The following is a 56,574-nucleotide window of genomic DNA, read 5'->3' as shown; positions in this document are numbered from 1 at the left end:
GGGGTATCAGTGCGCTGTACGCGACGCCGGCGGATGATCACGCCAATGATCACCACACCACCGAGCAACAGCCCCGCCGGACCGAACCAGAGCAACGCGGTTTTCGAGGTCAGGGCCGGTTTGTAGCGCACGAAATCGCCGTAGCGATCGACCATGAAGTCGATGATCTGCTGATTGTCTTTGCCCTCGCCGAGCATGCGGAAAATCTCTTTGCGCAAATCAGCGGCAATCGGTGCGTTGGAATCAGCGATGTCCTGATTCTGGCACTTGGGGCAACGCAGCTCTTTGGTCAGCTCACGAAAACGCTCGCGGTCGCCGTCATTGGCGAACTCGTAAGTGTCGATCGCGGCGTGAGCCACACCTACGATGCTCAGGCCGAGAACGGCCGCGGCTATCCAGCGCTTCATGGCTTCGCCTCATCGACCAGGGCCTGATATTTGGCGGCCAGTTTTTCACGCCAGACTGCTTCGTCGATCACCCCCACGTACTTGTCGCGGATGATGCCCTTGCTGTCGACGAAGAAGGTTTCCGGCGCGCCATACACACCGAGGTTCAGGCCCAGAGAGCCCTCCCCGTCATGGATATCCAACTGATACGGGTTATGAAACTCGCTCAACCACTTCAATGCCGCGGCATTGTCGTCCTTGTAGTTGATGCCGTGGATCAGCACGCCCTGTTGGGCCAGTTTGTTCAGCACCGGGTGTTCGACCCGGCAGGAAATGCACCAGGTGGCCCAGACGTTGACCAACGCCGGTTTGCCGATTAGATCGGCCCGGGTCAGGGTCTTGCTGTCTTGCACAGACCGCAACGAGAACGCCGGGAATGGCTTGCCAATCATCGCCGACGGCAGCTCGGCCGGGTCCAGGTACAGCCCTCGGTAGAGGAACACCGCCACCACCAGAAACAACACCAGCGGCAACAACATTATCCAACGCTTCATGCAGTGGCTCCCGACATGCCCAGTGCTTCCCGCACACGGCTTTTCACCTTGACCCGATAACGTCGATCCAGCGCCGCCAGCAAGCCTCCCAGACCAGTGAGCAAGCCACCGAACCAGATCCAGCGCACGAACGGTTTGACGTGCACCCGGACCGCCCAGGCGCCATCGCCCAGAGGCTCGCCCAGGGCAACGTACAGGTCACGAGTGAAACCGGCGTCGATCCCGGCTTCGGTCATCATCGAGTTCTGCACAGTGTAGAGACGTTTTTCCGGGTGCAGCACGGTGACTTCCTTGCCGTCGCGAATGACACGAATAGCGCCTTTGTCGGAGGTGAAGTTCGGGCCTTCGAAGTGCCTGGCGCCTTCGAAGATGAAATGGTAACCGGCCAGGTCCATGGATTCGCCCGGCGCCAGACGCAAATCACGCTCAGCACTGTTCTGGCTGGAAAGCACCACGCCCAAGGCGCAGACCGCGATCCCAAGGTGCGCAACCTGCATGCCCCAATAGCTACGGGTCAGGGTTGGCAGACCTTTGATCAGGCCTTTGTGGCGGGTTTTGTCAAAGATGTCTCGCACACCGGCCAACAACACCCAGGCAGCGAGCATGAAGGTGGCCAGCACGGCCCAGTTGAAGTCGCCATATGCGATGCCGGCCACCACGGCCAGCGCAGCACTGCCGAGCAGCACCGGGGTGAGCATGCTCCCCAGCCATTTGACCGGGGTGTCCTTCCAGCGCACCAGCATCCCGACCGCCATCACCACCATCAGCAGCGCCATCAACGGAATGAACAGCGCATTGAAGTACGGCGGGCCGACCGACAACTTGGCGCCGGTCAGGGCATCGAGCACCAGCGGGTACAGGGTGCCGAGCAGAATCATTGACGCGACGACGACCAGTACCAGGTTGTTGCCCAGTAGCAGGGTTTCCCGCGACCACAGGTTGAAGCCGACATGGCTCTTGACCACTGGTGCACGCAACGCGAACAACGTCAGCGAACCGCCGACCACGAACAGCAAGAAGATCAGGATGAACACGCCGCGCGCAGGATCAGAGGCGAAGGAATGCACCGAAGTCAGCACGCCGGAACGCACCAGGAAGGTTCCCAGCAGGCTCAGGGAGAATGCGGCAATGGCCAACAGCACGGTCCAGCTTTTGAACACGCCACGTTTTTCGGTAACGGCCAGCGAGTGAATCAACGCGGTACCGACCAGCCAAGGCATGAAGGAAGCGTTTTCCACCGGGTCCCAGAACCACCAGCCACCCCAGCCGAGTTCGTAGTAGGCCCACCAGGAGCCGAGGGTAATGCCAACACCGAGGAAGGCCCAGGCGACGATGGTCCATGGCCGCGACCAGCGAGCCCAGGCCGCATCAAGACGACCGCCAAGCAAGGCAGCGATGGCAAAGGAGAACGCCACGGAGAAACCGACATAACCCATGTAGAGCATTGGCGGGTGAACGATCAAACCAATGTCTTGCAGCAACGGGTTGAGGTCGCGACCGTCGGTAGGAACCTGCGGCAGGATGCGCGCGAACGGGTTGGAGGTGAGGATCAGGAACAGCAGGAAGCCAGTGCTGATCATGCCCATCACTGCCAGCACCCGCGCCAGCATCACTTGCGGTAACTGCCGGGAGAACACCGACACTGCGAAGGTCCAGCCACCGAGGATCAGCGCCCAGAGCAGCAATGAACCTTCGTGGGCACCCCATACGGCGCTGAACTTGTAGTACCAGGGCAAGGTGCTGTTGGAGTTACTGGCGACATAGGCGACAGAGAAGTCATCGGTCATGAAGGCGTAGGTCAGGCATCCGAAAGCGAATACCAGAAAGGTAAACTGCCCCCAGGCCGCCGGCTGAGCCAGGCCCATCCACAGCCGATCACCGCGCCAGGCACCCAGCAACGGCACGATGGCCTGAACGATGGCAAAGCACAGGGCCAGGATCATTGCCAGGTGGCCCAGCTCGGGAATAAAGAGTGCGGAAGTCATCGGTTAACCCTCTTTGGCTGGTGAAGGCGCCGACTGACCGCTGTCTTTCAGGGCCTTGCTCACTTCCGGCGGCATGTACTTCTCGTCGTGCTTGGCCAGCACTTCGTCGGCCACAACCACGCCATCACCATTGAGCTTGCCGAGGGCGACGATGCCCTGCCCTTCGCGGAACAGATCCGGAAGGATGCCGCGATACGTGATGGTGACGGATTTATTGAAGTCGGTGACGATGAATTTCACGTCCAGAGAATCCCCGGAGCGCTGCAGCGAACCCTTCTCGACCATACCGCCGGCACGAATGCGGGTGTCTTGCGGCGCTTCGCCGTTGACGATCTGGGTCGGGGTGTAGAACAGATTGATGTTCTGCTGCAAGGCGCTCAAGGCCAGGCCAACGGCACTTCCGACCCCTACCAGGATCGCGAGGATGATCAATAGACGCTTTTTACGCAGCGGATTCACTTGCCGTTCTCCCGGCGCAGACGACGCGCCTCTTGTTGCATATAACGTTTGCGGGCCAGGACCGGCGCCGCGACGTTGAGGGCCAGCACCGCAAAGCAGATGCCATAGGCTGACCAGACATATAAACCGTGATGACCCATGGCGAGAAAATCGCCGAAGGATGCAAAATTCATCGTGCAGCCTCCAGAGTATTCAGCACCTGATCCTTGACCCAGCTGCTGCGGGCTTCACGCTTGAGCACTTCAAGGCGCATGCGCAACAACAGCACCGCACCGAAGAAACAATAGAAACCCAGTGCCGTCAGCAGCAGCGGCAGCCACATTTCGGCGGGCATGGCCGGTTTCTCAGTGAGACTGAATGTCGCACCTTGATGCAGTGTGTTCCACCATTGCACCGAGTATTTGATGATCGGTATGTTGATCACACCGACGATTGCCAGCACCGCACAGGCCTTGGCCGCGCTGTCACGATTGCTGATGGCGTTGCCCAGCGCAATGAGACCCAAGTACAGAAACAGCAGAATCAGCATGGACGTCAGTCGTGCATCCCAGACCCACCACGAGCCCCAGGTCGGCTTGCCCCAGATCGCCCCGGTGAGCAGCGCCACGGCGGTCATCCAGGCACCGATCGGTGCCGCGCATTGCAGCGCGACATCGGCCAGTTTCATCTTCCACACCAGTCCGACAATGCCGCACACCGCCAGCATCACATAGCAGGACTGCGCCAGCATGGCGGCCGGGACGTGGATGTAGATGATCCGAAAGCTGTTGCCTTGCTGGTAGTCCGGCGGCGCGAACGCCAGGCCCCAGACCACACCGACGCCGATCAGCAGCAACGCTGCAACACTCAGCCAAGGCAGCAGCTTGCCGCTGATGCCATAAAACCACTTGGGCGAGCCGAGCTTATGAAACCAAGTCCAGTTCATTACTGTTTCCATCACGGTTGCTGCTCGCTATCACGAGCCGCCAGGGTCTTTACTGATCAAAACTGACCAGACCTCATTATTCGCCGACGCTGATCTTCAGACTAGCGGCTATTGCAAAGGGTGTCAGGGTTATCGCCAAGGCAGTCAGGCTACCAAGCCACAGCAGATACCCGGTCGCCGGCATGCCCTGCAATGCCGCCTGCAAGGCGCCACTGCCGAGAATCAATACCGGGATGTACAACGGCAGAATCAACAGCGCCAGCAGGAGTCCACCACGCTTCAACCCAACCGTCAGCGCCGCGCCCACCGCACCGAGCAGGCTCAACACCGGTGTACCCAGCAACAGGGAAAGCAGCAACACCGGCAGACAGGCGGTAGGCAAACCGAGCATCAAGGCTAGTAACGGTGCGAGCAAAACCAGTGCCAGGCCGGAAAACGCCCAGTGTGCCAGTGCCTTGGCCAAAACCAGAAGAGGCAGAGGGTGCGGCGAAAGGACCCACTGCTCCAGTGATCCATCCTCGAAATCACTGCGGAAAAGCCCGTCCAGCGAGAGCAGGACGGACAATAAGGCCGCTACCCAGACCAGTCCCGGAGACAAGGTTTGCAACAATTGAGTCTCAGGACCGACCGCCAACGGAAACAATGCGATGACGATTGCGAAGAAAACCAGAGGGTTGGCCAGTTCCGCCGGACGCCGAAACAACAACCGCGCCTCACGGGCGACCAGTAGTCCGAAAACACTCATACGGCCCAGCGCCCCAAATCGATGTCACGATAACCGGCAGGCATGCGGTTCAAGGTGTGGTGAGTGGTCAACACCACCATCCCGCCCTTTTCACAGTGAACGGCCAGATGCTCTTCGAACTGCGCCACCCCTTGTTTGTCGAGGGCGGTAAAGGGTTCGTCAAGGATCCACAGCGGTGGGCTGTCCAGATACAGCCGGGCCAGGGCCACGCGGCGCTGCTGACCTGCGGACAAGGTGTGACACGGCACATCCTCGAAACCGCGCAAGCCCACCGCTGCCAGCGCTTCCCGGATGGCCTCATGGCTGGCCGGCTGATGCAGGGCGCAGAGCCAGCTGAGGTTTTCTTCCGGGGTCAGCAAATCCTTGATCCCGGCAGCGTGGCCGATCCACAGCAGGTTGCGCGCCAGTTCGCTGCGCTGCGCGGTCAACGGCTGGCCATTGAGCAGCACCTGGCCGCTGGTCGGATGCATCAACCCGGCGAGCAGGCGCAGCAGGCTGGTCTTGCCGCTGCCGTTGGGGCCGCTGATCTGCAACATGTCGCCGCCCGCCAGACGAAATTCGAGGTTTTCGAAGAGCATCCGCCAGTCTCGCTCACAGGCGAGCACTACGGCTTCTAGAAGAGGGCTGGTCAAGAGATCGCGGGCCTTTACGGTTCAAGTCGGCGGTGGAACGGCCGTTATAGTGATGCAGAATAGATGTATTAGCGGCCTGTACTAGAGAGCTGCGTCAAACATTTGCGATGTTTTTGGCACTCCGCTGATAACGGGGCGGCATTATACATGCTGTACCCCGCCCTCAAGAGGGCAATTTCCACAGGTTGCGACCCGATGACAGGCGAAATGAACATCCTCCCGCTGCCGCAGCCAAGCCCCGGAGTCACGCGCCCGGCCGTGGTGAGTGGTGAGTTGCTCACGCTTGCGCAACCGCTGGAAGGCTTGATCGCCGCCGGGCAAACCGCCAAGGCTGAAGTGCTGTCGCTCAAACAAGCGGATCAGACTTTTCAGTTGCTGCTTAAGGTCACCCTCGACAGCGGTCGCCAGACCACGGTTCAGGCCACCAGCAACCAGCCGCTGCCGCAAGGCACCAGCCTGGCGGTGAGCCAACCGTCGGCCGGCAATCTGGCGATCACGGTGCAGCAGGCCATCGCCTCTAACGTCGCCACCCTCACCCGCCTGGACACTTCACAATTACCGGTCGGCACCTTGTTGCAAGGCAAGGTACTGACCACCCAACTGATGCCGCAAGCCACTGGCCAACCGGCGGTGTATCGCTCGCTAGTGAGTTTGCTCAATACCGCGCTCAGTGGTAGCACCTTGAGCATTGACAGCCCACAGCCGTTGCGCATCGGCACGTTGCTCAGTGCCATGGTCCAGGATTCGCAAACCCTCAGCTTCGTGCCGCTGAGCAGTCGCCAGGAACAGCTGGCCGTGGCGCAACAATTGATCGCCCAACAAAGCCGCCAGGGCTCGCTGGACGGGCTGATCAACGCGCTGCAAAACCAGGTGCCGTCCGACGCGACATCGGCCGACTTGCGCGACGCGATCGACCAGTTGCTGGCCGGGTTGCCGGACGCTCAGCAACTGAGCACGCCAAAAGGACTGGCCCAGGCACTGGTCAACAGCGGTCTGTTCCTTGAAGCGAAATTACTCGCAGGTCAGAACCCGTCGCTGACACCGGACATGAAAGGCAATCTGCTGCGATTGATTGCGCAAATTGCCCCCGACCTGCCGGGCAACACCAGTTTCAACGCGATCATCGCCGCCAATACCCTGGCTCAGGTGCTTCCAGGTTTTGTGCGCAGCGCCCTCGGCACCCTCGGTCAGGTCAGCGCCAAACCCCAGCCAACCGGCTTCCCTCTACCCTCACGCTTACTGCAAAGCCTGGAGGGCGAAGGCGACCTGGAACACTTGCTGCGTTTAGCCGCTGCGGCCGTTTCGCGCCTGCAAAGCCATCAACTGTCGAGCCTGGAGCAGACGGGTATCACCGCCAATGGCAATCTACAAACCACTTGGCAGCTGGAAATCCCCATGCGCAACCAGCAAGACATTGTGCCGCTGCAGGTCAAGTTCCAGCGCGAAGACGCACCGACAAAGGAACACAACGAAAAACCCGCCGAGCGCGAGCCAAAACAGCGGTTGTGGCGAGTTGAGCTGGCCTTCGACATGGAGCCCCTCGGGCCGCTGCAGGTTCAGGCGCAGCTGGTTTCGGGAAAGCTCTCCAGCCAGCTCTGGGCCGAACGCCCCTACACCGCCAGCCTGATCGAGAGTCATTTGGGCAGTTTGCGCGCCCGGCTATTGGCGTCGGGGCTCAATGTAGGCGACCTGAATTGCCACCTCGGCACTGCGCCCCAAGGCAATCAAACCCGCCTCGAACAACGCTGGGTCGACGAAACCGCATGAAAAACCCCAACCCACCCCGCCAGACCATCGCCCTCAAATACGATGGCCACCAAGCCCCGACCCTCACCGCCAAGGGCGACGACGAACTGGCCGAAGCGATCCTGAAAATCGCCCGCGACTATGAAGTGCCGATCTACGAAAACGCCGAGCTTGTAAGACTATTGGCAAGAATGGAGCTGGGTGACAGCATTCCGGAGGAGTTATACCGGACCATCGCCGAGATCATCGCCTTTGCCTGGAACCTGAAAGGCAAGTTCCCCGAAGGCCATGACCCGCAGGCGCCGAGGGTGGAGCGGGATGTGACAGATCGCGGGGAGGATTATTGATTCGGTGTCGCAAAAAAATCGCAGCCTTGATCATTCCCACGCTCCTGCGTGGGAATGCAGCCCGTGACGCTCCGCGTCACTCCCGAAGCGATTGCTGCGCGTCCAGTGAGGCGTTCCCACGCGGAGCGTGGGAACGATCAGGACAGAAAGCCGCTCGCTTCAGCTTTTATGCAACTTGCTCATCAACTCGGCTTCGGCCTGGGTCAATCCGCAGGATTGGGTCAATTCGTCGACGCTGGCGCCCATTCCGACCAGGCGTGCAGCCTGGGCAAATGACAGGCTGGTCGGATCGCGCTGCTCCAGTTGGGTCAGTTTGTCCGGCAACGGCCTGACCACCGCGCGCAGTTCGTGCAAGTCCTCGCCCATGCGCACGCTACCGTTCTGATAATCGTCAACGCGCTTGGCCAGATCCTTGATGCGCTGATCACGCAACGCATCGCCCTGAGCCTTGAGGATGGCCTGCTGCCGCTGTTTACGGGTGTAAGCCAGGAAAATTGCCAGGGTCCCTACCCAGAGGAGCCCCAGCACAATCACAGCAACCTCGAGAATCAATCAGATACTCTCCAGTTCCGACCACTCTTCTTCGCTCATCATCTTGTCCAGCTCGACCAGGATCAGCAACTCGTTGTTCTTGTTGCACACGCCCTGAATGAACTTGGCCGACTCTTCGTTACCGACGTTTGGCGCGGTTTCGATCTCGGACTGACGCAGGTAAACCACTTCCGCCACGCTGTCGACCATGATCCCGACGACTTGTTTGTCGGCTTCGATGATCACGATACGGGTGTTGTCGCTGATCTCGGCGTTCATCAGACCAAAGCGCTGGCGGGTGTCGATCACGGTGACCACATTGCCGCGCAGGTTGATGATGCCCAGCACGTAGCTTGGCGCACCCGGCACAGGGGCGATTTCGGTATAACGCAGGACTTCCTGAACGCGCATCACGTTGATGCCGTAGGTTTCATTGTCCAGCTTGAAGGTTACCCATTGCAGGATCGGATCTTCGGAACCTTTTGCAGACGACGCCTTATCATTCATACCCTGACCCCTCGAAAAACCGCCTGTGCGGTGTATGTTCTGGCCGACCGCATCTTGTATGCGGCCAGGTGCTTGTTATGTAGGTTTGTGGATCGGCTTGCGGCCGTTCATGTGTTTGGCACCGCCGCTGGCGATCAGCTCCGCCAGCTCCGAGACATCCAGCAACGCGCACATATGCTCGATTACCGTGCCGGCCAGCCATGGCCGCTGACCACGATGGCTACGCCATTTGATTTCGTTCGGGTCCAGGCGCAAGGAGCGGCTGACCTGATGCACCGCCAGCCCCCATTCATAGCCCTGAACCGAGATCACGTATTGCAGGCCCTGGCGGAAATCATCGCGGTAACGATCCGGCATGACCCAGCGCGCGGTATCCAGCACTTTCAGATTGCCAGCCTGGCTCGGCAGAATCCCGAGGAACCATTCCGGCTGACCGAATAGCGGCGTCAACTCGTGACCGGCCAGAGAATAGATGGAACCCAGGCACACCAGCGGCACTGCGAGCGTCAGACCGGCCACATCGAACAGCAGGCATTCGAACGGCTCGGCTGCCCACGACGGGCGACCATCGTTTTCCACAGGTGGCGGTGTGTTGCTCGGCGGCAGATGGACTTCGGCCACCGGCTCGACCAACGCTTGCAGCATTGGTGCGACCAGTGAAACCGGCGCGAGAATCGGCGCAGGCGCTTCCAGCACCGGCACGGCAATCGGCATCGGCGCCTGCACCCGCACGGCGGCAGCTACAGCCGGAACGGCCATGCCTCGCTGTTGCGCATCACGGGCCTGCTCTTCCAGCACGGCGGCTTGAAACTCATCCAGCGTGTCTTGCGGCGCTATGACCTCAGTCAACGTTTCGAGCTCAAGCTCAAGCTCCTCGGTCGCGTCCTGCAACAACGCGTCCAGATAAGACTGCAGCGCCAATTGCGGGCGAGTAGTGATTTTTACCGGACTGTTCATCGGAACACTCCCCCCGCAGAAAGAAGCGTCATCTCAGGCCACCTGTGGGACGAGTTGCAGGGAAAGCAGGTGCTTGAGCAATGACCGATAGGCCAGAACTCCACGACTTTTGCCGTCGAACCGAGAAGGCGTCAGCCCTGCCCGGCTGGCATCGCGCAAGCGGGTATCGACCGGAATGTAGCCTTGCCAGATGTCCTCGGGATACATGTCGCGCAGTACCCGCAATGTCCCCATGGACGCCTGGGTTCGGCGATCGAACAGGGTTGGCACGATGCAAAATGGTAACGCCTGCTTGCGCGAACGATTGATCATCGCCAGGGTGTTGACCATGCGCTCGAGGCCTTTGACCGCCAGGTGTTCAGTCTGTACCGGGATCACCAACTGCTGGCTGGCCGCCAAGGCATTGACCATCAGCACGCCGAGCAATGGAGGGCTGTCGATCACCGCGTAATCAAAATCCTGCCACAACTGCGCGAGGCTCTTGGCGATCACCAGACCCAGACCGCTCTGCCCTGGTGACTGACGCTCAAGGGTCGCCAGCGCGGTGCTCGAAGGCAGCAGGGAAATGCGTTCGTCACTGGTGGGCAGCAGCAGTTGACCGGGCAACCCCGCCGGCACGCTACCCTTGTGCAGGAACAGGTCGTAGCTACTGTGTTCCAGGCTGTCGGGGTCATAGCCGAAGTAGCTGGTCATGGAGCCGTGGGGGTCGAGATCAACCACAACCACGCGCTTGCCCGCCTCAGCCAGCAAACCGGCTAGAGCGATGGAGGTGGTGGTTTTACCGACACCACCCTTTTGATTGGCAACTGCCCAGACTCTCATTCAGATTGTTCCTCCCGGTCGAACAGGCTCAACCGAGAAATAGCGCTAAGTTATAGGGCGGGCGACGGAGAATTGACGGCACTCTCTCGTCTCGTCGACTTTACGGACGAGGGTGCAGTTTGTGTGCCAGCACGCTTCAATGCGGCATCGGGTTTGGCATTTGCTGTGCCTGTGCCCGTCAGACTGCGGCGCACATCGAGGTTGCGCGACACCACCAGCACCACGCGGCGATTGCGCGCACGGCCTTCGGAAGTCGCGTTATTGGCCACCGGCTGAAATTCACCATAACCGACCGAAGCCAGACGGCCCGGATTCACTCCTTCCATGGCAAGCATGCGCACAATGCTGGCGGAGCGAGCTGACGACAGCTCCCAGTTGGTCGGGTATTGCGAAGTGCGGATCGGCTGATCATCGGTGAAACCTTCAACGTGAATCGGGTTGTCGAAGGGCTTCAGAATTTTCGCCACCTTATCGATGATATTGAACGCGACATCGCTGGGCATGGCGTCACCGCTGCCGAACAGCAGGCTGGAATTCAATTCGATTTCGACCCACAACTCGTTGCCGCGGATGGTCATTTGATTGGAGCTGATCAAGTCACCGAACGCGGCGCTGATGTCATCGGCAATGGACTTCAGCGGGTCGTTACTCGCCTGAGCAATGCCCGCGTCAATCTGCTCGCTGTCCTTGACCAACGGCTTGGCCGGCGTGACCGTCCTGGGCCGCTCGTCACCGATGGGAATCGGCTTGAGGGTGCGTTGCGAGTCGTTGAACACGCCGATCAGGGCCTGGGAAATCTCTTTGTATTTGCCTTCGTTGATCGACGAAATCGAATACATCACCACGAAGAAAGCAAACAGCAGCGTGATGAAGTCGGCGTAGGACACCAACCAACGTTCGTGGTTGACGTGTTCTTCAGGTTGGCGACGACGTGCCATGGGCTACTCCATTAGTCCATGAAGCCCTGAAGCTTCAACTCAATGGAACGAGGGTTCTCACCTTCGGCTATCGACAGGATTCCTTCGAGCAGCATTTCGCGATAACGCGACTGGCGCAACGCGATGGACTTGAGCTTGCTGGCAATCGGCAGCAATACCAGGTTGGCGCTGGCCACACCGTAGATGGTCGCAACGAACGCCACGGCGATCCCGCTGCCCAGTTGCGAAGGGTCACCCAGATTGCCCATGACATGGATCAGGCCCATGACAGCACCGATGATGCCGATGGTTGGCGCATAACCGCCCATGCTTTCAAAAACCTTGGCAGCGTCGGTGTCACGGCTTTCCTGGGTGTAGAAGTCCACCTCGAGGATGCTGCGGATCGCTTCCGGTTCGGCCCCATCGACCAACAACTGCAAGCCTTTGCGCGAGTAGCTGTCGGGCTCGGTATCAGCCACGCCTTCAAGACCCAGCAAGCCTTCCTTGCGGGCGATCAGGCTCCAGTTCACCACCCGATCGATGCCACCGGGCAGATCGACACGGGGCGGAAACAAAATCCAGATAAAGATCTGCATGGCGCGTTTGAAGGCGCTCATTGGCGACTGCAACAACGCAGCGCCGACGGTGCCGCCCAACACAATCAGCGCCGCCGGGCCATTGGCCAGTGCGGTGAGATGACCACCTTCCAGGTAATTGCCACCAATGATGGCGACAAACGCCATGATGATCCCGATAAGGCTTAAAACATCCATCAGAGGCAAGCCTCGACCAGATGTTTGCCTATATCGTCCAGGCCGTACACAGCATCCGCCAGATCGGCTTTGACAATGGCCATCGGCATGCCATAGATCACGCAGCTGGCTTCATCCTGGGCCCAGATGGCGCTGCCACCCTGTTTGAGCAGACGCGCGCCTTCGCGACCATCGGCACCCATGCCGGTGAGCACCACCGCCAGAACTTTGTCACCGTAGGATTTGGCTGCCGAACCAAAGGTGATGTCCACGCTCGGCTTGTAGTTCAGACGCTCGTCGCCCGGAAGGATTTTCACCGCGCCACGGCCATCGATCATCATTTGCTTGCCACCGGGTGCCAGCAAAGCAAGACCTGGACGCAGAATATCGCCGTCCTCCGCTTCCTTGACAGTGATGCGGCACAGCTTGTCCAGGCGCTCGGCAAACGCCTTGGTGAAGGCCGCTGGCATGTGCTGGATCAGTACGATCGGCGCCGGGAAACTTGCTGGCAGTTGAGTCAGCACCCGCTGCAACGCTACCGGGCCGCCCGTAGACGTACCGATGGCGACCAGTTTGTAGGATTTGCGTTTCGGTGCGGGCGAGCTCGGGCTGGCCGCAGGAACACGGGGAGGAATCGGCGCGGGTGCGGGACGTACAGGCGCGCTGCTGCCGAAAGTGCTGACAGACGGCGACGGTGCAGGCACGGGCGCTGCGGCCGGTTGCGAAGCGAGTGCGCTGTAGGCACTGAAACGACGGTTACTGCGCGAAATGCTGTGAACCTTCTCGCACAGCAGTTGCTTGACCTTCTCGGGATTACGCGAGATGTCTTCGAAATTCTTCGGCAGGAAGTCCACCGCACCGGCATCCAGAGCGTCGAGGGTTACCCGGGCGCCTTCATGGGTCAGCGAGGAGAACATCAATACCGGAGTCGGGCAGCGCTGCATGATGTGCCGCACCGCCGTGATGCCATCCATCATCGGCATCTCGTAGTCCATGGTGATCACGTCTGGCTTGAGGGCCTGCGCCTGATCGATAGCTTCTTTGCCGTTGGTCGCCGTACCGACGACCTGGATGCTCGGATCCGCTGAAAGAATTTCCGAGACGCGGCGGCGGAAAAACCCCGAATCGTCCACCACCAGGACTTTGACTGCCATAAACACTCCGTTAGACGGAGCGAGGCTCATTCGCCCCGCTCCATCAGAATCAAATACGCCGTGCGGCGTAACGCTTGAGCATGCTCGGAACATCGAGAATCAGCGCAATGCGGCCGTCACCGGTGATGGTGGCGCCGGACATGCCCGGGGTTCCCTGAAGCATCTTGCCCAATGGCTTGATGACCACCTCTTCCTGACCGACCAGTTGATCGACGACAAAGCCGATCCGCTGGGTGCCCACTGAAAGGATCACCACATGGCCTTCACGCTGCTCTTCGTGAGCGGCGGAAGCGACCAGCCAGCGCTTGAGATAGAACAGAGGCAGCGCTTTGTCGCGCACGATCACCACTTCCTGGCCATCGACCACGTTGGTGCGCGACAGGTCGAGATGGAAAATCTCGTTGACGTTGACCAGCGGGAAAGCAAAGGCCTGGTTGCCGAGCATGACCATCAGCGTTGGCATGATCGCCAGGGTCAACGGGACCTTGATGACGATCTTCGAGCCCTGGCCCTTGGTCGAGTAGATGTTGATCGAACCGTTGAGCTGGGAAATCTTGGTTTTCACCACGTCCATGCCCACACCACGACCCGACACGTCGGAAATCTCGGTTTTGGTCGAGAAACCTGGTGCAAAAATCAGGTTGTAGCATTCGGTGTCGCTCAGACGATCGGCGGCATCCTTGTCCATCACACCGCGTTTCACCGCAATGGAACGCAGGACACTCGGGTCCATGCCCTTTCCGTCATCGGAGATCGACAGCAGGATATGGTCGCCTTCTTGCTCGGCCGCCAGAATCACCTTGCCACCACGGGCCTTGCCCGATGCTTCGCGTTCTTCCGGGGACTCGATACCGTGGTCGACCGCGTTGCGCACCAAGTGGACCAGCGGGTCGGCCAGGGCCTCGACGAGGTTCTTGTCGAGGTCGGTTTCTTCGCCGACCAGTTCCAGATTGATCTCTTTCTTCAACTGGCGAGCCAGATCGCGTACCAGTCGCGGGAAGCGACCGAAGACTTTCTTGATCGGCTGCATCCGGGTTTTCATCACCGCGGTTTGCAGATCGGCCGTCACCACGTCGAGGTTCGACACGGCTTTGGACATGGCTTCATCGCCGCTATTGAGGCCCAGACGGACCAAGCGGTTACGGACCAGCACCAATTCGCCGACCATGTTCATGATCTCGTCCAGCCGCGCGGTATCGACCCGCACGGTGGTCTCGGCTTCACTGGCCGGTTTTTCCGATGACGCAGCCGCAGGCGCTCTGGCCGCAGCCGGTGCAGGAGCCGCCGGTTCTGGCGCTTGGGCCCTGGCTTCAGGTGCTTTTGTGACCAGCTGTGCAACCGCTTTGGCAACAGGCGCCGCCACTACCGCAGTCGCAGCAGCAGGTACTTCAGTGAACTTGCCTTTGCCGTGCAACTCGTCAAGCAACGACTCGAACTCATGATCGGAAATCAGATCACTGCCAGCCGCCAGAGCACTTGGCAGGGCAGCAGCTGGCACCGAAGCGATCGCCGCATCCAGTGCATCTACCGCGAATGTACCTTTGCCGTGCAACTGATCGAGCAATGCTTCGAATTCGTCGTCGGTAATCTCGTTGCTGGCCGCTTCGCCCTTTGGCGCAGCAGGCTCAGCTTGTGCCGTGACGGCGTCAACGGCGAACTGGCCCTTGCCGTGCAACTGATCGAGCAACGACTCGAACTCGGCATCGGTGATTTCATCGCTGCCTGGAGCCGCTGGAGCCAGCTGAACCACTGCAGGCGTTTCTGCCTGGGCTTTGACCGCGTTGAGCGAATCGAGCAGCTGTTCGAACTCATTGTCGGTGATGTCGCCCGATTCGCTCTCGACGACAGGTTCAGCGCTCACTTCAACCGCCGGTGCAACATCGGCAGCGGCAGGCTCGGCCAGCCGCGCCAACGCTGCCAATAATTCAGGTGTTGCAGCGGTGATCGCGGTGCGCTCGCGGACTTCGGTGAACATACCGTTCACGGCATCCAGCGCTTCCAGAACCACGTCCATCAATTCCGAGTCAACCCGACGCTCACCCTTGCGCAGGATGTCGAAGACGTTCTCGGCGATGTGACAGCACTCCACCAGCTCGTTGAGCTGGAGGAAGCCGGCGCCCCCTTTTACAGTGTGAAAACCGCGAAAAATTGCGTTGAGCAAGTCCGCATCATCTGGTCGGCTTTCAAGCTCAACCAGTTGTTCGGACAGTTGCTCAAGAATCTCGCCGGCCTCAACCAGGAAATCCTGAAGGATCTCTTCATCGGCGCCGAAGCTCATGTGTATGGGTGCTCCTGATAAGTCGGCCTAAAATCCAAGGCTGGAAAGCAAATCGTCTACATCGTCCTGACCGGACATAACGTCTTCACGTTTATCGGCATGAATCTGCGGACCTTCACCCTGAGACAGATGTTTTTCCGGATCTTTTTCCGCGAGGATCGATTCGCGGTCATGTTCAATGCCCGCAAACCGGTCGACGTGACTGGCCATCAACACGAGTTTGAGCAGATTGCTTTCGACTTCCGTGACCAATTGGGTCACGCGCTTGATCACCTGGCCTGTGAGGTCCTGGTAATCCTGAGCCAGCAGGATGTCGTTGAGATTGCTCGACACGACACGAGTCTGTTGCTCGCTACGCGTCAGGAAACCGTCTACCCGCCGGGCCAGTTCACGGAACTCCTCGGCACCGACTTCACGACGCATGAACCGCCCCCAGTCCACGCTCAAGGCCTGAGCCTCGGTGCTCAGGCCATTGACCAACGGGGTGCTGTTCTCGACCAGGTCCATGGTGCGGTTGGCCGCAGCCTCGGTCAGCCTGACCACATAGGACAGGCGCTCAGTGGCATCCGTGATCTGTGAAACCTCCTCGGCTTGCGGCATGTGCGGGTCAATATGAAAATTGACAATTGCGCTATGCAGCTCGCGGGTGAGCTTGCCTACCTCTTGGTACAGGCCGCGATCACGGGTCTGGTTGAGCTCATGGATCAGTTGCACCGCGTCGCCGAATTTACCTTTTTCAAGGCTTTCGACCAGTTCGCTGGCATGTTTTTTCAGGGTCGATTCAAAATCGCCCAGTGAAGATTCGTTATGCTCCATAGCTCTCCCGTGGCGGACTGGCTCCGCATATCAACCGATGCGTTCGAAGATTTTTTCGATCTTCTCTTTCAGCGCCTGAGCCGTGAATGGTTTGACCACATAGCCGTTCACACCGGCCTGAGCGGCTTCGATGATTTGCTCGCGCTTGGCTTCGGCCGTCACCATCAACACCGGCAGGTGCTTGAGCTTTTCATCGGCACGCACGTGGCGCAGCAAGTCGATACCGGTCATGCCGGGCATGTTCCAGTCCGTTACCAGAAAGTCGATGCTCCCGCTGTTGAGGACCGGAATCGCGGTAGTACCATCATCCGCCTCGACCGTGTTGGTGAACCCAAGGTCACGCAACAGGTTTTTTATGATCCGCCGCATCGTTGAGAAGTCATCAACGATGAGGATTTTCATGTTCTTGTCCAATTCGACCTCCAAGCAGTCTTAAAACGCGCCCAGCACCTGAACGCGCCATTCAATCAATTCGGCGTAACACTCAACGGTTGCATGGAGCACAACGGGCCGTGACCAGTGCGGCTACGCCATACCAGCCTCGTTCGCAGTGTCCCCACACTGCCTGTCAGCGCGCTCGCCACTCCCCCAAACGCCCCCGTAAACGGGCCGCGCACTGGCTGTGTAACTGGCTGACCCGCGATTCGCTGACTCCCAGGACCTCACCGATTTCCTTGAGGTTCAGCTCTTCGTCGTAGTACAGCGCCAACACCAGTCGCTCACGCTCCGGCAAATTGGCAATCGCGTCCGCCAACGCAGCCTGGAAGCGTTCATCTTCCAGATCACGCGACGGCTCGAGATGAGCACTCGCGCCATCCTCGTGCAGCCCTTCATGCTCGCCGTCCTGCAACAGATCGTCGAAGCTGAACAACCGACTACCCAAGGTGTCGTTCAAAATCCCGTAATAATCATCGAGACTCAATTGGAGTTCGGCCGCAACCTCGTGATCTTTAGCGTCACGTCCGGTTTTAGCTTCAATTGAGCGGATTGCGTCACTGACCATCCGGGTATTGCGGTGTACCGAACGTGGAGCCCAGTCACCTTTACGCACTTCATCGAGCATCGCGCCACGAATGCGGATCCCCGCATAAGTCTCGAAACTCGCGCCCTTGCTGGCGTCGTATTTGGTCGACACTTCCAGCAAGCCGATCATCCCGGCCTGGATCAGATCCTCGACCTGAACACTGGCTGGCAGGCGTGCCAGCAAGTGATAGGCAATACGCTTGACCAGTGGCGCATAGCGCTCGATCAGCTCGTACTGGCTATCACGTGCCGACGCCTTGTAGAGGTTGTACCCGCTGGCGCTCATAGCACCGGCCCTGCCGTTTGATGCACCAGCCGCTCGACGAAAAATTCCAGATGCCCGCGTGGATTGGCAGGCAGCGGCCAGGTATCGACCTTCTGAGCAATGGCTTTGAACGCCAGCGCGCACTTCGAACGAGGGAAGGCCTCATAGACCGCACGCTGCTTTTGCACAGCCTTGCGCACACACTCGTCGTAGGGAACCGCACCGACGTACTGCAAGGCCACGTCCAGGAAGCGATCCGTGACCTTGGTCAACTTGGCGAACAGATTGCGACCTTCCTGCGGGCTCTGCGCCATGTTGGCGAGCACACGGAAGCGGTTCATGCCATGGTCACGATTGAGCAATTTGATCAGGGCATAGGCATCGGTGATCGAGGTCGGCTCGTCGCAGACCACCAGCAGCACTTCCTGGGCCGCGCGAACAAAACTGACAACCGAATCACCAATACCGGCGGCGGTGTCGATCACCAGCACGTCGAGGTTGTCGCCGATATCGCTAAAGGCCTGGATCAGGCCGGCATGTTGGGCCGGGCTCAGATGCACCATGCTCTGCGTACCGGATGCTGCCGGGACGATGCGAATGCCGCCTGGCCCCTGAAGCAGTACATCGCGCAACTCACAACGCCCCTCGACCACATCGGCCAGAGTGCGTTTGGGTGTCAGTCCCAACAGAACGTCGACGTTCGCCAGCCCCAGATCGGCATCCAGCAGCATGACGCGCCGGCCTAGCTCAGCTAGAGCCAGGGACAAGTTCACTGACACGTTAGTCTTCCCGACGCCACCTTTGCCGCCGGTCACCGCAATCACCTGTACGGGATGCATGCTGCCCATGTTCTTTCTATACCTTGTCTTACTTAGACGGAGGCCACATAACTGGCTGCGCGTTCACCACTGAAACAATGCATGGCAGACCATCGATGTAGATTCACTGCAATCTATTCGTTATTACCTTAGCCGACCCGCTTGGTCGGGCTGTGGTAGAGGTCAGCGAACATATCAGCCATGGCTTCTTCGCTGGGTTCTTCCTGCATCTGCACACTCACGGCGCGACTGACCAATTGATGGCGGCGTGGTAAATGCAGATCATCCGGAATCCGCGGCCCATCGGTCAGATAAGCAACGGGTAACTCGTGACTGATCGCCAGACTCAACACTTCGCCCAGGCTTGCCGTTTCATCCAGTTTAGTCAGGATGCACCCTGCCAGCCCGCAGCGTTTGTAACTGTGATAAGCGGCGGTTAGTACCTGTTTCTGGCTGGTTGTTGCCAACACCAGATAATTCTTTGACTTGATCCCGCGACCGGCCAGGCTTTCCAGCTGCATGCGCAACGCCGGGTCGCTGGCCTGAAGGCCGGCGGTATCGATCAACACGACGCGCTTGCGCAACAGCGGATCGAGCGCCTGCGCCAGGGACTGGCCCGGGTCGACGTGGGTCACGGAGACATTGAGGATACGCCCCAGGGTCTTGAGCTGTTCCTGGGCCCCGATACGGTAGCTGTCCATGCTCACCAGCGCGATGTTCTGCGCGCCGTACTTGAGCACATAACGCGCCGCCAGCTTGGCCAGCGTGGTGGTCTTGCCCATGCCGGCAGGGCCGACCATGGCAATCACCCCGCCCTCTTCCAGCGGCTCGATCTCGGGGGTCGCGATCATCCGCGCCAGGTGCGCCAACAGCATGCGCCAGGCCTGACGTGGCTCTTCAATTTCGGTAATCAGTGCCAGCAGGTCGCGCGACAGCGGACCGGACAAACCGATACGTTGCAGGCGACGCCATAGATTGGCCTGCTGTGGCCGGCTGCCTTGCAACTGGTTCCAGGCCAGCGAGCCCAACTGCACTTCCAGCAGCTCACGCAGACCGCTGAGCTCGAATCGCATCGAGTCAAACACGCGCTGATCCACGGAAGGCGAAGCAGCGGGTGCCGGTGCTGGACGACGGGGCTCAGCGAAGGTCGGCTCGATCAACGGTTCGGCGGCGGTCAGCGGCAAACCGGCGAACAACTGACGATTGGTGGTTGAATCGCCGTCACCGCGCAGGCTCAGTTCAGCCTGAGCCGTGACGATTCGCGACTGGGTTTTACGCAACTCGTCTTCGAGCTCGATGTTCGGTACACGAGGCGCCAGCGCGGACAGTTTGTAATCCAGGGCTGCAGTCAGCTCGACACCACCGGCGATCCGGCGATTGCCGATAATGGCGGCGTCAGCGCCCAGCTCATCGCGAACCAGTTTCATGGCCTGACGCATATCGGCGGCGAAAAAACGCTTAACTTGCATAAACCACTACCTCAGCCGTTGGGCCCTACTGTCGCAACGATGGTCACTTGCTTGTTGTCAGGAATTTCCTGATACGCCAACACGTGCAAACCCGGGACTGCGAGACGTCCGAACCGCGAGAGCATCGCGCGCACCGGACCTGCTACCAACAGAATCACCGGTTGACCTTGCATTTCCTGACGTTGCGCCGCTTCGATCAACGAGCGCTGCAACTTCTCAGCCATGCTTGGCTCCAGCAGAACGCCCTCTTCCTGACCTTGTCCTGCCTTCTGCAGACTATTGAGCAATATCTGTTCCAACCTTGGTTCCAAGGTGATCACAGGTAGCTCGGACTCAGTGCCTACAATGCTTTGGACGATAGCGCGTGATACGCCAACCCGCACGGCTGCCACCAGAGCGGCAGTATCTTGACTCTTGGACGCATTGTTCGCGATGGCCTCGGCAATACTGCGAATGTCGCGAACCGGAACCTGTTCGGCCAACAATGCTTGCAGCACTTTGAGCAGCTGCGACAGCGAAACAACGCCCGGCACCAGCTCCTCGGCCAGTTTTGGCGAGCTTTTGGCCAGCAATTGCATGAGCTGCTGAACTTCTTCGTGGCCGATCAGCTCGCTGGAGTGCTTGTACAAAATCTGATTGAGGTGAGTCGCCACTACCGTACTGGCGTCGACCACGGTGTAACCCAGAGACTGCGCCTGAGGACGCTGACTGATTTCGATCCAGACTGCCTCCAGACCAAAGGCCGGATCTTTGGCGGTGATGCCATTGAGCGTGCCGTAGACCTGCCCAGGGTTGATCGCCAGTTCGCGATCCGGATAGATCTCCGCCTCGGCGAGGATCACCCCCATCAGGGTCAGGCGGTAGGCACTCGGCGCCAGATCGAGGTTGTCGCGGATGTGCACGGTCGGCATCAGGAAGCCCAGATCCTGGGAGAGCTTCTTGCGCACCCCCTTGATCCGCGCCAGCAACTGACCACCCTGGTTACGGTCCACCAGCGGGATCAGTCGATAGCCGACTTCCAGACCGATCATGTCGATCGGCGTCACGTCATCCCAGCCCAACTCCTTGGTTTCCTGAGCACGCGCCGGTGAAGGCAGCAGCTCCTGCTGACGCTTGACCTCTTCCAGAGCCTGAACCTTGACAACGTTTTGCTTCTTCCAGAGTAGATAAGCCATACCACCGGCCACCGCAGCCAGGCTGAGGAACGAAACGTGCGGCATGCCAGGCACCAGCCCCATAACCGCCATCAACCCTGCCGCCACCGCCAGAGCCTTGGGCGAGGCGAACATTTGCCGGCTGATTTGCTTGCCCATGTCTTCGGAACCGGAAGCACGGGTCACCATGATCGCCGCCGCCGTCGACAGCAACAGTGAAGGCAATTGCGCCACCAATCCGTCACCAATGGTCAGCAACGCATAAACCTTGCCCGCATCACCAAAGCCCATGCCGTGCTGGAAGATGCCGACCGCCATACCACCGATCAGGTTGATGAACAAAATCAGCAGACCGGCGATGGCGTCACCGCGAACGAATTTACTGGCACCGTCCATCGAGCCGTAGAACTCTGCCTCTTGTGCCACTTCAAGACGGCGCAGCTTGGCCTGTGGCTGGTCGATCAGGCCAGCGTTGAGGTCGGCGTCGATCGCCATCTGTTTGCCGGGCATCGCATCGAGGGTAAAACGCGCGCTCACCTCGGAAATCCGTCCGGCACCCTTGGTCACCACCACAAAGTTGATGATCATCAAAATCGCGAAGACCACGATACCCACCACGTAGTTGCCGCCGATCACTACCTCACCAAAGGCCTGGATCACCTTACCGGCGGCGGCATGACCTTCCTGACCGTGGAGCATCACCACCCGAGTGGAGGCCACGTTCAGCGCCAGCCGCAACAGCGTGGCCACCAGCAGAATGGTCGGAAACACCGCAAAGTCCAGCGGCCGCAACGCGTAAACGCAGACCAGCAGCACGACGATCGACAGGGCAATGTTGAAGGTGAAGAACACGTCCAGCAGGAACGCAGGAACCGGCAACATCATCATGGCCAGCATGACCAACAGCAACAGCGGCACACCCAGATTGCCTCGAGAGAGGTCAGCCAGGTTGCTGCGAGCGGCGTTGATTAACTGAGAGCGATCCACCGGTATTCCCCGTTCCTTGAAGCAAACTTTTGACGCCTGAAGCGACGCACGGCGGCTACTGCAAGAAGCCTTCCAACTTTTGCGCAGACAGGAAATAGTGGGCTATGAAAGATGCATAAGCATCAAGGATTTGCAGTGCCCGGGAGGACGCTATCGCGAGCAAGCTCGCTCCTACAATGGGCCACATTCGGACATCAAACCCCTACCCACGTAGGAGCGAGCTTGCTCGCGATGGACTCAAGGGCAACGAGTTTATTCAGAAAACATGCGAGGGCCGGGACTATCACCGGTAATTACGAATCGCGCCGCAATTCCTGCGGAATCGGCAGATCTTTCAACGGATCCGGACGCTTGCCTTTGCCGGCTCGGTACTGGCGGATCTGGTAGACGTAGGCCAGGACCTGGGCCACCGCCAGATACAACCCCGCCGGGATTTCCTGCTCAAGCTCGGTGGAGTAATAGATCGAACGGGCCAGGGCTGGCGATTCGAGCAGCAGGACTTCGTTGGCTACGGCGATTTCACGAATTTTCAAGGCCAGGAAATCACTGCCTTTGGCCAGCAGCACCGGCGCGCTGCCTTTTTCCGGATCATATTTGAGGGCCACCGCATAGTGAGTCGGGTTGGTGATGACCACGTCCGCCTCGGGAATCGCCGCCATCATCCGCCGCTGGGACATCTCTCGCTGCAACTGACGAATCCGCTGTTTGACCTCAGGCCGACCTTCTTGATCCTTGTGCTCGTCACGTATTTCCTGTTTGGTCATCAGCAGCTTTTGATGGCTCTGGTAGAGCTGCACCGGCACGTCCACCGCAGCGATCAGAATCAGGCCGCAGGCCATCCACAAGGTGCTCCAACCCACCAATTGCACACTGTGAATGACCGCCTGCTCCAGCGGCTCATGAGCGATGCGCAGCAGGTCGTCGATATCCGAGGAAAGCACCGAAAGCGCCACAAACAGCACCAGCAAAAACTTCGCCAGTGCCTTGAGCAGCTCGATCAGCGACGTGGAGGAAAACATCCGTTTGAGCCCGTTGGCCGGGTTCATCCGGCTGAACTTGGGCGCCAGACTACTGCCGGCAAACAACCAGCCACCCAGCGAAATCGGGCCGAGAAACGCCACCAGTAACAGCGTGAGCAGCACCGGCTGCACCGCCAGCATCGCGATCTTGCCTGAATGCAGCAGGTACAGCCCCATAGCCCCCGGACTGAGCAGCGTTTCACGGGGCAGAGAGAAGTTCAGGCGCATGATTTCCAGCAGATCCTGCGCCAGGCCGCCGCCGTATACCAACAACGCACCCGCCCCACCGAGCATGATCGCCAAGGTATTGAGCTCCTTGGAGCGGGCCACCTCACCCTTGTCCCGCGAATCCTTCTTGCGCTTGTCCGTGGGGTCTTCTGTTTTGTCCTGACCGCTTTCGCTCTCCGCCATGATTCAGCGCGCCTGTGCCAGTTCGCGTAAAAATTGCAGAGCCTCGCTGGCCAGCGGCTGATACTGATTGAAGATGTCGGCCAGACTGACCCAGAAAATCACCAGACCCAGCACCAGTGTCAGCGGAAAGCCGACGGAGAAGATGTTCAATTGCGGCGCCGCACGGGTCATCACACCGAAGGCGATGTTGACTACCAGCAACGCGGTGACCGCCGGCAACACCAGCAACAGGGCCGCGCCCAGCACCCAGCCCAGCTTGCCGGCCAACTCCCAGAAATGATTGACCACCAGGCCACCGCCTACCGGGAAGGTGGTGAAGCTTTCGGTGAGCACCTCGAAGACTACCAAGTGGCCATTCATCGACAGAAACAGCAGCGTCACCAGCATGGTGAAAAACTGCCCGATCACCGCCACCGACACGCCGTTGGTGGGGTCGACCATCGAGGCGAAGCCCATGCCCATCTGAATCGCAATGATCTGCCCAGCCACCACGAACGCCTGGAAGAACAGCTGCAAGGAGAATCCCAGCACGGCGCCAATGATGATCTGCTCGGCAATCAACAGCAGCCCACTGAGGTCCAGCGCGCGCACCTCAGGCATGGGTGGCAAACCCGGAACAATGACCACGGTGATCGCCAGAGCGAAGTACAAACGCACGCGCCTGGGCACCAGGGTCGTGCCGAAGATCGGCATGACCATCAGCAAGGAGCCGACACGAAACAGTGGCAGCATGAAGGACGCCACCCAGGTGCTGATCTGTGTGTCGGTCAGCGCAAGCATCGACATGGTTTAACCGATGACCTGTGGAATACTGCCGTACAACTGCAGAATGTATTCCATGAAGGTTTGCACCAACCAGGGCCCGGCGACGATCAACGTGACCAGCATCACCAATAAACGCGGCAGGAAGCTCAAGGTTTGTTCGTTGATCTGCGTGGCTGCCTGAAACATTGCCACCAGCAAACCCACCAGCAAACTCGGAACGACCAATATGGCAACCATCATCGTGGTCAGCCAGAGCGCTTCACGGAAGATGTCTACAGCGACTTCAGGAGTCATAACGCACCACCCGCCAACAAGGTTTCAAACACCACCAAAACTGCTCGCCAGCGTACCGATGATCAACGCCCAGCCATCCACCAGTACGAACAACATGATCTTGAACGGCAGGGAAATGATCAGCGGCGAGAGCATCATCATCCCCATGGCCATCAGCACACTGGCCACCACCAGGTCGATGATCAGGAACGGAATGAAGATCATGAAACCGATCTGGAACGCGGTTTTCAGCTCGGAAGTGACGAAAGCCGGGACCAAAATGGTCAGCGGCGCCTGATCCGGAGTGACAATGTCAGTGCGCTTGGACAAACGCATGAACAACTCCAGATCGCTGCTGCGGGTCTGCGCCAGCATGAAGTTCTTGATCGGCACTTGCGCCTTGGCTACTGCGTCCTGGGCCGTGAGCTTTTCAGCCAGGTATGGCTGCAAGGCGTCCTGATTCACTCGATCGAACACCGGCGCCATGATGAACATGGTCAGAAACAACGCCATGCCGGTGAGAATCTGGTTCGACGGCGTCTGCTGCAGGCCCAGGGCCTGACGCAGAATCGAGAACACGATGATGATTCGGGTGAAGCTGGTCATCAGCATGACGAACGCCGGAATGAAGCTGAGCGCCGTCATGATCAGCAGAATCTGCAGGCTGACCGAGTATTCCTGCTGCCCGTTGGCCCCCGTACCCAAGGTAATCGCCTGAATCGACAACGGATCGGCGGCGAACGCCAACGGCGCCGCGAGCATCAGCACCAGCGTCAGCACTATGCGCAATGCGCCCATTACTTCTTTTCCTTCTGATCCTTGCCCAACAATTCCATCAGGCGCTGGGCGAACTCGGGTGTCGCTTGCTCGGTGCTGGGCACCTGCACCGGCTCCTTGAGCACATGCAACGCGGTGATGGTGCCCGGCGTCAGCCCCAGCAGAATCTGCTCGCTGCCGACCTGCACCAACACCAGCCGATCCCGCGGCCCGAGGGCCCGCGAACCGATCAGCTCGATCACCTGCCCTTTGCCACCTGGCCCTGCCTGTTGAACCCGGCGCAACAGCCAGGCCAGGAAGAAGATCAAGCCCAACACCAGCAACAAGCCCACCACCAACTGCGTCAGTTGCCCGGCAACACCGCTGCTGGCCACCGGCGCTGCTGCCTGAGCCAGCGGTTCGGCCGCCAGCACGCTGAATGGCAAGGCCAGGAGTACACCGAGAAACGTCTTCACTTAGCGCAGCTTCTTGATGCGTTCGCTAGGACTGATCACGTCTGTCAGGCGTATGCCGAACTTCTCGTTGACCACCACAACTTCGCCGTGAGCGATCAGCGTGCCATTGACCAGCACGTCCAATGGCTCACCCGCCAGACGATCGAGCTCGATCACCGAACCCTGGTTCAACTGCAACAGGTTACGGATGTTGATATCGGTGCTGCCGACTTCCATGGAAATCGATACCGGGATATCCAGGATCACATCCAGATTCGGACCGTCGAGAGTGACCGGGTCGTTATTCCTTGGCACGCTGCCAAACTCTTCCATCGGCAATCGGTTGGACGTCGGCGCATCCGCCGCCAGCAAGGCATCGATATCGTCCTGACCGGCATCACCGGCTTCTCCCAGAGCGGCAGCCCACTCATCAGCCAAGGCCTGATCATCCGGAGAAATTACATCGTGTTCGTCAGCCATCAGTTGTCCTCGGCGGGCAAAAAATCATTTAACAAAGCGAATTAGTACAGGCGCCGCTTAACGGCGCTCGATCGGCTCAACCACTTGCAATGCCAGGTTGCCCTTGTGGGAGCCCAGCTTGACCTTGAAGGCCGGCACACCGTTGGCACGCATGACCAATTCTTCCGGAAGCTCTACCGGAATCACATCGCCGGGCTGCATATGCAGGATGTCCCGCAGACGCAATTGACGGCGCGCGACCGTGGCGCTCAGTGGCACATCGACGTCCAGTACATCCTCGCGCAAGGCCTTGACCCAGCGCTCGTCCTGGTCATCGAGATCCGACTGAAAGCCCGCATCGAGCATTTCCCGGACCGGTTCGATCATCGAGTACGGCATGGTCACATGCAGATCGCCGCCGCCACCATCGAGTTCGATGTGGAAGGTCGAGACCACGACGGCCTCACTCGGCCCGACGATGTTCGCCATGGCCGGGTTTACTTCCGAGTTGATGTACTCGAAGTTCACTTCCATGATCGCCTGCCAGGCTTCCTTCAAATCGATGAAGGCCTGCTCCAGCACCATGCGCACCACGCGCAACTCGGTGGGTGTGAATTCGCGCCCTTCGATCTTCGCGTGACGACCGTCACCACCAAAGAAGTTATCCACCAGCTTGAACACCAGCTTGGCGTCCAGGATGAACAACGCGGTACCGCGCAACGGCTTGATCTTGACCAGGTTCAGACTGGTTGGCACATACAGCGAGTGAACGTATTCACCGAACTTCATGACCTGCACGCCACCGACGGCAACGTCCGCCGAACGACGCAGCATGTTGAACATGCTGATGCGGGTATAGCGGGCAAACCGTTCGTTGATCATTTCCAGGGTGGGCATGCGTCCGCGGACGATGCGATCCTGGCTGGTCAGGTCATAGCTTTTGATGCTACCGGGCTCAGCAGCGTTGTCGGTCTGAACCAGACCGTCGTCGACACCATGCAACAGCGCATCGATCTCATCCTGGGACAGCAGGTCCTGCACGGCCATGTCGTGTTCCTACTGCAGTACGAAGTTAGTAAAGAGCAACTGCTCGACCACCACTTTGCCAACTTCTTTCTGCGCCACTTCCTGCACGCTGGCAGTCGCCTTCTGGCGCAACATTTCCTGGCCGACCGGGGTCGCCAGGCTGTCGAAGCTTTGCCCGGAGAAGAGCATGACCAGGTTATTGCGGATCACCGGCATGTGGACTTTCAGCGCATCCAGATCGGCCTGATTGCGCGCGAGCATCGTAATGCTCACCTGCAGGTAACGCTGACGACCGTTCTGATTGAAATTGGCCACGAAAGCCGGAGCCATTGGCTCATAGATCGCTGCCGGTTTGACGCTGCTGGCCACATCCGCAGCAGTCGGTTCAGGCTTGCCTTTGGCACTGTGCATGACGTACCAGGTCGCCCCGATTGACACGCCGATAACCAGCAGTAAAGCCAGAACAATCAGGAGAATAAGCTTGAGTTTGCCTTTCCCGGCGGGGTCTTTCACTGCTTCGCTCTTCGCCATGCCAATAATCCGTCACTATTCGGGTTTTCACAGTCGCACGGCAAGGCAAGAGCAAGTGTTATGCCAGAGTTGTCAGGACGGAAAACCAACGGAATGGTGAATGATCGTTCCCACGCGCCGCAAAGGAACGCATCGAGTGACGCTCTGCGTCACAAAGCGGACGCCGGAGCGTCCAGGGCGGCATTCCCACGCGCGAGCGTGGGAACGATCAACAGGCGATGCAGATTCAATCAGGCGTAATAATCCACCGCACTGGAACCCACCACACTTGTGGTGCTGGCGGCGACTTCAGCCACACTCATCGGCAGCTCATCGTCGCCCGAATCCAGCCGACCGCCATTGCCGCCATTGCGGTTCTGCCCTTGCTGGGCCTGCTGCTGGCCCTGCCAGCCACGGGACTGATCGGACACGTTGACGTCGACCTGCCCCATACCTTGCTGGGAGAACATGTCGCGCAAGCGGTGCACCTGCCCTTCCAGCGCTTCACGCACGACGGCGTGACCACTGATGAAGGTCACTTGAGTCTGCTGATCCGCTGCCATATTCACGCGAATATCCAGACGCCCCAACTCTGCCGGCTGCAGCTGAATATCGGCGGACTTGAGATTGGCACTGGACAGGTACATGACCCGATTGACCACCTCTTCGGTCCAGCCGCTCTGATGCATGGCCAACGGTTGATTCACCGGCAGCGCATTAGCGGTCCTTGGCGTTGCAGCCTGGGTCAGCGCCGCCAAGCGGCTGGCGAAGTCGTCGACACGGGTATCGCTGGAGGCATCTTTCAGGTCTTTGAGGCCGCCATCGATCAAGCCGCTGAACGCCTTGTCACCGCCCTGGTCGGTACTGTCTTTAGCCGCCTGCTGATCCACCATGGTCGCCAGACCGTTGGCAAAGGTTTGCGCCGCAGTCAGCCCAGACTGATCCGGTGCAACTTTGGACTGAACCTGACTGGAAGTCGAAACATGCCCGCTTTGCTCAAGGGCCAGACGCACGGCGGGCAACGCATCGAGCGGGTCGGCTTGCGGATCAAATTGGGGATCTGCCACCGCCGCCTGGGCAGGCGCGCATGGGGCAGTCGCCACTGCGGCGAGCGGGGCTTCAACCTGCGGCTGCACTGCAGCAACCACTGGCGGCGTTTCGGGCACAGGCGCCGGCACGACCGGCTGCACTGTTTGCATCAATGCAGGGTCCAGTGTCGGGTCGGCCGGCACACTGTCAGCCACCGGGGTGTCGGTCGCGGGCGCATTATCACTGGCGAGCTTATCGTGCGAATCAGCCGTTTTATCGGCAGGCAAGGAATTGCCGCTATCGGCAACTGCCGGCTCCGGGGCGGCAGCTTTATCACTGACCGTGCCCTTCTTGCCGGCGCTAACCGCGACCGTGTCGCGCAACGGCCTGACTGATCCCACACCTGTCGCGGCAGGTTTGCTTTGCGACTCTTTGGCGTAGACCTGTGCAAAGCTTGAAGCCTTATCCCCAGGCCCGGCAACGACTGCCGGGGTATCGGCAGTGGCGGCCGGAGTCTTGGCCTTCGACGCGGCCTGAAGAAGCATGTTCGGGGTGAGGGGCATAAAACGGTCTCCGCTGCACTGGGATCGTAGGCACAGTTGGAGGATATCTAGCAAAGGTCGAGCCAGATTGGTTCAGCAAAGTTAAAAACCGCCAGGCGGCGGCTTTTTTCAACAATGGAAACGCTCGAGCTCCTCCTCATACAGAGGGCGGACGATAGCGAATTCGCCATCAATCTCTGCCACCAGCTTTTCGATATCGGCAGGCAACGGCTCTTTGGCCCGCAGCTCAAGTTGATGGCACAGCTCGGCGAGACGGGTAGCGCCCATATTACTGCTACTGCCCTTGAAACTATGGGCCGCAGCTATGAGCTGGTGTGCATCATCGGCTTTATGCAACTGCCTCAAACGCTCTTCCGAATCCGAGAGAAAGGTATCCAGCAGCAGCGGATACTCATCCTCCATGACTTCCTGCAATGCGCTCAGCACATCGTGGTCCAGATGAATCTCATCCACTTGCTCGCTCCTTGATCAAGAATTCGCGGATTATGCCAGAGCCTCCCAGTAAAACTCCACGCGGGCGCTGCGGCCATCGTCAGACCAGCTCGCACTGCGACTCAACTGGCGAATCAGGCTCACTCCACGCCCCGACAACCTGCCGGTATCAATGGGTCTGGCCATTACTCGCTGCACATCAAAACCTGCACCACTGTCCTCGACCCGAACCACCAGGCATCCACCTTCGCCTCGCGGCTCCACCTGCAAGTGCACCCGCACGTAGCCGTCCTCAAGCTCGGTGAGGCGCGTGTTGCGCTGGTGATAGTACTGCGTAAAGCCCAGGGCATCGCGCTTGAGGCTTGAATCGAGCCCCAGCACGCCGTGCTCCAGGGCATTGGAATAGAGCTCGGACATCACACTGTAAAGCGCTCCGCTTTGCGCCCGCAGCCCATGCACTTCAAGCAACAACCGCAGCAAATAAGGCAGAGGATTGAAGCGTTTGAGCGTAGCCCCGCGGAACTCGAAACTCACCGACCAATCCAGCGGGCAGGATTGGCCGCTGTCTGAATAAACCATCACTGGAGGGCTCAGCAGCTCTGGCGCAAGCTGGCTCACCTCGACCATGCTGACATCGTCGCGCGCCTCACCGCGAAAATCCTTCAGCGCTTGCTCGATCTCCTCGAACAGCCGGGCTGGATGGTGATTGGCAGCAAATACCCGCTCTAATCGTTCAACGCCAAACAATTGCTCATTGGCATCACAGGTATCGATCACCCCATCCGACAACAGAAAGATCCGGTCCCCGAGCGCCATGGGGAAGACTTCGGTTCGATCATCGAAGTCTTGCGCGCCCAGTACACCCAACGGTAAATGCCGCGACAACAGCGACGTACGCTCGCCCGTTGCGCTGCAATGCAGATAGCCATCCGGCATCCCGCCATTCCAGACCTCCACTGCCCGTCGCTGACCACTCAGGCAAAGCATCGTGGCGCAGCAAAACATATCGACCGGCAAGATGCGCTTGAGCTTGGCGTTCATCTCGCGCAGGGTTTCCGACAGACCATAGCCTTTGGCAGTCATGCCATAGAAGACTTCCGCCAACGGCATGGCCCCCACCGCTGCCGGCAAACCGTGGCCGGTGAAGTCGCCCAGCAGAACGTGCATATCGCCGGCGGGCGTAAACGCTGCCAGCAGCAAGTCGCCGTTGAACAAGGCATAAGGCGATTGCAGGTAGCGGATATTCGGCGCATTCAGACACCCGGCATGCGCCACCTTGTCGAATACCGCCTTGGCGACCCGCTGCTCATTGAGCAAGTAGTCATGGTGACTGGCAATCAGGTCGCGCTGCTCAAGCACCGTCGCCTGCAACCGGCGCAATCGGTCCATCGCTTTGATCTTGGCGGCCAGAATCACCTGGTTATAAGGCTTGGCCAAAAAGTCGTCGCCACCCGCTTCCAGGCAACGAGCCAGGGCTTCGCTTTCGGTCAGAGAAGTCAGAAAGATAATCGGCACCAGCGTTTCGCCGGCCAATTGCTTGATCTGCCGGGCGGCCTCGAAACCGTCCATCACCGGCATCATGGCGTCCATCAATACCAGCTGCGGTCGCTGCTGCCCGAACACGGCCACCGCCTCGGCACCATTGCCGGCCGTCAGCACTTCATGTCCCTGGCGACGGACGATACTCGACAGCAGCATGCGATCGGCTGCACTGTCTTCGGCGATCAGGACGGTCAGCGGTTCAGACACCGGCTGCATGGCGATCAACTGATGTCGAAGAGCTTGTCGAAGTTGGAGATGGCGAGGATCTTGCGAACGTCCGAGCTACCGTTGATCACCCGTATATCGGATTTTTCTCCGCCGGCATGATCACGCAGCAACAGCAGCATGCCCAGCGCGGAGCTGTCCAGATAAGTGGCCTCTTTCAAATCGACCACAATGGACTCGGGTGTTTTATTGAGTCGCTCATAGGACTCGCGAAACTCCTGATGCTTGCCGAAATCAAAACGACCCTTGATCGAGATCGTCAGCTTTTGCCCGTCCGGTGAAACTTCAGTAACGACCGACATGATAATGCTTCCTTGTCATTGGCAACGTGTAAAAGGTTTAGCACCCCGCACGCCCGCGGGCAACCGGCAAAACCGGAAATAGCGGATCAATACTGATCCTGACGCGGCAAGCGCTGCGACAATTCGTCGAGCAGCTTCTGTTCGCGCTTGTCTTCAAGCTGACGCGCTTCATCGATATAGCGCTGAACCAGCTTGCGCAACCCCTCGACCCGCGCATAAGCCTGCTGCCAGGTTTCTCGCGCCTTGTTCAGATTGTTCTGGTGCCAGACAAGACTTTGTCGCTGCTGGCCGACCGCCGTTTCCAGTTGATTGAGGAAGTGCTGGTAATTCATCAGCCATTGTCCGGACACCCCCTGACTGCCACGGTCGATCCATTGCTGCTGGTACTCGCCACGAAAGCGCTCCAGGTCGCCCAGCTTGCTCTCCGCCAGACGGACCTGCCCCTGAAAGTGCCCCAGACGCTGGGCGGCAGTGCGCTCGGCGCTTTCAGCCATGTCGACCACTGGCGCCAGGCGCGCCGCACGGCTCTGGGCCACGACGACTTAACCGCCGGCCACAGGAGCAAACACCGATGCCAGATGAGCCTCGCTCTCGCCCATGCCGATGTTGTCGTTCAAGCCTTGGCGAAGGTAGGTGAGCATCGACGGTTGCAAGGCGATGGCCGTGTCGGTTTCCCGATCGCCGCCGGGCACATAGGCACCGACACTGATCAAGTCGCGGCTCTGTTGGTAGCGCGACCAGAGTTGTTTGAAGTGTTGCGCACGCCTCATATGCTCCGGGCTGACTACCGACGGCATGACCCGACTGATGGACGCCTCGATGTCGATGGCCGGGTAGTGACCTTCCTCGGCCAGGCGCCGCGACAGCACGATATGACCGTCAAGTACGCCTCGCGCCGCATCGGCGATAGGGTCCTGCTGATCGTCACCCTCTGAAAGCACGGTATAGAAAGCCGTGATCGACCCCCCGCCCGCTTCGGCGTTACCTGCGCGTTCCACCAGTTTCGGCAATCTGGCGAACACTGAAGGCGGATAGCCCTTGGTCGCCGGCGGCTCGCCGATGGCCAGGGCGATTTCTCGCTGGGCTTGAGCGAAACGGGTCAAGGAATCCATCAGCAACAGAACATTCTTGCCCTTGTCGCGAAAATACTCGGCAATACGCGTGCAATACATGGCGGCACGCAGGCGCATCAGTGGCGCATCGTCCGCGGGCGAGGCCACCACCACCGAACGCTTGAGGCCTTCTTCACCGAGAATGTGCTCGATGAACTCTTTAACTTCACGACCCCGCTCGCCGATCAGCCCGACGACAATGATGTCAGCCTCGGTAAAGCGGGTCATCATGCCCAGCAGCACGCTCTTGCCGACACCGGTACCGGCGAACAGCCCGAGACGCTGACCGCGGCCGACTGTCAGTAATCCGTTGATACTGCGAATGCCGACGTCCAGCGGTTGGCTGATAGGATGACGCTTGAGCGGGTTGATGGTCGGACCGTCGATCGGCACCCAGTCTTCGGCCTTCATGCCGCCCTTGCCGTCCAGCGCGCGCCCGGCGCCATCGAGCACCCGCCCGAGCATGCTCATGCCCATTGGCAAACGACCGGTATCGGCCAACGGAACAACCCGCGCGCCCGGCGCGATGCCAGCGACACTGCCCACCGGCATCAGAAAGACTTTATTGCCGGAGAAACCCATGACTTCAGCTTCTACCTGTACCGGGTGATAACTGTCATCGTTGATCACCACGCAGCGACTGCCCATGGCAGCACGCAAGCCTTCCGCTTCAAGGGTCAAGCCGACCATACGCAGCAATCGCCCTTCAAGGATCGGCTGGCCCGCCAGCTCGATGGCTTCGGCGTAGCTGCTCAGGCGCTTGCCAAAGCTGGTTCGCTCAAGACGCATCCGCACGATCCGGTTCGACGCGATGTTTCTCAACAGCAGCAAGCTCGACACTCAGGTCAGGCTTGGCTGGATGCAGGGCCTGTTCGTGCAACTGGTCGAAGAGTTTGGCCATGACCTGGGTGATACGGGTTTCAATGGTCGCATCAATGCGGCTGTGGGCGGTTTCAACTCGCAGACCACCGGCCTGCAACGCCGCATCCTCGACGATCCGCCATTTTTCTTCGTGGCGTTCGCGCAGGGCTTTGACTTGGTCGAAATCCTGCGGATTGATAAAGAGGCGGACATTTTCGGCATCGAGCGGTAGCAGCTTCAACGCTTCGCGCATCACCTGTTCGATCTGTGTCGAGTCGATAGCCAGCTCACGCTGGATCACCTGACGTGTAATGTGCTCGACCAGCCCGACCATCGACTTCTCGATCTGTGAATCCTGATCGGCAATCGGCTCGAAGAGGTTTTCCATCAACCGCTCGAGGCTGGCGAGCCTGGCACTCAAGGCAACCTCGGCTTCCTGGCGAACCTTGAGTTGAGTGCTGTGAAAGCCCTCTTTCTCACCGGTCGCGAAACCTTCGTTGTAAGCCTCCTGGCGGATACTTTCGAGCTCTTCGAGGGTCAGTGGCTGGACTTCTTCCAGCGGCACTTCTTCCATCTCGGCCGGTGTTTCTTCTACAGGCTCCGGCTCAGGTTCCGGCTCCGGCTGATGCGGGTCGAAGCTGGGCAACGACCAGATGTCGAAACCGCCGACATCCCGGGCGCGAATCAGGTCGCTTGGAGACTCATCATTTCTGGAAGACATGGACCTGCCTTAGATCATTTCTTCGCCGCCCTTCCCGCCGAGAACAATTTCTCCGGCTTCGGCCATACGGCGGGCAATGGTGAGGATTTCTTTCTGAGCGGTTTCCACATCGCTGACGCGTACCGGGCCCTTGGCCTCGAGGTCGTCACGCAGCAGTTCGGCCGCCCGTTTGGACATGTTCTTGAAGATCTTTTCCTTGACGCCTTCGTCCGAGCCTTTGAGAGCCAGCACCAGCACGTCGGATGAGACCTCGCGTAGCAGCGCCTGGATACCGCGGTCGTCGACGTCGGACAAGTTGTTGAACACAAACATGAGGTCTTCGATCTGACCGGACAGGTCTTCGTCGACTTCGCGGATCGAGTCCATCAACTGACCTTCGATCGAGCTGTCGAGGAAGTTCATGATGTCGGCAGCACGCTTGATACCACCCAGGGTGGTACGAGCCGCATTGGAGTTGCCGGAGAACTGCTTCTCGAGAATCTGGTTGAGCTCTTTCAGCGCCGCCGGTTGCACGGTATTGAGCGAGGAAACCCGCAGAATGATATCCAGCCGCACCTTGTGATCGAAGTTCCCGAGCACTTCACCGGCCTGGTCCGGGTCCAGATAAGCGACGACGATGGCCTGGATCTGCGGGTGCTCGTAACGGATCACGTCCGCCACCGCCCGCGGCTCCATCCACTTCAGACTGTCCAGGCCGCTGGTGTTGCCACCCAGCAGGATCCGGTCGATCAGGCCGTTGGCCTTGTCTTCGCCCAGGGCCTGAGTGAGCATCTTGCGGACATAGTCATCGGAACCGACGCCGAGGCTGGTCTGGTCGCCGACGATATTGACGAACTCGCTCATGACCTGCTCGACCTGCTCGCGATGCACATTGCGCATTTGCGCCATGGCCACGCCGACACGCTGAACCTCCTTGGGCCCCATGTGCCGCAACACTTGCGCGGCATCGGTTGAACCCAGGGACAGCAGCAGAATCGCGGCTTTGTCGACTCGAGTGAGTTTTTCGGTAGCAGCTCGGTTATCACTCATCTGCGTTAATCCACTCTTTCACGACCTGAGCCACTCGACCCGGGTCTTCTGCCACCAGACTTTTGATTGCATTCAACTGTGCGTCATAGCCTTCGCTCGGGCTAGGCAGCAAGATGCTTTGCGGGCCACCAAGGCTGACGCGGTCGTTGCTCAGTTCGCCATCCAGAGCACCCATGCCGCCCAGCTCGGCGTCGCTACCGATACCCGCCAACTGCTTGCCTTTGCCGGTGATGTTGTTGAGCACCGGACGCAGCACACCGAACACCAGCACCAGGATGAACAATACCCCGAGCAGCTGTTTCACGATGTCCCAGAACCATGGCTGCGAGTAGAACGGAATTTCGGCGATCACTTCACCGCGCTCGGCGGAGAACGGCACATTGATCACGCTGACACTGTCGCCACGGCTGGCGTCGAAACCGACGGCGTCCTGCACCAGGCGAGTGAAGCGCGCCAATTCGTCGGCGCTCCATGGCGCGCGGGTGGTTTCGCCGTTGGCTGCATTGACCTTGACCTGATCATCGACCACCACCGCAACCGACAGACGACTCAAACGTCCCTGCTGCTGCTTGGTGTGGCTGATGGAGCGATCAAGCTCGAAGTTCTTGGTGGATTGTTGACGCTTGTCCGCCGGGTACGGCGCCAGCATTGGCTGACCTGTGGCCGGGTCCATGATTTGCTGACCGTTGGCATCGAGCAACGGTTGCCCCGGCTGCACCATACCGGAAGCAGGCGCAGCGCCGGCCGTGGTTTGCGGCGCGGAGGCCGGGGACGGGGGCTGGTTGCTCAGGGCGCCCGGCACACCTTGCGGGCCGTTACTGCTGGAGCGTTGTTCGTTGACTGACTGCTCGCTGCGCAATGCAGGCTGGTCAGGGTTGAACTGTTCGGAAGTCGACTCGACGGCACTGAAGTCCACGTCAGCGGACACTTCGGCCTTATAGCGGTCGTTGCCCAGCACTGGCTGCAGAATGTTGTGCACACGCTGAGTGAGCATGCTTTCCATGCGGCGGCTGTAGTCGAATTGCTTGCCGGCCATGGTCAGTTCGGAGTTTTCCGCCTGGTCGGAGAGCAGGGTACCCTTCTGATCGACCACAGTGATCTGCGACTTGCTCAGCTCGGGAACACTGGTTGCCACCAGATTGATAATCGCCACAACCTGACCCGGCTCCAGCGAGCGGCCGGAATAAAGTTCAACCAGTACCGAAGCACTTGGCTTGCGCTCGTCGCGCACAAACACCGAGCTTTTCGGAATCGCCAGGTGCACGCGCGCGCCCTTGACGTTATTCAGACTGGAGATGGTCCGCGCCAATTCCCCTTCAAGGCCGCGACGATAACGGGTCGCCTCCATGAACTGACTGGTACCCAGGCCCTGGTCCTTATCGAGGATTTCGAAACCGATATTGCCGTCGCGCGGAGTCACACCGGCAGCGGCAAGTTTGAGTCGCGCCCGTGGCAAATCATCAGCCTTGACCAGCAACGCACCGGAATTAGGCTCAACGGTATAGGCAATGTCTGCGGAGGCCAGAGTGTCCATGACCTGCTTGGCGTCCATACCGGCAAGGCTGCCATACAGCGGACGATAATCGGGCTGCTGGGACCACAACACCACGGCAAACCCAATCGCCACGCTCGCTGCCAGACCAACCATGAGGCCAACCTGACGCAACATGGTCATCTCGGAGAGGTTTTCCAGAAAGGACAAACCGAACAGCGGCGGCTTGCCGCCTGCTGGGCTGGCCTTGACCGGAACGTTATCGGCGACTGCTTCTGCCATGACTCAATCTCTTCCTTAAACTGGCATCTGCATGATGTCTTGGTACGCCTGAACCAGCTTGTTACGCACTTGTGTCAACGCCTGGAAAGAGACGCTGGCCTTCTGCGAGGAAATCATCACATCCGTCAGGTCGACGCCGCTTTTGCCGATTTCAAAGGCACTCGACAATTGGTTCGATGCCTGCTGAGTATCGTTGACCTTGTTGACGGCCTGCCCGAGCATGTCGGAAAAGCTGCTGCCGCCCATTTCCGGCACTGCGACAGCCGATTTAGGTTGAGCCATGGCATCCATCTGCATGGAACGCATATCCAACATCAATCGATTAAATTCAATACCCTGGCTCATGGTCTACTCTCTCTGACGACCCGCAATTTTTTGACACTCACACAGCGGATAGACAGGTGTTAGCAACAAGGGTGCCAGCTCCATGGCAACCATGAACAAAACCCGCTCCCGGTCTTTGCCGACTCATCAGGTCGCGAACAAGTAAGCCTCAACGTCCATTCCGGCATCGCGCATTTGCGCCAGCTTGTAGCGCAACGTCCGTGGACTGATGCCCAGGCGCTCGGCCGCTTCTTTGCGGCGACCGCGCTCGGAACGCAGGGTGTCGATGATCATCTGGAACTCGCGACGACGCAGATCATCCCCCAGCCCGCCCACTGACTCACCCTGCTCCATATCTACCGGCGTGCCGTGCACTTGCGGCGGGCTGGGCACACCCAATGCACGAAGCGGCGCACAGGCCACAGGCCCCGCCAGACAAAAATCCTGAGGCTGAATCAATCCGCCTTGCTGCAGGATCAGCGCACGCTGGATCGCGTTATCCAACTCACGTACGTTGCCCGGCCACGGATAACCGACCAGGCAAGCCCGAGCCTCGCTCGACAACCGCGCGGCGGCGTGTTTCATTTTATTGACGTGCCTGGCCAGCAGACGCTCGGCCAGCGGCAGGATATCGGCGGTGCGCTCGCGTAACGGACGCCAGGCCAACGGAAACACGGACAGACGATAGTAGAGATCTTCACGAAACCGCCCCGCCGCCACTTCGCCAGCCAGATCACGATTGGTGGTCGCAACCACGCGAATATCCAGCGCGATCGGTTTGCGCGCACCAACGCGCTCAACCTCGCGTTCCTGCAATACACGCAATAGCTTGGCTTGTAGACCCAAAGGCATTTCGGAGATTTCGTCGAGCAGAATAGTACCGCCATCAGCCTGCTCGAATTTGCCGGCCTGAGCGGCAATGGCGCCCGTGAACGAGCCCTTCTCATGGCCGAACAAGGTGGCCTCGAGCATGTTGTCGGGAATCGCCGCACAGTTGATTGCGATAAACGGCTGACTCGCTCGATGAGAATGCTGATGAATGTAACGTGCCAGCACCTCCTTGCCCGTACCGGACTCACCAGAAATCAACACCGTGGAATCACTTCGGGCGACCCGCGCCGCCAACTCAAGCAACTGTGCACTGGCTGGCTCGAAGGCCACCGGGCCTTCATCCTGCGCCCCCTCCAGACAACCCAAGGCATGACGCGCCACCAGATCGAGCAACGCCTTGGGCTCGAACGGCTTGACCAGATAATCGGCTGCCCCCTGGCGCATGGCGTCCACCGCCCGCTCGACCGCACCGTGAGCCGTCATCAACAAAACGGGCAACTGCGGCTGACGCGCACGCAACAGGCCGAGCAACTGATGACCGTCCATCCCCGGCATGTTCACATCACTGACCACCAGACTGAACGCTTCGGCGGCGACCGCCTCCAGCGCCTCCTCTGCCGAGCCGACAGCCTTGTAATCATGCCCGGCCAGCAGCAGCGTATCCGTCAATGCCTCGCGCAGCGCACGATCGTCTTCGACCAGTAAAACCTTAACTGCCATGAGCCTCATTCCACTCCTTGAACACTGGGCTGCTCACAAGAAAAAAGTGGCAAAACCACCAGCGCGCAGGTGCCGCGGCCCGGCCGTGAGCGCAACAGAAATTCTCCCTGATGAGCACGCGCCACCGCTTTGACCACCGTCAGGCCGAGGCCGGTTCCAGTGGTTTTAGTGGTGAAAAACGGCTCACCCAATCTGGCCTGTACGGCCGCATCGATACCACTGCCGTTGTCACTGACGCACAAGCGCAAGGTGTTTTCACGGGTATAGAGATGCACCTTCAAGCAGACATTGCCGGCACCGGCCTGAATGGCGTTTTCAATCAGATTGAGCACAGCCCCCACCAGCGTGTCGCGGTTGCACAGCAGCTCGCCAGCATGACTGTCGCACTGCCAGCGCACCGGTAAATCCTGAACATGGGTCAGTGCTGCCGCTTGCAGCGACTGCATCAATGTCTGAGGGGTAACACGGTCAGTCAACGGCAACTCGCCACGGGCGAACACCAGCATGTCGCGCACCTGATGCTCCAGCTCGTGCAAGCGCTCTTTCAACCGTCCGGCAAAGCGTTGCTGAGTGGCTACCGGCAGTTCCTGTTCGGTCAGATGACTGGCGTACAGCAAGGCGGCCGATAACGGCGTGCGAATCTGGTGGGCCAAAGAAGCGACCATCCGCCCCAGGGACGACAAGCGCTCATGGCGGGCCAGTTGATCTTGCAGGTGACGGGTTTCAGTCAGATCGTTGAGCAGTACCAATTGACCCGGCTCGGCATCCAGCGACCGGGTGGCAATCGACAGCCGTCGACCATCTTTCAGGGAAATTTCATGACCGTCGTCCTCGCGGGGCGCAAAGCAGCGCGCGATGACCCGACGCCAGAGCTCACCCTCCAGCGGCAGGCCGAGCAATTCACACGCCGCCGGATTGGCTTCACGGACCATACCTTGCGCATCGATGACGATGACGCCACCGGGCAACAGGTCAAGGAGGTTTTGCAGTCGATTGGCCAAGCGCTCTTTTTCGGCAAGCTCTTCCATGCGCTGAGCACTGACCACCGCCAGCTCACCCTTGAGTTCGGTGACTCGCGCTTCAAGCATGCTGTAGGAGTCGGTAAGTTGGCTCGACATCTGATTGAACAGTGCAAACGCCTGCTCAAGCCCAAGCCGGCTTGCCTGCTCTACGGACGACGATTGCCCTTGCGCATCAGGGGCAGGAGACATCTGGGCGGCTTGGGGCATCGTGCTCTCTCGCTTGGCTGACCGTCAGTTAAACGGAACGTTGCGAGAGCTATAGCAATACCCGTGCCGAAAAATAATGCGCGCCCCGCCTCGGCAATACGTTCAGTTTTTGACGAACGGCTCTTGCCGCCAGACAAGGCGCCGCGACGAGTCATAGCCCGCCATGGCGAGGATCGGCAACGCCGTATGACGGCAAGAAATGCCGTCAAAGACGAACAGTTATTGTCGAGACGGGGTACGTGCTTTTCAGCACGTTAAAAAACAGGCGTCAATCATCCGCCTGTTCATCGCCATCACGACGGCTCATACCGTACTTACGCATCTTCTCCACCAGGGTGGTACGACGAATGCGCAAGCGCTCGGCAGCCCGCGCCACGATGCCATTGGCATCATCCAGCGCCTGCTGAATCAAGCCTTGTTCCAGACCACCAAGGTAGTCCTTCAAGTCCAGACCTTCCGGCGGAAGCATCGCAGTGGCCGCGAAGTCCGGGGCATGCCCATTAATCGCCACCCGCTCCTCCAGATCGCTGCGCAGACTGTCGACCATTTGCTCGTCTTCATCGTCCACGTAACGGAATTTCTTCGGCAGCTCGACCACACCGATGACCCCGTACGGATGCATGATCGCCATGCGCTCCACCAGGTTGGCCAGCTCACGAACGTTGCCCGGCCAACCGTGACGGCACAGCGACATGATCGCCGCCGAGTTGAAGCGGATCGAGCCGCGCTTCTCGTGCTCCATGCGCGAGATCAACTCGTTCATCAGCAACGGAATGTCTTCGACGCGCTCGCGCAGCGGTGCCATTTCGATCGGGAATACGTTCAGGCGGTAGTACAGGTCTTCGCGGAAACTGCCGACCTCGATCATGCTTTCGAGGTTCTTGTGGGTCGCCGCAATGATTCGCACATCGACGCTTTGGGTCTTGTTGCTGCCGACACGCTCGAAGGTCCGCTCCTGCAACACACGCAGCAGCTTGACCTGCATAGGCAACGGCATATCACCGATTTCGTCGAGGAACAGCGTACCGCCGTTAGCCAGTTCAAAACGTCCGGCACGACTGGTGATCGCGCCAGTGAAAGCGCCCTTCTCGTGGCCAAACAATTCGCTTTCCAGCAACTCGGCCGGGATCGCACCACAGTTGACCGGCACGAACGGCCCGTCACGACGCTTGGAGTGGTAGTGCAGATTGCGCGCCACCACTTCCTTGCCGGTGCCGGATTCGCCAAGGATCAGCACGCTGGCATCGGTGTCGGCCACTTGCTGCATCATCTGGCGGACATGCTGAATCGCCCGACTGGTGCCAACAAGACTGCGAAAGAGATTGGGTTCGCGATGACGACCGCGCTCGCGGGCCTGGTCGTACATCTCGCGATAGACCTGGGCACGGTGCAGGGAGTCCAGCAATTTGCTGTAGCTGGGAGGCATTTCCAGCGTGGAAAGCACTCGGCGGCGCTGGTCTTCAGGCAGGTCAATGGAAGAAATATCGCCCATTAACAAAACCGGAAGGAACTCATCCCACATTGAGAGTGTCTTTAACAAACCCAAAAGCGCGCCAGGAGCATTTACGGTCCCGATCAAGACACAGATTACTTCACGACTGGATGACAAAGAGCCGACAGCCTGCTGCCAATCATGGCTACCACAGGGTAAATTTTCTTCGCCAAGAAAATTTAAAATCACCGCAAGGTCGCGGCGACGGACGCTATCGTCATCAATAAGCAGAATTTTGGTTTCACGCCACATGCAATAGCAACTTCCCTAGTCAACTCAATGCCCAACATGAGGGGCAAGCTAGACGCTTGTAGGCACTTTCTGCCAGATAGACGCCTGAATTCTGAAATCAGCCACTAGTTAAGTCAAAAAAGCGTGCACAGTCAAATTTATGACGCACTACGTTCGGATTAACTGAGTATTAACCGAATAGATGGTAAACCTTTGCCGCGTTCTGTGCTTGATGGATCTGCGACATCTCGTCAACTATCGCCTGACGCTCGCCCATCGCGGTTTCCAGCAATTGCCGGTAAACCCCCAGCAACTCTTCCAGATTATTACGCAGCGCCATCTCGTCCAGCGAAGCCTCACTCAGCACATCTTCCATGCAGGCACGGCATGCCAGGTCCAACTGGCCGATGGCCTCCCAGTCACGCTCGGCCAAGGCCCCTACAAGGGCCTCACGGGTTTCTTCGATACGCTGCAGTACAAGACTCATGGTGATCTCCCTAGAACTGCGGACCAGGCACAGCAATGGCATCCCAGCCTTCTTTAACGGTGCGAAGCAAGCCGGCGACCTCGTCGAGAATCTTTGGATCGCCGTTGATATTGGCCTCAGCGAGACGCTTCATCATGTAGACATAGAGATTATCCAGGTCCCCCAATGAATCGGCCGAAGTCTCGAGATCCAGCCCCTCACGCAAGCCACCGATGATCCCGATGGCCTTGCTGATCAACACACCTTTACCCGGAATATCCTTGCGCTCCATGGCGCCTTTGGCCTGAGCAATACGATCCAGTCCGCCCTCCATCAGCATCTGCACCAAGCGGTGCGGGCTGGCTTCGGAGGTCTGGGCTTGCGCTCCAACCTTCTGATATTGCCGAAGGGCTAACATCGGATTCATGTTCTACCTCATCACAACTCAAGGGCTCGTATAACCAATGTATCGTCTACGAGTCAAAAAACTTTAGATCGAAAGGCAAAAACCCGGCGCGCTAAAAACGCAGCCGGGTTTTTGGCACCAGTTCATGACTAGCCAGAGGATTTCTGCGCATTAAGGGATGTGAAGAACGACGAAATATTGGTCGCCGTCGCCTTCATCTGCCCAACCAGCAAGTCCATGGCGTTGTACTTGGCGGTCAGAGTGGTCGTCAGACTGGTGACCCGCAGATCCAGCGCCGCCTGCTGATTGGTCAGATCGCTTTTCTGCTTGCCCAGACTGCTGTTGCGCTGATCAAGAAGGCCGCCGGTCTGCGAGTAGGGCTTGATCGCCGCCCCCATCCGGGCCAGCAGACCATTGGTACTGTTGGTACCGGTAAACAGCGTCTGGACCTGACCACCCAGCGCCTTATCGGTCATCGCCTTGGTGAACTTGGTCGTGTCGAAATTCAGCGTGCCGGCCTTTTGATCAGTGGTGATACCCAATTGCGACAGCACCGATAACTGCCCCCCCGCCCCGGGAGTGACCAACACGTTACGAACATCGGCAATGAGCGCACGCGGCAGGGAGTCACCGGTCATCGCAGCGGAGACGGTCAGCTTGCCATTCTTATCCGCAGTGGCCTGGGTCAGGGAAGTTACAGTCTTCACCAGCGTGTTATAGGCATCGACAAACGACTGGATCGAGGTCTGCAAACCCGTGGTATTGGTTGCCACTGTCACCGTCGAGGAACCCGGTGCAACCAGCGTCATGCTCAAGCCACCCACCGCCTGACTGACGGTATTGCTCTTGCTGGTCACTGCCAGACCATCGATCGTGAGGCTCGCGTCGGTGGCCAATGCGCCGATAGTCCCGGCACTTGCAGGATCACTGGTGACCGCCAGCTTCGTGCCGTCGATTGCCAGACCGGCAATGCCGCTGACCGTAAGATCCGAGCCCTTGCCTGTGGTGGTCGACCCGATCACCAGGCGCGAACCATTGCTGTCAGTGACGATGTTAGCCGTGATGCCCTGGGTTTTCAGCGTGCTATTGATCGCATCACGGGTTGATTGCAAGGTCGCACCGGACGGAATACTGACGTTGTAGGCAGTGCCATTTTGACTGATTTGCAAGGTACCAGTCGGAATGGCACTGCTAGCACCGCCAGCAAAGGAAGCACTGGCGACTTTCGAGCCGGTGGCCAGATTATTGACAACAACGTTATAGCTACCGTTGACTGCAGTATTGTCAGTGGTAGCCGTCAGCGTTGCCGGCGTCGATGAAGTCGCCGAAAAGCCCGCAAAAGCCGGACTTGTAGCACTGTTGAGCTTGTCCATGGCGGCCTGATAAGCAGCCAGGGCGCTTTTCAGCGAGCCAACACCGGAAATCTTCGACGTGGTGAGCGTGGTTTGAGTGTTGATCTGCGCCTGCTTGGCCGCCTTGTCGGCATTGACCAATGCAGTAACGATCGAATTGATGTCAAGACCAGAGCCAAGGCCTGTAGACGTTGTAATTGGACTTGCCATGTACATCTCCCTTTCAGTCTGTTGCCAGCCTTTTGACCACAATCGCCATCAAAAGAATGTAAAGACACTATTCATGCCAGTTGTCAGGCTTTCGCGTCGAACAACACATTACTCGCCGTATTCAAACTGTCCGCCAGCTTCAACGCCTCTTCGGAAGGGATCTGTCGCACCACTTCCCCCGTTGCAGTAGCAATCACTTTTACAACGACCTTGCCGGAGGCTTCATCGATTGAAAACTCCAGGTTGCGCTTGATCGACTGGACGAACTTTTCGATTTCCTGCACGGCGGTTTTCAATTTCTCCGAATCAGAGTCTTTACTACCAGCCACAGCCTGTACGCTGTCGGCCCCAGGCGCCCCAGCCGGTTTATCGGTCGTGCTGCCCACCGGTTTAACCGCCGGGTAAGACAAGTTCAGCTTTACGCTCATATCCATGTCCATCACCTCCTAAAGTAAAAAAGCGGAAGAGCACGACCAACGCACTCCCCCGCCAAAACTCACTGCGAAATTACTGAAGCAGCTTCAGTACGGCGTTAGGCAGCTGGTTGGCTTGCGCCAGAATAGCGGTGGAAGCCGACTGCAGAGTTTGGTTCTTGGTCAGTTGAGCAGTTTCCGCAGCGAAGTCGGTATCTTGTACGCGACCCAGTGCAGCGGTGGCGTTTTCGTTGACGTTCTGCAGGTTGGAGATAGTGCTGGTCAGACGGTTTTGCGAAGCACCCAGGGCTGCACGAGTGGCACCTACGGAGGCGATTGCAGCGTCGATTGCAGTGATTGCGCCGTCGATGGCGGAACCCGCTGCGGCGCTGGTAGCACCGGTCAGTACAGTTGTACCGCTACCTACGGAGAGGCTGACGGCGTCGAACTTGCTGCTCAGAGTCAGGGTGATCTGGTTGGCGGTACCGGTGTTGGAACCCACTTGCAGGGTCATGCTACCAGCGGAACCGTCCAGCAGGTTTTTGCCGTTCAGGTTGGTGCTTTGCGAAATACGAGTCAGCTCGTCGGACATCTGCGTGAATTCTGCGTTGGTCGCAGTCTGGTCAGCGGTGCCGTTAGTGCCGTTACGGGCCTGAACAGCCAGTTCACGCATACGTTGCAGAATGTTGGTGGTCTCTTGCAGAGCGCCTTCAGCAGTCTGAGCCATCGAAATACCGTCGTTGGCGTTTTTGATCGCTACGGTCTGACCGCGGATCTGGCTGCTCATACGGGTAGCGATCTGCAGGCCGGCAGCGTCGTCTTTGGCGCTGTTGATTTTCAGGCCGGAAGACAGGCGTGTCATCGATTGAGACAGAGCGTTCGCGGCATTGTTCAGGTTCTTTTGAACAGACAGGGAAGCAACGTTAGTGTTTACGCCTAAAGACATGGTGAGTTCCTCATTGGATGGGTACAGCGGCTTCCGGCCCTGGCAACCGCCGGGTGTGGCCTAGAGAACCTTCGTAATAGTTATCGTCGCGATAGCAGGTTGCTTTAGGGCTTTTTTAAAAAAAATTGCCATCACACTGCCACCCCCCCACAAAACAAAGGTTTGGGAGGGTATGCAAAAGAAAAATGACGTCAGAGAATTGCCGGCAATGAGGAGAGCAGGACGCTTTTTACCGGAACAGGATTTTTCAGGAATAACTCAGGCCGGAATCCAGCAGCTCGACCAGTTCATACTCCATGTAATCAGCAAGCCCTGACCAATCCTGGGCCTGCTGACAGGCCAGTATGCGCATCAGGAGTTGCGCCCACTGCTGCTGGATATCCGGCGAGGCTCGGCTGAACAGGCTCTGCGCCTCGTCAAACACCTCGACCATATTCAATGCCGCCTCGACATCGCGTCCCAGGCGGAACAGCCCGGCACACTGCCGACTGTCGATAACACACTGCGCAATCCGGTTCATTGCACGAACTCCTGATTGAACGCCGTGCCTGCAATCATCGCGCCCGCCCGACTGCTATTGAAGAAACGCACCTGTGGATGCCTGGCAATGTAACGCTCCAGCTCATTCAGGTAGCGGCGGAAATTCAACTGCGTCTTGACCCGCTGCCCATGACCATCGAGCACCCAGTGCCTGGCCAGATCAACGCCCGGCCCCAGCTCACCATCATTCCAGCCGGCGTGGGTCTTGTTCATCGGGAAGGCAAAGTCGGCTCCGAATACGGTGATCTGCGCCGCCCCCATCTTCACCGCCAGATCTACCGCCGGATGAATCACACTGCCGCCGACGTAGAGTTCGGCTTTAGCGATTTGCTTGCGCACCGCAGCATAGATCGGGCTGGCAGAGTAGGCCGCGTAGCGCACTCCTTTCCAGGCAGACATCACCTGTGGATCACTCATCGGCAGATACACCAGAGGTATGTTGTCGGAGTCTTCAGGCGGCAAGTGTCGGGCGCTGATCCGCTGGTCGACGCTCACCACCAGATCTGGCTTGATGCCGTGTTCAATCAACGGCCGGTAGGCCGTATCGACACTGATGAACAAGGGGCGCTGCGCCTGGGCGCGAATAGTCCGTAGTTTGTCAAAGTGCTGCTCCAGGCTCGGCCCGGTAGCAATCACGTAGATTCCCTGACCCGCCAGCGAGCCAAATAGCTCGGCAACATCACGATCGCTGCGCACCAGTTCAAGACTGTCCTGCAGGCGCTGGATGATCTGCGGGGACTGCGGATCGAACTCGCGATTGTTGAAGCTCAAATGCACCTCGCTGACCAATCGATCCCGGATCCTGGCATTGAAGTCATCCGCCAGCACCATCTCGGAGGGCAGCACAAAAAACGGCAACCGAATGTCTGACAAGTCACCTGCATACATCAGCTCGACGCGTGGATCGTTGAGCCATTGCCGCTGGTCGAGCAACTGCAGTACCAGCGCGAAAATCGCGCCGTTGAGGATATGAACATATAGACGTTGAAGCATCGGCCGTTCCAGCAACACGTGCTGCAGGTCGCCCAGCCCCGTGCCATAGACATGCAGCACCGGGCTCTCGGGAGGCAGACTGTCGGCCTGTAAGCGAGCCTCGCGGGTACGATCATGGCGACTGGTGAGCTGAATGCCGGCAATGCTCAGGGTCGAACCCAGACCCTCCACCAAATCGGCCTGCAAGGCCTGGCTGTCTTCATCCAACAGACGGGCGAGCAGCGCCGGCCAGCGGTTCTGTATTACCTGGGCATTGTGCTCAAAGCTCTCGCTCATGCTGCCTCGCTCATCATTCATGCAAAAAAAAATAGCGCTCAAGGTTACACCTTGGAGCGCTATTTTTGCTGCCGGGGACTTTAGTTCAAGGGCGATAGATAATCGCAGAGCCCCAAGACAGGCCAACACCGAAACCGCTTAGCGCGACGCGCTTCCAGGAGCTGTCGAGCACGTGCTTTTCCAGCAGCAGCGGAATGCTCGATGACACCGTATTCCCGGTCTCGACCATGTCCTTGATGAACTTTTCCGGTTCGCCTTCGAAGCGTCGCGCCACCGCATCGACGATTGCCGCGCTGCCCTGGTGAATGCAGAACGCATCGATATCGCTGGCCTGCAGGCCGGAATCGTCAAGCAGCTCATGCAAATGCGCCGGAACCTTCAACAAGGCGAAGTTGAACACCTGACGACCATTCATGAAGAACACTCCATCGGTGACTTTCAAGTGCGGCGCGCCAGAGCCATCAGTGCCGAACTTGGCTTTACCCAGTTGCCACGGCGCGTCTTCGCCCATCCAGGTAGCCGTCGCAGCATCACCAAAGAGCATGGTGGTATTGCGGTCTTCCGGGTCGACGATTTTTGAATACGGATCAGCGGTCACCAGCAGGCCGTTCTTCAGGCCCGCAGCTTCCATGAAGCCTTTGATTGCGTAGATGCCATAGACATAGCCCGAGCAACCCAGGGAAATATCAAAGGCGGCCACGGTAGTCGGCAGACCAAGTTTGTCCTGAACGATGGCTGCGGTGTGCGGCAGGCCCTCTTCGTCGCCGTTCTGGGTGACTACGATCAATGCATCGATCGATTCGCGCTTGAGCTCGGGATTGTTGGCGAACAGTGCATTGACTGCTTCGACGCACAGGTCCGAGGTTTCCTGCCCGGCGTGTTTGCGCGGCAGGAAAGCGGAACCGATTTTACCCAGGATGAATTCTTCATCCTTGTCGAATTTTGCACCTTGCGCGTAATTGTCTACGCCGGCTACGGGCACGTAGCTCGCAATGCTCTTTATGCCAATCATTACGGCTTCCCAATAATAAACAGCTGAATACCACCGCTCGCAGGAATCGAGGGGCGCCGACAAACAGAGATTTTACATCACCCCAAGAGGGCGCCAGCGGGAAAAATAAAAGGCCATCACTGGGCCAGCTAGGGGCCAGGCGCCATCTTCCCGGTCAATACAATACAGTGAAGATGCGCGTTATGACTCGCAGGTCACGCTATTTTGCCGAATCAACCACACAAGCTGCTACTCGACCAACGACCAATCCAGTGGCGTACCACGTTTCAGAGGGTTTCGAGCGTGTCGACCGAGTATCGCATCAATGTGCTTGGGGGGCAGTCCGAGGCCCGGACGGATGGCCCGCAGGTTGCCCGAATTGAAGACTTCACCGGCCGTCATATCCCGTGTCACGTAGAGTGAGCGGCGATAAACCAGCGATTTCCGCTCTGCCTCGCTCACGCCATAACGCACTTGGCCCATGGCCTGCCAGGCGCGTTCGGTTTCGATTACCAGGCTGGCCAACTCGGCCGGCTCCAGAGAAAAGCTCGCATCCACACCGCCAGCGCTACGATCCAGGGTGAAGTGTTTTTCCACCACCGTCGCCCCGAGCGCCACCGCCGCCACTGAAACACCAACACCCATGGAGTGATCGGACAACCCCACCTCACAGCCAAACAGCTCCCGCAAATGAGGGATGGTGCGCACATTGCTGTTTTCCGGGGAGGCCGGGTAGGTGCTGGTGCACTTGAGCAACACCAGATCTGTGCAGCCAGCGGTACGGGCTGCGCGGACGGTCTCGTCCAGTTCGGCGATGCTGGCCATGCCGGTGGAGATGATCAACGGTTTACCGGTGGCTGCGACCCGTCGAATCAACGGTAAATCGGTGTTTTCGAAACTGGCGATTTTGTACGCCGGCACGTCCAGGCTTTCGAGGAAATCCACCGAGCTCTCATCGAAGGGCGTCGAGAATGCCAGCATGCCCAGCTCTTTGGCTCGGGCAAAAATCGGCGCATGCCATTCCCATGGCGTATGGGCCTTTTCATACAAGGCGTACAGCGACGAGCCGGCCCAGAGGCTGTTGGGATCCTTGATGAAGAACTCACCATGATCCAGGTCCAGGGTCATGGTATCGGCGGTGTAGGTTTGCAGCTTCAAGGCATGGGCACCGGCCTTCGCTGCCGCCTCGACGATCTGCAACGCAAGTTCCAGCGACTGGTTATGGTTGCCGCTCATCTCGGCGATGATAAATGGCGGCGCATCGGCACCGATCGAACGCGAACCGATCTTGAAACTAGTCATTAGGATGATCCTTTAACACCCGCCTGAATTCGCAGGCATTTTGCTGGTAGCCGGCGCGGCGAAACAAACCAGACGACACTTGATTGCCGGCAAGCACTTGAGCCGTGATGAGGCGTAGATCAGGCCATAGCGCTGCAACAAACGCTTCCCCTCGCGCCAGCAACGCCCTGCCCCAACCCAACCCTGAACGCCCCTCGAACAGATAAATCGACACCTCGGCCTGTGCCTTGTCGCGGTCATAGCGCAGCACCCCGACAGGGCCGTCAGCGGCGCAAGCGATCAACAGCAAGCGCTGAGGGTTGCATAGACTGGCCGCGAGCCAGGCCTGATGGTTCTTCCAGCTTACTTCTTCGGACTGCACGGCCCAACGGCGGACCGCCTCGGCATTGCGGCCATCAAACAGCAGTCGCGCATCCTCAAGCGTGGCCCGGCGTAATTGCAGGACAACTCCAGACAACGCGACAGCCACACGCCGCGCACCCAACCCATCGACCAACTGCCGGGAGCGCTGCGCCAGACTTTGCCGCAAACCAGCATTACCCAGCAAAAAACCAATGGCCAGGCGCAGCTGCTCAATACTGACCTGGGCGCTGGCCCCTAGATATACATGGGCGCCGGCGCTCGCCAAGCGTTCGGCGTTCAGTTGCTGATTGGCGGCCACCGCAATGCAAATCGTTGGCAGCCCCATGGCCGCGCGCTCCCAACTGGTACCGCCGCCCGCGCCGACAAACAGATCGGCCTCGGCCATCAACCGGGCAAAATCGCTGACATGGCTGTGCAGCCGCCAATGGGGACGGCTGGCAGCCAGCACCTGCATTTGCGTCCAGGCCGGATTGTCGACGCCCGCCACGAAATCAACGTCCAATTCACCAAAGTCAGCCATTGCCAACATTGCTTTCCAGGTCTCACCCACAGCGTCAAAGCCGCCGAAATTCACCAGTACCCGACGTGCCTGATCCTTGATCGCAATCGGCTCGCGACGGAACTCGTCGCGCAACAAGGCGAAGCGCGGGCCGAGCAACTGTTGGCACCCGGGATCGGTCAATGGCCCATAGACGTGCGCGGTCGCCGTCAGATTCTGGTCCAATAGCAGATCGGCATCGTGCTGCCGGTTGGCCAGATCGTCGATCACCGCAATCCGCTGCGCCCACTGTCGGGCCGCCGTCTGCCAACGATGATCGAGACCGTAATGGTCGACGATGATCCAGTCGAAGGGTTGCGTGGTCTTTAAAACGTTCTGGAGTTCAGCAATCTCGGCCTGCCAGGGCAACAACGCCTCAATGCCCTGCTCGGGATGTTCCTGCGGATACTCATCAGGCAACGCGAAAGTCTCGAAACCCTGGGTTTGCAGACTCTCCAGGCGATTGCCCGGCAGCCGACGACAGGCGAACGCCACCTGCACACCCTGCTGACGAAGCACGTTTGCCAGCGTCAGGCATCGCGCCACATGACCACTGCCAATCGCCAGCGAAGCGTCGGCACGGATCAGGACTCTCACGAAAGCTCTCCACCGGCCTTCAACGCGGCGTACAGGTATTCGGCGCGCTTCCAGTCCTCTTCGGTGTCGATGTCTTGCACCAGATGCCGAGGCAAAATGACTGGCAGGCTCTTTTCAGAGAACAGCCTGTCCCCGCGTAACCAGGCCTCGGCTCGCCCCCAGTAAAACTGCCCGGCATCCTGATAGGCGGCGGGCAAATCCTGGGAGCGGGTGTCGCGAAACTCCGGATAGAGCGAAGTCAGAGTGCCTTGCGCATCGATGGTCAACGCACGTTGAATGGGGAAGCCAAAACTGCACAACGAGAAGGCAAAGAATTTCTCTGGATGCTGCTCCAACACGTCCAGGCCCTGACGCAAATACCGCGTTTGCAGCAACGGAGCGGTCGCGTAAATGCAGCAGGCGTACTCGTAGTGCTGTCCCTGCTCATGCAGTGTATTCAAGGCATGAGCGATCACCGCTGCGGTTCCGGTGAAATCATCTGCCAGCTCCGCCGGGCGCATGAACGGCACTGTTGCTCCACGGGCGCGGGCCAGCTCAGCAATTTCTTCGTCATCAGTGCTGACCAGCACCTGATCGAACAAGCCTGAGTTCAGCGCGGTACGTATCGAGTGGGCAATCATCGGTTCGCCGTCGAACAGCTTGAGGTTCTTGCGCGGGATGCGCTTGCTGCCCCCGCGGGCGGGGATGATTGCGACGCTGTTCACGTGCGTTTTTCCAGCAGAAACCAGGTGATATCGTCGACGGGAAACTGAGGATCACGATGGTATCCAAAGCCATAGTCGAGCAATTGCAGATCAGTGTAGCGATCGAGCATTTCGCCGGCGAAATCGCGCTTGAACAACTTGCCGCTGTTGCCGCGATACGGCACCTCGACCGGTGCAGGGTTGTAATACTCACAAATCAGGATATAGCGCTCACTCAACTCATAGAGCTGTGCGTAGGCGGCAGGCAACAGCTCGGGCGCCAGGTGGATCAGCACCCCTTTGCTCAAGGTCAACTGGAAGGTCCGGTCACGGGGATAATCGAACAACGACCCGTGCCAGATATCGGCAATACCCAAGGCTCGGGCTTGGGCGTAAGCCTTCGCGTTGATCTCGACACCGTGCAAGGCACACCCCGCAAGCAACTGATGCAGCGCTTGCAGATTGTTCCCGGTATTGGTCCCCAATTCGATCAGGCTGTCGATTCGGGAGGTGCGCGCCAACGCCTTGGAAAACAGCGCCAGATTGGCCGCGACTAGCTGATGGCCCTGATTGCGAGCCACATAGTCGTCGCCGAAGTCACCTTGCCAGAAAATTTCCTGCTCACTTGCTTCACGCATAGATCACTCTTATCAAAGGCCAATGGGCAGCTGTTCAGCCGACCAAGCGCCGCAACTGCTCGACCACATAATCCTGTTGCTCATCACTCAGGATTGGAAACATCGGCAAGCTGATGGCTTGCGCGTAGTAGCCCTGCGCTTCAGGGAAGTCGCCTTCGGTGAAACCCTGCTCGCGGTAATACGGTTGCAGGTGTACCGGAATATAGTGCAGGTTAACCCCGACCCCGGACGCGCGCAGCGCCTCGAAGACCTCTCGATGACTGAGTTTGATCCGCTCGAGCTGCAGGCGTACCACGTACAGATGCCAGGCTGACTCTGCACCGGATTGAGCACTTGGCAGGGTCAACGGCAGATCTGCCAGTAACCGATCATAGCGGGCGGCCAGCTCACGACGCCGCGCGATAAAACCTTCAAGCTTATCCAGTTGCGAAAGCCCCAGCGCGGCCTGAAGGTCAGTAATCCGGTAGTTGAAACCCAGCTCGATCTGCTGGTAGTACCAGGGGCCGTGGCTCGGTTCAGTCATCTGCGCAGGGTCGCGAGTCATGCCGTGGCTGCGCAAACGCTGTAAACGTTCAGCCAATTCCGGGCGATTGGTCAGCACCATCCCGCCTTCGGCACTGGTGATGATTTTCACCGGATGAAAACTGAACACCGTCATTGCCGCGTATTCACCGCAACCCACCGGGCGCCCGCAATAAGAAGCGCCGACCGCGTGAGAGGCATCTTCGATCACCGTGAAGCCATACTGCCCGGCGAGTTTGCCGATGGCCTGCAGGTCACAGCTCTGCCCGGAGAAGGCCACCGCCACCAGCACTTTTGGCAACGTGTCGCTGCGCTCCGCCGCCTGGAGCTTGATCGCCAGCGCGTTGGCATCGAGGTTCCAGGTCAGCGGATCGATATCGACGAAATCCACTTCGGCGCCGCAGTAACGTCCGCAGTTGGCCGACGCCAGGAAAGTATTCGGGGTGGTCCAGAGTCGGTCACCCGGTCCGAGCCCGGCTGCCAGGCAGGCGATGTGCAAGGCCGCGGTGGCATTGCAGACTGCCACCGCAAAACCGGCCTCGCAACGTTTAGCCATTGCCTGCTCAAAACGCTCGATAGTCGGGCCCTGGGTCAACCAGTCGGACTGCAACACGGCAACCACCGCATCGATATCCGCCTGATCCAGGCTTTGCCGACCGTACGGGATCATGCCGACAGCTCAGCGTGCAGCTCGGCGATCTGCCCGACCGAGAGGAATTGCGGATTGGTGTCGGAGCGGTACTCGAAGTCTTCATTCACCGACTTGCCCCGCTCGCCCAGACCATCCACAGAGAAGTCGACATCGACACTGGTAAAGCGAATCGACGGCTGAATGGTGTAGTGATCGGCAAACTCCAGGGTCATGCGCGCATCGTCGAGGGGCACCATCAGTTCGTGGAGCTTTTCACCCGGACGGATCCCGACGTTTTTATGCGACAGATGTCCGGCCATGCCACTTGCCAGATCGACAATACGAATCGACGGGATCTTCGGTACGAAGACTTCACCACCGTGCATACGGGCAAAGCTGTCGAGCACGAACTGCACGCCGTGATCCAGAGTGATCCAGAAGCGGGTCATGCGCTCGTCGGTGATCGGCAGCTGCCGCGCGCCCTCGGCAATCAACTTGCTGAAAAACGGCACGACAGACCCGCGGGAACCGGCAACGTTGCCGTAGCGCACCACGGCAAAGCGGGTTTGCTGATCGCCGGCGATATTGTTCGCCGCGACGAACAATTTGTCCGACAGCAGCTTGGTCGCGCCATACAGGTTGATCGGGCTCGCGGCCTTGTCCGTGGACAAGGCAATGACTTTTTTCACGCCATTGTCGATGGCCGCAGCGATGATGTTTTCCGCGCCGTTGACGTTGGTGCGGATGCATTCGGTGGGGTTGTACTCGGCCGCCGGCACTTGCTTGAGGGCCGCTGCGTGCACCACGTAATCGATGCCGCGCATGGCCTGGCGCAAACGCTCGGCATCGCGCACATCACCCAGAAAATAACGCATGCAGGGTGCATTGAAGGTCTGCTGCATCTCGTACTGCTTGAGTTCGTCGCGCGAGAACACCACCACGCGCTTGGGCTGGTACTGCTCAAGCAGCCGGCGGATAAAATTGCGGCCGAACGAACCGGTGCCGCCGGAGATGAAAATCGATTTACCGTTGAACATGCCGTGAATCCTTTTACCTGTGCGCCAGACTTAAACCAGCAACCGCGTCCAATCCACACCGCAAGCGCTGCCAAGGGTGAACCCCTTGCCGGTCAGGGCGAGGTTCTTGTTGTAGGCCAGATCGTGCTGGAACGGCCCGGCCCACTTTTCGCGCAAGGCTTCGAGGGCCCGCGGTGCGTCGGGCAGGTTGCCTGGGTGGATGACCTGCACTTGCGGAGTCCACACCACCAGATAGCCGGCCTGGCCCGCTTTCAGGCACAGGTCGACATCACCGAAGGCTTCGGCGAATGCGTTTTCGTCCAGCCCTGCGACTTCGTCGAACAGTGCTTTGCGGATCATCAGGCACACTGCCGAGACGGCCGAATAGTTCTGTTCCAGCACCAGGCGATTCAGGTAGCCCTTGGCATCCTTCGATTCACCGACGAAGGCAGAACCGACACTGTCGTTCATGCCCAGAATCAACCCGGCCTGAGTCACTTTGCCGTCGCGGTCGAGCAGCTTGGCGCCGACCACGCCAACCTCTGGACGCTGGGCCTGGTTGAGCAGGGATTCGAGCCAGTTCGGGTTGACCACTTCACTGTCCGCCGCCAGCAGCACCAGGTATTCACCCTGAGCCTGCTGACCGGCCACATTGTACAAAGCCGACACACTGAGTCGCTCTTCGGCGCGCAGAACACGGACCTTGTCACCCGGTTGTCCAAGGCCGGCCAGCCACTGCGTGACCTCGGGCGACTGGCTCGCGTTGTCGGCGATCAGAACTTCATAACGGGTGTAGCGGGTTCTCTGCAGAATGCCGGTCAGGCAACGCTGCAACTCCTGCAGGTTGTCCTGGCTGTGAACGATGATCGATACCAACGGACGCTCGGGGTGGCGGTAATCGATGTGATAGGTACCCGGTTCGGTTGAGCTGATTTGCGCCTTGTAACCGCGAGTCGCGAGGTGACGAATCAACGCCTGACGTTCGTGGGCATTGTCTTGCGGCACTGGCGCCCGGGCGATCAACAACGGCTCGTCCAGGTGGGCCAGCCAGGCCATGCCACCCTCCTCGATGATGCGCAGCAGCAAGTCGAATTCCAGGGCCTTGCTGAAGTCGGCCTTGTAACCGCCCGCCTCCAATAGCACATCCTTGCGGATCAGCCAGTGCCGCGCCATCAGCGCCGGCAGGCTTTGCAGCAGGTCGAGGTTGAAGCCTGGACGGAATACATCGACCAATGCGCCATTGGCGTCACGCTGAATCTCATCGGTGGCCACCGCCCGGCATTCGGGGGCGGCTTGCAGTTCCAGACCGGCGCGCAACAGGCCACCGGCGGTGAACTCGTCGCCCGCCTCAGTCAGCAGCAACCAGTCGCA

60 protein-coding genes (2 of these 60 running past the window's edge) are annotated in these 56,574 nt (G+C 59.0%); 2 read left to right on the top strand and 58 right to left on the bottom strand.

Features of this window, described 5'->3' with window-relative positions; all coding sequences use genetic code 11:
• The 8 genes from AC07O1_RS15525 to ccmA form a co-directional block, all read right to left on the bottom strand.
• Positions 1-407 carry the 5' portion of a cytochrome c-type biogenesis protein gene (locus AC07O1_RS15525; RefSeq protein WP_495089255.1) on the bottom strand. The gene continues 67 nt to the left of window position 1, outside the view, so 407 of the gene's 474 nt are visible here — the first part of the coding sequence; the start codon lies at positions 405-407; its stop codon lies beyond the left edge, outside the window.
• Complete coding sequence (locus AC07O1_RS15520) at positions 404-940, bottom strand: DsbE family thiol:disulfide interchange protein (RefSeq protein ID WP_495089254.1); 537 nt, start codon at positions 938-940, stop codon at positions 404-406. The genes AC07O1_RS15525 and AC07O1_RS15520 overlap by 4 nt, the downstream gene beginning before the upstream one ends.
• Positions 937-2,925, bottom strand: coding sequence for a heme lyase CcmF/NrfE family subunit (locus AC07O1_RS15515; RefSeq protein WP_494994186.1), 1,989 nt, complete (start codon positions 2,923-2,925; stop codon positions 937-939). The genes AC07O1_RS15520 and AC07O1_RS15515 overlap by 4 nt, the downstream gene beginning before the upstream one ends.
• A gap of 3 nt (positions 2,926-2,928) precedes the next feature.
• The gene (ccmE, locus tag AC07O1_RS15510) at positions 2,929-3,384 is read right to left on the bottom strand and encodes a cytochrome c maturation protein CcmE (protein WP_494994187.1); all 456 of its coding nucleotides are present in this window, start codon (positions 3,382-3,384) and stop codon (positions 2,929-2,931) included.
• Positions 3,381-3,557 (bottom strand): heme exporter protein CcmD, encoded by a 177-nt coding sequence (gene ccmD, locus AC07O1_RS15505; protein ID WP_495089253.1) that lies wholly within the window; start codon positions 3,555-3,557, stop codon positions 3,381-3,383. The genes ccmE and ccmD overlap by 4 nt, the downstream gene beginning before the upstream one ends.
• The gene (locus AC07O1_RS15500) at positions 3,554-4,309 is read right to left on the bottom strand and encodes a heme ABC transporter permease (protein ID WP_494994189.1); all 756 of its coding nucleotides are present in this window, start codon (positions 4,307-4,309) and stop codon (positions 3,554-3,556) included. Before AC07O1_RS15500 ends, ccmD begins: the two co-directional genes overlap by 4 nt.
• 76 nt (positions 4,310-4,385) lie before the next feature.
• Positions 4,386-5,054 (bottom strand): heme exporter protein CcmB, encoded by a 669-nt coding sequence (ccmB, locus tag AC07O1_RS15495; protein ID WP_494994190.1) that lies wholly within the window; start codon positions 5,052-5,054, stop codon positions 4,386-4,388.
• Complete coding sequence (ccmA, locus tag AC07O1_RS15490) at positions 5,051-5,632, bottom strand: cytochrome c biogenesis heme-transporting ATPase CcmA (protein ID WP_494994191.1); 582 nt, start codon at positions 5,630-5,632, stop codon at positions 5,051-5,053. The genes ccmB and ccmA overlap by 4 nt, the downstream gene beginning before the upstream one ends.
• Positions 5,633-5,881: 249 nt before the next feature.
• On the opposite strand from ccmA, the gene fliK reads away from it, so the two are divergent.
• Together fliK and AC07O1_RS15480 are read left to right on the top strand one after the other, a co-directional pair.
• Positions 5,882-7,453: a flagellar hook-length control protein FliK gene (fliK, locus tag AC07O1_RS15485; RefSeq protein WP_495089252.1), complete on the top strand. Its 1,572-nt coding sequence runs from the start codon at positions 5,882-5,884 to the stop codon at positions 7,451-7,453.
• Positions 7,450-7,779 (top strand): EscU/YscU/HrcU family type III secretion system export apparatus switch protein, encoded by a 330-nt coding sequence (locus AC07O1_RS15480; RefSeq protein WP_495089251.1) that lies wholly within the window; start codon positions 7,450-7,452, stop codon positions 7,777-7,779. The genes fliK and AC07O1_RS15480 overlap by 4 nt, the downstream gene beginning before the upstream one ends.
• A gap of 159 nt (positions 7,780-7,938) precedes the next feature.
• Here the strand turns inward: AC07O1_RS15480 and AC07O1_RS15475 are convergent, their stop codons facing one another.
• The 50 genes from AC07O1_RS15475 to AC07O1_RS15230 all read right to left on the bottom strand — a co-directional run.
• A complete protein-coding gene (locus AC07O1_RS15475; RefSeq protein WP_495089250.1) occupies positions 7,939-8,331 on the bottom strand; it encodes a DUF2802 domain-containing protein in 393 nt (130 codons plus the stop codon).
• Positions 8,332-8,817: a chemotaxis protein CheW gene (locus AC07O1_RS15470; protein WP_008024622.1), complete on the bottom strand. Its 486-nt coding sequence runs from the start codon at positions 8,815-8,817 to the stop codon at positions 8,332-8,334.
• A 75-nt stretch (positions 8,818-8,892) separates the two neighbouring features.
• Positions 8,893-9,774, bottom strand: a complete 882-nt coding sequence (locus tag AC07O1_RS15465; RefSeq protein WP_495089249.1) for a CheW domain-containing protein — start codon at positions 9,772-9,774, stop codon at positions 8,893-8,895.
• Between the two features lie 33 nt (positions 9,775-9,807).
• Positions 9,808-10,596 (bottom strand): ParA family protein, encoded by a 789-nt coding sequence (locus AC07O1_RS15460; RefSeq protein ID WP_494994196.1) that lies wholly within the window; start codon positions 10,594-10,596, stop codon positions 9,808-9,810.
• Between the two features lie 50 nt (positions 10,597-10,646).
• Entirely contained in the window at positions 10,647-11,534 is an 888-nt protein-coding gene (gene motD, locus AC07O1_RS15455) for a flagellar motor protein MotD (RefSeq protein ID WP_494994197.1), read from the bottom strand.
• 11 nt (positions 11,535-11,545) lie between these two features.
• Positions 11,546-12,286: a flagellar motor protein gene (locus tag AC07O1_RS15450; protein ID WP_494994198.1), complete on the bottom strand. Its 741-nt coding sequence runs from the start codon at positions 12,284-12,286 to the stop codon at positions 11,546-11,548.
• The gene (locus AC07O1_RS15445) at positions 12,286-13,419 is read right to left on the bottom strand and encodes a protein-glutamate methylesterase/protein-glutamine glutaminase (protein WP_495089248.1); all 1,134 of its coding nucleotides are present in this window, start codon (positions 13,417-13,419) and stop codon (positions 12,286-12,288) included. The genes AC07O1_RS15450 and AC07O1_RS15445 overlap by 1 nt, the downstream gene beginning before the upstream one ends.
• A gap of 49 nt (positions 13,420-13,468) precedes the next feature.
• Positions 13,469-15,697: a chemotaxis protein CheA gene (locus AC07O1_RS15440; RefSeq protein ID WP_495089247.1), complete on the bottom strand. Its 2,229-nt coding sequence runs from the start codon at positions 15,695-15,697 to the stop codon at positions 13,469-13,471.
• A gap of 27 nt (positions 15,698-15,724) precedes the next feature.
• On the bottom strand, positions 15,725-16,513 hold the full coding sequence (locus AC07O1_RS15435) for a protein phosphatase CheZ (RefSeq protein WP_494994201.1): 789 nt from the start codon (positions 16,511-16,513) through the stop codon (positions 15,725-15,727).
• Between the two features lie 30 nt (positions 16,514-16,543).
• Positions 16,544-16,915 carry a chemotaxis response regulator CheY gene (locus AC07O1_RS15430; protein WP_003183998.1) on the bottom strand — a complete coding sequence of 124 codons (372 nt, stop codon included), beginning with the start codon at positions 16,913-16,915 and terminating at the stop codon, positions 16,544-16,546.
• 166 nt (positions 16,916-17,081) lie between these two features.
• Positions 17,082-17,822, bottom strand: coding sequence for an RNA polymerase sigma factor FliA (gene fliA / locus AC07O1_RS15425; protein WP_494994202.1), 741 nt, complete (start codon positions 17,820-17,822; stop codon positions 17,082-17,084).
• Positions 17,819-18,649 (bottom strand): flagellar synthesis regulator FleN, encoded by an 831-nt coding sequence (gene fleN / locus AC07O1_RS15420; protein ID WP_494994203.1) that lies wholly within the window; start codon positions 18,647-18,649, stop codon positions 17,819-17,821. The genes fliA and fleN overlap by 4 nt, the downstream gene beginning before the upstream one ends.
• Before the next feature lie 119 nt (positions 18,650-18,768).
• Positions 18,769-20,088, bottom strand: a complete 1,320-nt coding sequence (gene flhF / locus AC07O1_RS15415; RefSeq protein WP_494994204.1) for a flagellar biosynthesis GTPase FlhF — start codon at positions 20,086-20,088, stop codon at positions 18,769-18,771.
• Positions 20,089-20,099: 11 nt separating this feature from the next.
• Positions 20,100-22,229: a flagellar biosynthesis protein FlhA gene (gene flhA, locus AC07O1_RS15410; protein WP_495089246.1), complete on the bottom strand. Its 2,130-nt coding sequence runs from the start codon at positions 22,227-22,229 to the stop codon at positions 20,100-20,102.
• Between the two features lie 293 nt (positions 22,230-22,522).
• The gene (gene flhB, locus AC07O1_RS15405) at positions 22,523-23,659 is read right to left on the bottom strand and encodes a flagellar biosynthesis protein FlhB (protein WP_495089245.1); all 1,137 of its coding nucleotides are present in this window, start codon (positions 23,657-23,659) and stop codon (positions 22,523-22,525) included.
• Positions 23,660-23,662: 3 nt separating this feature from the next.
• Positions 23,663-24,445 carry a flagellar biosynthetic protein FliR gene (gene fliR / locus AC07O1_RS15400; protein ID WP_495089244.1) on the bottom strand — a complete coding sequence of 261 codons (783 nt, stop codon included), beginning with the start codon at positions 24,443-24,445 and terminating at the stop codon, positions 23,663-23,665.
• Positions 24,446-24,448: 3 nt separating this feature from the next.
• The gene (gene fliQ, locus AC07O1_RS15395) at positions 24,449-24,718 is read right to left on the bottom strand and encodes a flagellar biosynthesis protein FliQ (RefSeq protein WP_494994208.1); all 270 of its coding nucleotides are present in this window, start codon (positions 24,716-24,718) and stop codon (positions 24,449-24,451) included.
• A gap of 24 nt (positions 24,719-24,742) precedes the next feature.
• The gene (fliP, locus tag AC07O1_RS15390; protein ID WP_495089243.1) at positions 24,743-25,495 is read right to left on the bottom strand and encodes a flagellar type III secretion system pore protein FliP; all 753 of its coding nucleotides are present in this window, start codon (positions 25,493-25,495) and stop codon (positions 24,743-24,745) included.
• A complete protein-coding gene (fliO, locus tag AC07O1_RS15385) occupies positions 25,495-25,929 on the bottom strand; it encodes a flagellar biosynthetic protein FliO (protein WP_495024327.1) in 435 nt (144 codons plus the stop codon). The genes fliP and fliO overlap by 1 nt, the downstream gene beginning before the upstream one ends.
• Complete coding sequence (fliN, locus tag AC07O1_RS15380) at positions 25,930-26,388, bottom strand: flagellar motor switch protein FliN (protein ID WP_494994211.1); 459 nt, start codon at positions 26,386-26,388, stop codon at positions 25,930-25,932. It abuts the gene before it with no gap.
• Positions 26,389-26,445: 57 nt separating this feature from the next.
• Positions 26,446-27,414: a flagellar motor switch protein FliM gene (gene fliM / locus AC07O1_RS15375; RefSeq protein WP_494994212.1), complete on the bottom strand. Its 969-nt coding sequence runs from the start codon at positions 27,412-27,414 to the stop codon at positions 26,446-26,448.
• A gap of 9 nt (positions 27,415-27,423) precedes the next feature.
• A complete protein-coding gene (fliL, locus tag AC07O1_RS15370; protein ID WP_495089242.1) occupies positions 27,424-27,924 on the bottom strand; it encodes a flagellar basal body-associated protein FliL in 501 nt (166 codons plus the stop codon).
• 230 nt (positions 27,925-28,154) lie between these two features.
• The gene (locus tag AC07O1_RS15365) at positions 28,155-29,495 is read right to left on the bottom strand and encodes a flagellar hook-length control protein FliK (RefSeq protein ID WP_495089241.1); all 1,341 of its coding nucleotides are present in this window, start codon (positions 29,493-29,495) and stop codon (positions 28,155-28,157) included.
• 108 nt (positions 29,496-29,603) lie between these two features.
• Positions 29,604-29,948 carry an Hpt domain-containing protein gene (locus AC07O1_RS15360; protein ID WP_495089240.1) on the bottom strand — a complete coding sequence of 115 codons (345 nt, stop codon included), beginning with the start codon at positions 29,946-29,948 and terminating at the stop codon, positions 29,604-29,606.
• A gap of 30 nt (positions 29,949-29,978) precedes the next feature.
• Positions 29,979-31,685, bottom strand: coding sequence for an ATP-binding SpoIIE family protein phosphatase (locus tag AC07O1_RS15355; RefSeq protein WP_495089239.1), 1,707 nt, complete (start codon positions 31,683-31,685; stop codon positions 29,979-29,981).
• A 5-nt stretch (positions 31,686-31,690) separates the two neighbouring features.
• A complete protein-coding gene (locus AC07O1_RS15350; RefSeq protein WP_495089238.1) occupies positions 31,691-31,996 on the bottom strand; it encodes an STAS domain-containing protein in 306 nt (101 codons plus the stop codon).
• A gap of 86 nt (positions 31,997-32,082) precedes the next feature.
• Complete coding sequence (gene fliJ / locus AC07O1_RS15345; RefSeq protein WP_495089237.1) at positions 32,083-32,532, bottom strand: flagellar export protein FliJ; 450 nt, start codon at positions 32,530-32,532, stop codon at positions 32,083-32,085.
• Positions 32,533-32,538: 6 nt separating this feature from the next.
• Positions 32,539-33,897, bottom strand: coding sequence for a flagellar protein export ATPase FliI (gene fliI, locus AC07O1_RS15340; RefSeq protein ID WP_495089236.1), 1,359 nt, complete (start codon positions 33,895-33,897; stop codon positions 32,539-32,541).
• The gene (gene fliH, locus AC07O1_RS15335; RefSeq protein ID WP_495089235.1) at positions 33,887-34,690 is read right to left on the bottom strand and encodes a flagellar assembly protein FliH; all 804 of its coding nucleotides are present in this window, start codon (positions 34,688-34,690) and stop codon (positions 33,887-33,889) included. The genes fliI and fliH overlap by 11 nt, the downstream gene beginning before the upstream one ends.
• Positions 34,691-34,699: 9 nt before the next feature.
• A complete protein-coding gene (fliG, locus tag AC07O1_RS15330; RefSeq protein WP_494994221.1) occupies positions 34,700-35,719 on the bottom strand; it encodes a flagellar motor switch protein FliG in 1,020 nt (339 codons plus the stop codon).
• Complete coding sequence (gene fliF, locus AC07O1_RS15325) at positions 35,712-37,493, bottom strand: flagellar basal-body MS-ring/collar protein FliF (protein WP_494994222.1); 1,782 nt, start codon at positions 37,491-37,493, stop codon at positions 35,712-35,714. Before fliF ends, fliG begins: the two co-directional genes overlap by 8 nt.
• A 15-nt stretch (positions 37,494-37,508) precedes the next feature.
• Complete coding sequence (gene fliE, locus AC07O1_RS15320; RefSeq protein ID WP_419119279.1) at positions 37,509-37,838, bottom strand: flagellar hook-basal body complex protein FliE; 330 nt, start codon at positions 37,836-37,838, stop codon at positions 37,509-37,511.
• A gap of 126 nt (positions 37,839-37,964) precedes the next feature.
• Complete coding sequence (locus AC07O1_RS15315; RefSeq protein WP_495089234.1) at positions 37,965-39,368, bottom strand: sigma-54-dependent transcriptional regulator; 1,404 nt, start codon at positions 39,366-39,368, stop codon at positions 37,965-37,967.
• 5 nt (positions 39,369-39,373) lie between these two features.
• Positions 39,374-40,579 (bottom strand): sensor histidine kinase, encoded by a 1,206-nt coding sequence (locus tag AC07O1_RS15310; protein WP_495089286.1) that lies wholly within the window; start codon positions 40,577-40,579, stop codon positions 39,374-39,376.
• Between the two features lie 286 nt (positions 40,580-40,865).
• Positions 40,866-42,341, bottom strand: a complete 1,476-nt coding sequence (locus tag AC07O1_RS15305; RefSeq protein WP_495089233.1) for a sigma-54 dependent transcriptional regulator — start codon at positions 42,339-42,341, stop codon at positions 40,866-40,868.
• A 169-nt stretch (positions 42,342-42,510) separates the two neighbouring features.
• Entirely contained in the window at positions 42,511-42,807 is a 297-nt protein-coding gene (gene fliT / locus AC07O1_RS15300; RefSeq protein ID WP_495089232.1) for a flagellar protein FliT, read from the bottom strand.
• Between the two features lie 10 nt (positions 42,808-42,817).
• Positions 42,818-43,213, bottom strand: coding sequence for a flagellar export chaperone FliS (gene fliS, locus AC07O1_RS15295; protein WP_494994226.1), 396 nt, complete (start codon positions 43,211-43,213; stop codon positions 42,818-42,820).
• A gap of 128 nt (positions 43,214-43,341) precedes the next feature.
• Entirely contained in the window at positions 43,342-44,754 is a 1,413-nt protein-coding gene (gene fliD / locus AC07O1_RS15290; RefSeq protein ID WP_495089231.1) for a flagellar filament capping protein FliD, read from the bottom strand.
• Between the two features lie 83 nt (positions 44,755-44,837).
• Positions 44,838-45,188: a flagellar protein FlaG gene (locus AC07O1_RS15285; protein WP_495089230.1), complete on the bottom strand. Its 351-nt coding sequence runs from the start codon at positions 45,186-45,188 to the stop codon at positions 44,838-44,840.
• Between the two features lie 73 nt (positions 45,189-45,261).
• Entirely contained in the window at positions 45,262-46,113 is an 852-nt protein-coding gene (locus AC07O1_RS15280) for a flagellin domain-containing protein (RefSeq protein WP_419119285.1), read from the bottom strand.
• A 247-nt stretch (positions 46,114-46,360) separates the two neighbouring features.
• The gene (locus AC07O1_RS15275) at positions 46,361-46,633 is read right to left on the bottom strand and encodes a hypothetical protein (protein WP_494994229.1); all 273 of its coding nucleotides are present in this window, start codon (positions 46,631-46,633) and stop codon (positions 46,361-46,363) included.
• The gene (locus AC07O1_RS15270; RefSeq protein WP_495089229.1) at positions 46,630-47,922 is read right to left on the bottom strand and encodes a motility associated factor glycosyltransferase family protein; all 1,293 of its coding nucleotides are present in this window, start codon (positions 47,920-47,922) and stop codon (positions 46,630-46,632) included. The genes AC07O1_RS15275 and AC07O1_RS15270 overlap by 4 nt, the downstream gene beginning before the upstream one ends.
• 85 nt (positions 47,923-48,007) lie before the next feature.
• The gene (locus AC07O1_RS15265) at positions 48,008-48,934 is read right to left on the bottom strand and encodes a ketoacyl-ACP synthase III (protein ID WP_494994231.1); all 927 of its coding nucleotides are present in this window, start codon (positions 48,932-48,934) and stop codon (positions 48,008-48,010) included.
• Positions 48,935-49,162: 228 nt separating this feature from the next.
• Positions 49,163-50,215 (bottom strand): pseudaminic acid synthase, encoded by a 1,053-nt coding sequence (gene pseI / locus AC07O1_RS15260; protein ID WP_495089228.1) that lies wholly within the window; start codon positions 50,213-50,215, stop codon positions 49,163-49,165.
• On the bottom strand, positions 50,208-51,713 hold the full coding sequence (gene pseG / locus AC07O1_RS15255; RefSeq protein ID WP_495089227.1) for a UDP-2,4-diacetamido-2,4,6-trideoxy-beta-L-altropyranose hydrolase: 1,506 nt from the start codon (positions 51,711-51,713) through the stop codon (positions 50,208-50,210). The genes pseI and pseG overlap by 8 nt, the downstream gene beginning before the upstream one ends.
• A complete protein-coding gene (pseF, locus tag AC07O1_RS15250) occupies positions 51,710-52,417 on the bottom strand; it encodes a pseudaminic acid cytidylyltransferase (protein ID WP_495089226.1) in 708 nt (235 codons plus the stop codon). Before pseF ends, pseG begins: the two co-directional genes overlap by 4 nt.
• Positions 52,414-53,034 (bottom strand): pseudaminic acid biosynthesis-associated methylase, encoded by a 621-nt coding sequence (locus AC07O1_RS15245; RefSeq protein WP_495012217.1) that lies wholly within the window; start codon positions 53,032-53,034, stop codon positions 52,414-52,416. Before AC07O1_RS15245 ends, pseF begins: the two co-directional genes overlap by 4 nt.
• 34 nt (positions 53,035-53,068) lie before the next feature.
• Positions 53,069-54,226: a UDP-4-amino-4,6-dideoxy-N-acetyl-beta-L-altrosamine transaminase gene (gene pseC / locus AC07O1_RS15240; protein ID WP_495089225.1), complete on the bottom strand. Its 1,158-nt coding sequence runs from the start codon at positions 54,224-54,226 to the stop codon at positions 53,069-53,071.
• Positions 54,223-55,224 carry a UDP-N-acetylglucosamine 4,6-dehydratase (inverting) gene (pseB, locus tag AC07O1_RS15235; RefSeq protein WP_494994237.1) on the bottom strand — a complete coding sequence of 334 codons (1,002 nt, stop codon included), beginning with the start codon at positions 55,222-55,224 and terminating at the stop codon, positions 54,223-54,225. Before pseB ends, pseC begins: the two co-directional genes overlap by 4 nt.
• A gap of 30 nt (positions 55,225-55,254) precedes the next feature.
• A protein-coding gene (locus AC07O1_RS15230) for a TIGR00180 family glycosyltransferase (protein ID WP_495089224.1) crosses the window boundary here: on the bottom strand, positions 55,255-56,574 show its 3' portion. Its footprint extends 1,611 nt past the window's final position; only the last 1,320 of its 2,931 coding nucleotides appear in the window; its start codon lies off the right edge, out of view; the stop codon is at positions 55,255-55,257.

The sequence above is a fragment of the Pseudomonas sp. GW821-FHT07G10 genome (genome assembly GCF_059418545.1).
The sequence above is the reverse complement of the archived record's forward strand: the minus strand, read 5'-3'. Positions and strand labels throughout refer to the sequence as shown.

Excerpts from the sequence above, each read along its gene's own strand:
- AC07O1_RS15520 (WP_495089254.1), bottom strand. The coding sequence starts at position 940 with ATGAAGCGTTGGATAATGTTGTTGCCGCTGGTGTTGTTTCTGGTGGTG.
- AC07O1_RS15515 (WP_494994186.1), bottom strand. The coding sequence starts at position 2,925 with ATGACTTCCGCACTCTTTATTCCCGAGCTGGGCCACCTGGCAATGATC.
- ccmD (WP_495089253.1), bottom strand. The coding sequence starts at position 3,557 with ATGAATTTTGCATCCTTCGGCGATTTTCTCGCCATGGGTCATCACGGT.
- AC07O1_RS15500 (WP_494994189.1), bottom strand. The coding sequence starts at position 4,309 with ATGAACTGGACTTGGTTTCATAAGCTCGGCTCGCCCAAGTGGTTTTAT.
- ccmB (WP_494994190.1), bottom strand. The coding sequence starts at position 5,054 with ATGAGTGTTTTCGGACTACTGGTCGCCCGTGAGGCGCGGTTGTTGTTT.
- ccmA (WP_494994191.1), bottom strand. The coding sequence starts at position 5,632 with ATGCTCTTCGAAAACCTCGAATTTCGTCTGGCGGGCGGCGACATGTTG.
- fliK (WP_495089252.1), top strand. The coding sequence starts at position 5,882 with ATGACAGGCGAAATGAACATCCTCCCGCTGCCGCAGCCAAGCCCCGGA.
- AC07O1_RS15480 (WP_495089251.1), top strand. The coding sequence starts at position 7,450 with ATGAAAAACCCCAACCCACCCCGCCAGACCATCGCCCTCAAATACGAT.
- AC07O1_RS15470 (WP_008024622.1), bottom strand. The coding sequence starts at position 8,817 with ATGAATGATAAGGCGTCGTCTGCAAAAGGTTCCGAAGATCCGATCCTG.
- AC07O1_RS15465 (WP_495089249.1), bottom strand. The coding sequence starts at position 9,774 with ATGAACAGTCCGGTAAAAATCACTACTCGCCCGCAATTGGCGCTGCAG.
- AC07O1_RS15460 (WP_494994196.1), bottom strand. The coding sequence starts at position 10,596 with ATGAGAGTCTGGGCAGTTGCCAATCAAAAGGGTGGTGTCGGTAAAACC.
- motD (WP_494994197.1), bottom strand. The coding sequence starts at position 11,534 with ATGGCACGTCGTCGCCAACCTGAAGAACACGTCAACCACGAACGTTGG.
- AC07O1_RS15450 (WP_494994198.1), bottom strand. The coding sequence starts at position 12,286 with ATGGATGTTTTAAGCCTTATCGGGATCATCATGGCGTTTGTCGCCATC.
- AC07O1_RS15445 (WP_495089248.1), bottom strand. The coding sequence starts at position 13,419 with ATGGCAGTCAAAGTCCTGGTGGTGGACGATTCGGGGTTTTTCCGCCGC.
- AC07O1_RS15440 (WP_495089247.1), bottom strand. The coding sequence starts at position 15,697 with ATGAGCTTCGGCGCCGATGAAGAGATCCTTCAGGATTTCCTGGTTGAG.
- AC07O1_RS15435 (WP_494994201.1), bottom strand. The coding sequence starts at position 16,513 with ATGGAGCATAACGAATCTTCACTGGGCGATTTTGAATCGACCCTGAAA.
- AC07O1_RS15430 (WP_003183998.1), bottom strand. The coding sequence starts at position 16,915 with ATGAAAATCCTCATCGTTGATGACTTCTCAACGATGCGGCGGATCATA.
- fliA (WP_494994202.1), bottom strand. The coding sequence starts at position 17,822 with ATGAGCGCCAGCGGGTACAACCTCTACAAGGCGTCGGCACGTGATAGC.
- fleN (WP_494994203.1), bottom strand. The coding sequence starts at position 18,649 with ATGGGCAGCATGCATCCCGTACAGGTGATTGCGGTGACCGGCGGCAAA.
- flhF (WP_494994204.1), bottom strand. The coding sequence starts at position 20,088 with ATGCAAGTTAAGCGTTTTTTCGCCGCCGATATGCGTCAGGCCATGAAA.
- flhB (WP_495089245.1), bottom strand. The coding sequence starts at position 23,659 with ATGGCGGAGAGCGAAAGCGGTCAGGACAAAACAGAAGACCCCACGGAC.
- fliR (WP_495089244.1), bottom strand. The coding sequence starts at position 24,445 with ATGTCGATGCTTGCGCTGACCGACACACAGATCAGCACCTGGGTGGCG.
- fliQ (WP_494994208.1), bottom strand. The coding sequence starts at position 24,718 with ATGACTCCTGAAGTCGCTGTAGACATCTTCCGTGAAGCGCTCTGGCTG.
- fliP (WP_495089243.1), bottom strand. The coding sequence starts at position 25,495 with ATGGGCGCATTGCGCATAGTGCTGACGCTGGTGCTGATGCTCGCGGCG.
- fliN (WP_494994211.1), bottom strand. The coding sequence starts at position 26,388 with ATGGCTGACGAACACGATGTAATTTCTCCGGATGATCAGGCCTTGGCT.
- fliM (WP_494994212.1), bottom strand. The coding sequence starts at position 27,414 with ATGGCCGTGCAGGACCTGCTGTCCCAGGATGAGATCGATGCGCTGTTG.
- fliL (WP_495089242.1), bottom strand. The coding sequence starts at position 27,924 with ATGGCGAAGAGCGAAGCAGTGAAAGACCCCGCCGGGAAAGGCAAACTC.
- AC07O1_RS15365 (WP_495089241.1), bottom strand. The coding sequence starts at position 29,495 with ATGCCCCTCACCCCGAACATGCTTCTTCAGGCCGCGTCGAAGGCCAAG.
- AC07O1_RS15355 (WP_495089239.1), bottom strand. The coding sequence starts at position 31,685 with ATGCAGCCGGTGTCTGAACCGCTGACCGTCCTGATCGCCGAAGACAGT.
- AC07O1_RS15350 (WP_495089238.1), bottom strand. The coding sequence starts at position 31,996 with ATGTCGGTCGTTACTGAAGTTTCACCGGACGGGCAAAAGCTGACGATC.
- fliI (WP_495089236.1), bottom strand. The coding sequence starts at position 33,897 with ATGCGTCTTGAGCGAACCAGCTTTGGCAAGCGCCTGAGCAGCTACGCC.
- fliH (WP_495089235.1), bottom strand. The coding sequence starts at position 34,690 with ATGTCTTCCAGAAATGATGAGTCTCCAAGCGACCTGATTCGCGCCCGG.
- fliG (WP_494994221.1), bottom strand. The coding sequence starts at position 35,719 with ATGAGTGATAACCGAGCTGCTACCGAAAAACTCACTCGAGTCGACAAA.
- fliF (WP_494994222.1), bottom strand. The coding sequence starts at position 37,493 with ATGGCAGAAGCAGTCGCCGATAACGTTCCGGTCAAGGCCAGCCCAGCA.
- fliE (WP_419119279.1), bottom strand. The coding sequence starts at position 37,838 with ATGAGCCAGGGTATTGAATTTAATCGATTGATGTTGGATATGCGTTCC.
- AC07O1_RS15315 (WP_495089234.1), bottom strand. The coding sequence starts at position 39,368 with ATGGCAGTTAAGGTTTTACTGGTCGAAGACGATCGTGCGCTGCGCGAG.
- AC07O1_RS15310 (WP_495089286.1), bottom strand. The coding sequence starts at position 40,579 with ATGTCTCCTGCCCCTGATGCGCAAGGGCAATCGTCGTCCGTAGAGCAG.
- AC07O1_RS15305 (WP_495089233.1), bottom strand. The coding sequence starts at position 42,341 with ATGTGGCGTGAAACCAAAATTCTGCTTATTGATGACGATAGCGTCCGT.
- fliT (WP_495089232.1), bottom strand. The coding sequence starts at position 42,807 with ATGAGTCTTGTACTGCAGCGTATCGAAGAAACCCGTGAGGCCCTTGTA.
- fliS (WP_494994226.1), bottom strand. The coding sequence starts at position 43,213 with ATGAATCCGATGTTAGCCCTTCGGCAATATCAGAAGGTTGGAGCGCAA.
- fliD (WP_495089231.1), bottom strand. The coding sequence starts at position 44,754 with ATGGCAAGTCCAATTACAACGTCTACAGGCCTTGGCTCTGGTCTTGAC.
- AC07O1_RS15285 (WP_495089230.1), bottom strand. The coding sequence starts at position 45,188 with ATGGATATGAGCGTAAAGCTGAACTTGTCTTACCCGGCGGTTAAACCG.
- AC07O1_RS15280 (WP_419119285.1), bottom strand. The coding sequence starts at position 46,113 with ATGTCTTTAGGCGTAAACACTAACGTTGCTTCCCTGTCTGTTCAAAAG.
- AC07O1_RS15275 (WP_494994229.1), bottom strand. The coding sequence starts at position 46,633 with ATGAACCGGATTGCGCAGTGTGTTATCGACAGTCGGCAGTGTGCCGGG.
- AC07O1_RS15270 (WP_495089229.1), bottom strand. The coding sequence starts at position 47,922 with ATGAGCGAGAGCTTTGAGCACAATGCCCAGGTAATACAGAACCGCTGG.
- AC07O1_RS15265 (WP_494994231.1), bottom strand. The coding sequence starts at position 48,934 with ATGATTGGCATAAAGAGCATTGCGAGCTACGTGCCCGTAGCCGGCGTA.
- pseI (WP_495089228.1), bottom strand. The coding sequence starts at position 50,215 with ATGACTAGTTTCAAGATCGGTTCGCGTTCGATCGGTGCCGATGCGCCG.
- AC07O1_RS15245 (WP_495012217.1), bottom strand. The coding sequence starts at position 53,034 with ATGCGTGAAGCAAGTGAGCAGGAAATTTTCTGGCAAGGTGACTTCGGC.
- pseC (WP_495089225.1), bottom strand. The coding sequence starts at position 54,226 with ATGATCCCGTACGGTCGGCAAAGCCTGGATCAGGCGGATATCGATGCG.
- pseB (WP_494994237.1), bottom strand. The coding sequence starts at position 55,224 with ATGTTCAACGGTAAATCGATTTTCATCTCCGGCGGCACCGGTTCGTTC.